55 protein-coding genes and 1 tRNA gene (2 of these 56 only partly in view) are annotated in these 55,643 nt (G+C 71.8%); 19 read left to right on the top strand and 37 right to left on the bottom strand.

What is annotated here, in order from left to right:
• Positions 1–214 carry the final stretch of a DUF6542 domain-containing protein gene (locus tag NAMU_RS27725; RefSeq protein WP_015749497.1) on the top strand. 254 nt of this gene lie to the left of the window's left edge, so only the last 214 of its 468 coding nucleotides appear in the window; the start codon falls outside the window, past its left edge; its stop codon occupies positions 212–214.
• 44 nt (positions 215–258) lie between these two features.
• Here NAMU_RS27725 and NAMU_RS21760 read toward each other — a convergent pair whose 3' ends face one another.
• Positions 259–1,239: a 4-hydroxy-3-methylbut-2-enyl diphosphate reductase gene (locus tag NAMU_RS21760; RefSeq protein WP_015749498.1), complete on the bottom strand. Its 981-nt coding sequence runs from the start codon at positions 1,237–1,239 to the stop codon at positions 259–261.
• 88 nt (positions 1,240–1,327) lie between these two features.
• On the opposite strand from NAMU_RS21760, the gene NAMU_RS27730 reads away from it, so the two are divergent.
• From NAMU_RS27730 to NAMU_RS21775, 3 genes are read left to right on the top strand one after another with little or no spacing between them, the layout of a single operon-like run.
• Positions 1,328–2,260 (top strand): lipid droplet-associated protein, encoded by a 933-nt coding sequence (locus NAMU_RS27730; protein WP_169312535.1) that lies wholly within the window; start codon positions 1,328–1,330, stop codon positions 2,258–2,260.
• A 28-nt stretch (positions 2,261–2,288) separates the two neighbouring features.
• On the top strand, positions 2,289–3,587 hold the full coding sequence (gene xseA / locus NAMU_RS21770; protein WP_015749500.1) for an exodeoxyribonuclease VII large subunit: 1,299 nt from the start codon (positions 2,289–2,291) through the stop codon (positions 3,585–3,587).
• 19 nt (positions 3,588–3,606) lie between these two features.
• Complete coding sequence (locus NAMU_RS21775) at positions 3,607–3,876, top strand: exodeoxyribonuclease VII small subunit (RefSeq protein ID WP_015749501.1); 270 nt, start codon at positions 3,607–3,609, stop codon at positions 3,874–3,876.
• Here the strand turns inward: NAMU_RS21775 and panD are convergent.
• The 4 genes from panD to dhaL form a co-directional block, all read right to left on the bottom strand.
• Entirely contained in the window at positions 3,835–4,251 is a 417-nt protein-coding gene (gene panD / locus NAMU_RS21780; protein WP_015749502.1) for an aspartate 1-decarboxylase, read from the bottom strand. The genes NAMU_RS21775 and panD overlap by 42 nt on opposite strands.
• Before the next feature lie 353 nt (positions 4,252–4,604).
• Entirely contained in the window at positions 4,605–5,360 is a 756-nt protein-coding gene (locus NAMU_RS21785) for an SDR family oxidoreductase (protein WP_015749503.1), read from the bottom strand.
• Between the two features lie 75 nt (positions 5,361–5,435).
• Positions 5,436–6,431, bottom strand: a complete 996-nt coding sequence (gene dhaK, locus NAMU_RS21790; RefSeq protein ID WP_015749504.1) for a dihydroxyacetone kinase subunit DhaK — start codon at positions 6,429–6,431, stop codon at positions 5,436–5,438.
• Positions 6,428–7,063, bottom strand: coding sequence for a dihydroxyacetone kinase subunit DhaL (dhaL, locus tag NAMU_RS21795; RefSeq protein ID WP_015749505.1), 636 nt, complete (start codon positions 7,061–7,063; stop codon positions 6,428–6,430). The genes dhaK and dhaL overlap by 4 nt, the downstream gene beginning before the upstream one ends.
• 270 nt (positions 7,064–7,333) lie before the next feature.
• Between dhaL and NAMU_RS21805 the strand changes: the two genes are divergently transcribed.
• Positions 7,334–8,347 (top strand): PHP domain-containing protein, encoded by a 1,014-nt coding sequence (locus tag NAMU_RS21805; protein WP_015749506.1) that lies wholly within the window; start codon positions 7,334–7,336, stop codon positions 8,345–8,347.
• Between the two features lie 20 nt (positions 8,348–8,367).
• On the opposite strand, the gene NAMU_RS21810 is transcribed toward NAMU_RS21805, so the two are convergent.
• The gene (locus NAMU_RS21810; protein WP_015749507.1) at positions 8,368–8,937 is read right to left on the bottom strand and encodes a DUF4245 domain-containing protein; all 570 of its coding nucleotides are present in this window, start codon (positions 8,935–8,937) and stop codon (positions 8,368–8,370) included.
• A gap of 158 nt (positions 8,938–9,095) precedes the next feature.
• Between NAMU_RS21810 and NAMU_RS21815 the strand changes: the two genes are divergently transcribed.
• Positions 9,096–10,517 (top strand): class II fumarate hydratase, encoded by a 1,422-nt coding sequence (locus tag NAMU_RS21815; protein ID WP_015749508.1) that lies wholly within the window; start codon positions 9,096–9,098, stop codon positions 10,515–10,517.
• A gap of 90 nt (positions 10,518–10,607) precedes the next feature.
• On the opposite strand, the gene NAMU_RS21820 is transcribed toward NAMU_RS21815, so the two are convergent.
• The 6 genes from NAMU_RS21820 to NAMU_RS21845 form a co-directional block, all read right to left on the bottom strand.
• Complete coding sequence (locus tag NAMU_RS21820) at positions 10,608–12,005, bottom strand: IS110 family RNA-guided transposase (protein WP_041368389.1); 1,398 nt, start codon at positions 12,003–12,005, stop codon at positions 10,608–10,610.
• Between the two features lie 318 nt (positions 12,006–12,323).
• A complete protein-coding gene (locus NAMU_RS21825; RefSeq protein WP_041368389.1) occupies positions 12,324–13,721 on the bottom strand; it encodes an IS110 family RNA-guided transposase in 1,398 nt (465 codons plus the stop codon).
• 324 nt (positions 13,722–14,045) lie between these two features.
• A complete protein-coding gene (locus NAMU_RS21830) occupies positions 14,046–15,731 on the bottom strand; it encodes a cytochrome c-type biogenesis protein (protein WP_015749509.1) in 1,686 nt (561 codons plus the stop codon).
• A gap of 154 nt (positions 15,732–15,885) precedes the next feature.
• A complete protein-coding gene (locus tag NAMU_RS21835) occupies positions 15,886–16,596 on the bottom strand; it encodes a class I SAM-dependent methyltransferase (RefSeq protein WP_015749510.1) in 711 nt (236 codons plus the stop codon).
• Positions 16,587–17,471, bottom strand: coding sequence for a ChbG/HpnK family deacetylase (locus NAMU_RS21840; RefSeq protein ID WP_015749511.1), 885 nt, complete (start codon positions 17,469–17,471; stop codon positions 16,587–16,589). The genes NAMU_RS21835 and NAMU_RS21840 overlap by 10 nt, the downstream gene beginning before the upstream one ends.
• Entirely contained in the window at positions 17,468–18,235 is a 768-nt protein-coding gene (locus tag NAMU_RS21845) for a glycosyltransferase family 2 protein (protein ID WP_015749512.1), read from the bottom strand. Before NAMU_RS21845 ends, NAMU_RS21840 begins: the two co-directional genes overlap by 4 nt.
• A gap of 159 nt (positions 18,236–18,394) precedes the next feature.
• Between NAMU_RS21845 and NAMU_RS21850 the strand changes: the two genes are divergently transcribed.
• Complete coding sequence (locus tag NAMU_RS21850; RefSeq protein WP_015749513.1) at positions 18,395–19,267, top strand: hypothetical protein; 873 nt, start codon at positions 18,395–18,397, stop codon at positions 19,265–19,267.
• A 56-nt stretch (positions 19,268–19,323) separates the two neighbouring features.
• Here the strand turns inward: NAMU_RS21850 and NAMU_RS27735 are convergent, their stop codons facing one another.
• The 5 genes from NAMU_RS27735 to NAMU_RS21880 all read right to left on the bottom strand — a co-directional run bounded on the left by NAMU_RS27735 (position 19,324) and on the right by NAMU_RS21880 (position 26,071).
• On the bottom strand, positions 19,324–20,688 hold the full coding sequence (locus tag NAMU_RS27735; RefSeq protein WP_015749514.1) for a hypothetical protein: 1,365 nt from the start codon (positions 20,686–20,688) through the stop codon (positions 19,324–19,326).
• Positions 20,689–20,715: 27 nt separating this feature from the next.
• Positions 20,716–22,116 carry a PhoH family protein gene (locus NAMU_RS21865; protein WP_041369277.1) on the bottom strand — a complete coding sequence of 467 codons (1,401 nt, stop codon included), beginning with the start codon at positions 22,114–22,116 and terminating at the stop codon, positions 20,716–20,718.
• A gap of 229 nt (positions 22,117–22,345) precedes the next feature.
• On the bottom strand, positions 22,346–23,935 hold the full coding sequence (locus NAMU_RS21870; protein ID WP_169312536.1) for a sensor histidine kinase: 1,590 nt from the start codon (positions 23,933–23,935) through the stop codon (positions 22,346–22,348).
• A gap of 80 nt (positions 23,936–24,015) precedes the next feature.
• Positions 24,016–24,708: a response regulator transcription factor gene (locus tag NAMU_RS21875; RefSeq protein WP_015749517.1), complete on the bottom strand. Its 693-nt coding sequence runs from the start codon at positions 24,706–24,708 to the stop codon at positions 24,016–24,018.
• A 91-nt stretch (positions 24,709–24,799) separates the two neighbouring features.
• Complete coding sequence (locus NAMU_RS21880; RefSeq protein WP_015749518.1) at positions 24,800–26,071, bottom strand: hypothetical protein; 1,272 nt, start codon at positions 26,069–26,071, stop codon at positions 24,800–24,802.
• Positions 26,072–26,262: 191 nt separating this feature from the next.
• Here NAMU_RS21880 and crcB (NAMU_RS21885) point away from each other — a divergent pair, with 191 nt between their 5' ends.
• Genes crcB (NAMU_RS21885) through NAMU_RS21895 form a run of 3 tightly spaced genes read left to right on the top strand, consistent with a single transcriptional unit; the run spans position 26,263 to position 28,096 of the window.
• Complete coding sequence (crcB, locus tag NAMU_RS21885; protein WP_041371294.1) at positions 26,263–26,661, top strand: fluoride efflux transporter CrcB; 399 nt, start codon at positions 26,263–26,265, stop codon at positions 26,659–26,661.
• Positions 26,658–27,026, top strand: a complete 369-nt coding sequence (gene crcB, locus NAMU_RS21890; RefSeq protein ID WP_015749520.1) for a fluoride efflux transporter CrcB — start codon at positions 26,658–26,660, stop codon at positions 27,024–27,026. The genes crcB (NAMU_RS21885) and crcB (NAMU_RS21890) overlap by 4 nt, the downstream gene beginning before the upstream one ends.
• Complete coding sequence (locus tag NAMU_RS21895) at positions 27,023–28,096, top strand: DUF190 domain-containing protein (protein WP_015749521.1); 1,074 nt, start codon at positions 27,023–27,025, stop codon at positions 28,094–28,096. The genes crcB (NAMU_RS21890) and NAMU_RS21895 overlap by 4 nt, the downstream gene beginning before the upstream one ends.
• Positions 28,097–28,129: 33 nt before the next feature.
• On the opposite strand, the gene NAMU_RS21900 is transcribed toward NAMU_RS21895, so the two are convergent.
• Positions 28,130–28,897 (bottom strand): isoprenyl transferase, encoded by a 768-nt coding sequence (locus tag NAMU_RS21900; RefSeq protein ID WP_015749522.1) that lies wholly within the window; start codon positions 28,895–28,897, stop codon positions 28,130–28,132.
• 132 nt (positions 28,898–29,029) lie between these two features.
• Between NAMU_RS21900 and trhA the strand changes: the two genes are divergently transcribed.
• Entirely contained in the window at positions 29,030–29,713 is a 684-nt protein-coding gene (trhA, locus tag NAMU_RS21905) for a PAQR family membrane homeostasis protein TrhA (protein WP_052308042.1), read from the top strand.
• Between the two features lie 64 nt (positions 29,714–29,777).
• On the opposite strand, the gene NAMU_RS21910 is transcribed toward trhA, so the two are convergent.
• The 3 genes from NAMU_RS21910 to mca form a co-directional block, all read right to left on the bottom strand.
• Entirely contained in the window at positions 29,778–30,329 is a 552-nt protein-coding gene (locus tag NAMU_RS21910; protein ID WP_015749524.1) for a hypothetical protein, read from the bottom strand.
• Between the two features lie 405 nt (positions 30,330–30,734).
• On the bottom strand, positions 30,735–31,106 hold the full coding sequence (locus NAMU_RS21915; protein WP_015749525.1) for a hypothetical protein: 372 nt from the start codon (positions 31,104–31,106) through the stop codon (positions 30,735–30,737).
• Entirely contained in the window at positions 31,103–32,182 is a 1,080-nt protein-coding gene (mca, locus tag NAMU_RS21920; protein ID WP_015749526.1) for a mycothiol conjugate amidase Mca, read from the bottom strand. Before mca ends, NAMU_RS21915 begins: the two co-directional genes overlap by 4 nt.
• 335 nt (positions 32,183–32,517) lie before the next feature.
• On the opposite strand from mca, the gene greA reads away from it, so the two are divergent.
• Positions 32,518–33,009, top strand: coding sequence for a transcription elongation factor GreA (gene greA, locus NAMU_RS21925; protein WP_015749527.1), 492 nt, complete (start codon positions 32,518–32,520; stop codon positions 33,007–33,009).
• A 33-nt stretch (positions 33,010–33,042) separates the two neighbouring features.
• Here the strand turns inward: greA and ilvA are convergent, their stop codons facing one another.
• The 4 genes from ilvA to NAMU_RS21945 form a co-directional block, all read right to left on the bottom strand.
• Positions 33,043–34,254: a threonine ammonia-lyase gene (gene ilvA, locus NAMU_RS21930; RefSeq protein WP_015749528.1), complete on the bottom strand. Its 1,212-nt coding sequence runs from the start codon at positions 34,252–34,254 to the stop codon at positions 33,043–33,045.
• A 224-nt stretch (positions 34,255–34,478) separates the two neighbouring features.
• Positions 34,479–35,648 (bottom strand): cystathionine gamma-synthase, encoded by a 1,170-nt coding sequence (locus NAMU_RS21935; RefSeq protein ID WP_015749529.1) that lies wholly within the window; start codon positions 35,646–35,648, stop codon positions 34,479–34,481.
• A 32-nt stretch (positions 35,649–35,680) separates the two neighbouring features.
• On the bottom strand, positions 35,681–36,214 hold the full coding sequence (locus tag NAMU_RS21940) for a hypothetical protein (RefSeq protein ID WP_015749530.1): 534 nt from the start codon (positions 36,212–36,214) through the stop codon (positions 35,681–35,683).
• 58 nt (positions 36,215–36,272) lie between these two features.
• Positions 36,273–37,640, bottom strand: coding sequence for a cystathionine beta-synthase (locus NAMU_RS21945; protein ID WP_015749531.1), 1,368 nt, complete (start codon positions 37,638–37,640; stop codon positions 36,273–36,275).
• A gap of 387 nt (positions 37,641–38,027) precedes the next feature.
• Between NAMU_RS21945 and NAMU_RS21950 the strand changes: the two genes are divergently transcribed.
• A complete protein-coding gene (locus NAMU_RS21950; protein ID WP_015749532.1) occupies positions 38,028–39,074 on the top strand; it encodes an SGNH/GDSL hydrolase family protein in 1,047 nt (348 codons plus the stop codon).
• A gap of 93 nt (positions 39,075–39,167) precedes the next feature.
• Here NAMU_RS21950 and NAMU_RS21955 read toward each other — a convergent pair whose 3' ends face one another.
• The 3 genes from NAMU_RS21955 to NAMU_RS21965 all read right to left on the bottom strand — a co-directional run bounded on the left by NAMU_RS21955 (position 39,168) and on the right by NAMU_RS21965 (position 41,221).
• A complete protein-coding gene (locus NAMU_RS21955) occupies positions 39,168–39,944 on the bottom strand; it encodes a Bax inhibitor-1/YccA family protein (RefSeq protein WP_015749533.1) in 777 nt (258 codons plus the stop codon).
• 188 nt (positions 39,945–40,132) lie between these two features.
• Positions 40,133–40,206 (bottom strand) — tRNA-Leu (locus NAMU_RS21960).
• A 46-nt stretch (positions 40,207–40,252) separates the two neighbouring features.
• The gene (locus NAMU_RS21965) at positions 40,253–41,221 is read right to left on the bottom strand and encodes a Ppx/GppA phosphatase family protein (RefSeq protein WP_015749534.1); all 969 of its coding nucleotides are present in this window, start codon (positions 41,219–41,221) and stop codon (positions 40,253–40,255) included.
• A gap of 124 nt (positions 41,222–41,345) precedes the next feature.
• On the opposite strand from NAMU_RS21965, the gene NAMU_RS21970 reads away from it, so the two are divergent.
• The 3 genes from NAMU_RS21970 (at position 41,346) to NAMU_RS21980 (ending at position 45,066) form a co-directional block, all read left to right on the top strand.
• A complete protein-coding gene (locus tag NAMU_RS21970) occupies positions 41,346–42,974 on the top strand; it encodes an acyl-CoA dehydrogenase family protein (protein WP_015749535.1) in 1,629 nt (542 codons plus the stop codon).
• Between the two features lie 90 nt (positions 42,975–43,064).
• Positions 43,065–44,429 carry a WXG100 family type VII secretion target gene (locus NAMU_RS27740; protein ID WP_015749536.1) on the top strand — a complete coding sequence of 455 codons (1,365 nt, stop codon included), beginning with the start codon at positions 43,065–43,067 and terminating at the stop codon, positions 44,427–44,429.
• A gap of 28 nt (positions 44,430–44,457) precedes the next feature.
• Positions 44,458–45,066: a hypothetical protein gene (locus NAMU_RS21980; protein ID WP_041369284.1), complete on the top strand. Its 609-nt coding sequence runs from the start codon at positions 44,458–44,460 to the stop codon at positions 45,064–45,066.
• On the opposite strand, the gene NAMU_RS21985 is transcribed toward NAMU_RS21980, so the two are convergent.
• From NAMU_RS21985 to NAMU_RS22005, 5 genes are all read right to left on the bottom strand, one after another.
• The gene (locus tag NAMU_RS21985; RefSeq protein WP_052308043.1) at positions 45,050–45,589 is read right to left on the bottom strand and encodes a DUF501 domain-containing protein; all 540 of its coding nucleotides are present in this window, start codon (positions 45,587–45,589) and stop codon (positions 45,050–45,052) included. The genes NAMU_RS21980 and NAMU_RS21985 overlap by 17 nt on opposite strands.
• Complete coding sequence (locus NAMU_RS27745; protein WP_052308044.1) at positions 45,559–46,164, bottom strand: FtsB family cell division protein; 606 nt, start codon at positions 46,162–46,164, stop codon at positions 45,559–45,561. Before NAMU_RS27745 ends, NAMU_RS21985 begins: the two co-directional genes overlap by 31 nt.
• Before the next feature lie 19 nt (positions 46,165–46,183).
• Positions 46,184–47,470, bottom strand: coding sequence for a phosphopyruvate hydratase (gene eno / locus NAMU_RS21995; RefSeq protein WP_041369286.1), 1,287 nt, complete (start codon positions 47,468–47,470; stop codon positions 46,184–46,186).
• A gap of 194 nt (positions 47,471–47,664) precedes the next feature.
• Positions 47,665–48,774: a homoserine O-acetyltransferase MetX gene (gene metX / locus NAMU_RS22000; protein WP_015749540.1), complete on the bottom strand. Its 1,110-nt coding sequence runs from the start codon at positions 48,772–48,774 to the stop codon at positions 47,665–47,667.
• Positions 48,771–50,084, bottom strand: coding sequence for a bifunctional o-acetylhomoserine/o-acetylserine sulfhydrylase (locus NAMU_RS22005; RefSeq protein ID WP_015749541.1), 1,314 nt, complete (start codon positions 50,082–50,084; stop codon positions 48,771–48,773). Before NAMU_RS22005 ends, metX begins: the two co-directional genes overlap by 4 nt.
• Before the next feature lie 422 nt (positions 50,085–50,506).
• On the opposite strand from NAMU_RS22005, the gene NAMU_RS22010 reads away from it, so the two are divergent.
• Positions 50,507–50,788: a hypothetical protein gene (locus NAMU_RS22010; RefSeq protein WP_015749542.1), complete on the top strand. Its 282-nt coding sequence runs from the start codon at positions 50,507–50,509 to the stop codon at positions 50,786–50,788.
• Between the two features lie 17 nt (positions 50,789–50,805).
• Positions 50,806–51,717: an aldose 1-epimerase family protein gene (locus NAMU_RS22015; protein WP_015749543.1), complete on the top strand. Its 912-nt coding sequence runs from the start codon at positions 50,806–50,808 to the stop codon at positions 51,715–51,717.
• Positions 51,718–51,801: 84 nt separating this feature from the next.
• Here the strand turns inward: NAMU_RS22015 and NAMU_RS22020 are convergent, their stop codons facing one another.
• Both NAMU_RS22020 and NAMU_RS22025 read right to left on the bottom strand, forming a co-directional pair.
• Positions 51,802–52,407, bottom strand: coding sequence for a methylated-DNA--[protein]-cysteine S-methyltransferase (locus NAMU_RS22020; protein WP_015749544.1), 606 nt, complete (start codon positions 52,405–52,407; stop codon positions 51,802–51,804).
• The gene (locus NAMU_RS22025; RefSeq protein ID WP_015749545.1) at positions 52,404–52,916 is read right to left on the bottom strand and encodes an RNA polymerase sigma factor; all 513 of its coding nucleotides are present in this window, start codon (positions 52,914–52,916) and stop codon (positions 52,404–52,406) included. Before NAMU_RS22025 ends, NAMU_RS22020 begins: the two co-directional genes overlap by 4 nt.
• An 86-nt stretch (positions 52,917–53,002) precedes the next feature.
• Between NAMU_RS22025 and NAMU_RS22030 the strand changes: the two genes are divergently transcribed.
• Positions 53,003–54,031, top strand: a complete 1,029-nt coding sequence (locus NAMU_RS22030; RefSeq protein ID WP_041371304.1) for a Gfo/Idh/MocA family protein — start codon at positions 53,003–53,005, stop codon at positions 54,029–54,031.
• A 39-nt stretch (positions 54,032–54,070) separates the two neighbouring features.
• On the opposite strand, the gene NAMU_RS22035 is transcribed toward NAMU_RS22030, so the two are convergent.
• Positions 54,071–54,793, bottom strand: a complete 723-nt coding sequence (locus NAMU_RS22035; RefSeq protein WP_015749547.1) for a MazG family protein — start codon at positions 54,791–54,793, stop codon at positions 54,071–54,073.
• Positions 54,790–55,643: the 3' portion of a SurA N-terminal domain-containing protein gene (locus NAMU_RS22040; RefSeq protein WP_015749548.1), read on the bottom strand. It continues 31 nt past the right edge of the window; only the last 854 of its 885 coding nucleotides appear in the window; the start codon falls outside the window, past its right edge — the gene reads right to left on this strand; its stop codon occupies positions 54,790–54,792. The genes NAMU_RS22035 and NAMU_RS22040 overlap by 4 nt, the downstream gene beginning before the upstream one ends.

Consider the following 55,643-nt stretch of genomic DNA (forward strand, 5'->3'; position numbering starts at 1 on the left):
GGTGGTCGGGCTGGTGGTGGGCGGGATGCTGTTCACCGACGCCGGTGGGCTGTACGGAACGGCCCTGCGGCTCATCGCGACGTTCCCGACGATGGCCATGGGCACCGCCGCGGCCATCCTGATCGGCCTGATCCGTATCGTGGCGCAGCCCCTGAAGAATTCCGCGGCCAAGCGCGCCGCGGCCGGCGGCACCCCGCCGCCCGCGCACCACTGACCCGGCGGCGCCCCGGGCGCCAGCGGTCCGAACCCGGAACCGGCTCAGCTGCCCCCGCGAGTGGAGGCCGCCGGCCGGCGCAGTTCCTTGGGCAGCGAGAACGTCAGCGTCTCGGTCGCCGCGGTGAACTCCTCGGCCGGCGGAAAGCCCCGTTCCTGCAGGTGGGCCAGCACTCCTTCAACCAGGTCGTCGGGCACCGAGGCCCCACTGGTCACCCCGACGGTGTGCACCCCGTCCAGCCAGGCCTCGTCGATCTCGCCGGCGTCGTCGACCAGGTAGGCGGTATCGGCCCCGGCTCCCAGCGCCACCTCGACCAGCCGCACCGAGTTGGACGAGTTCGTCGACCCGACCACGATCACCAGGTCGCAGTCCGCGGCGATCTGCTTGACCACTTCCTGCCGGTTCTGGGTGGCGTAACAGATGTCGTCGCTGGGCGGCGAGGTCATCAGCGGGAAGCGCTTGCGAAGCAGATCGACGGTGCCCAATGTCTCATCCACCGACAGCGTGGTCTGCGAGAGCCAGATCACCTTTTCCGGGTCGCGCACGGTCACCGCATCGACGTCGGAGGCATCGTTGATCAGCTGGATCGCCTCGGGCGCCTCCCCGTGGGTGCCCTCGACCTCCTCGTGCCCGCGATGGCCGATGAGCAGGATGTCGTAGTCCTCGGCGGCGAACCGCCGGGCCTCCTTGTGCACCTTGGTGACCAGCGGGCAGGTCGCGTCGATCACCTGCAGCTGCCGGCGCGCGGCCTGCTCGTGCACGGCCGGGGACACCCCGTGCGCCGAGAAGACGACGATCTCACCCTCCGGGACCTCGTCGGTCTCCTCCACGAAGATCGCCCCGCGGGACTCCAGGGTGGCCACCACGTGCTTGTTGTGCACGATCTGCTTGCGCACGTACACCGGCGGCCCGTACTGCTCCAGGGCCTTCTCGACGGTGACGACCGCGCGGTCGACCCCCGCGCAGTAGCCGCGCGGGCTGGCCAGCAGGACGCGCTTGGCGGGCGAAGAGGTCGGGGCGGTCATGGGTCAATCGTAGGTGTGTTGCCGGTCCACGATGCCCGGCGACGGCACCGGCGTGCGGGCCGGCCGGCCGATGCGGCAGTCTGGTGACATGGCCATCACGCTGCCCCTGCCGGTGCGGGTCGCCGCCGGCCTGCTCGTCACCGGCATCCAGCTGGTCCGTTCCCTGCCTGAGGAGATCCCGGGGATCCCGGTCACCCTGGTCGGCAACGCCATGCGCCTGTCGATGAAGGTCCAGCAGGAGATCACCACGCTGGCCACCCGGGGTGATGAGCTGCTCGGCGGCATCATCGGCGGGCGGGCTCAGGAGAACCCCAGCTGGGCGACCTTCGACGAGGACAAGCCGACGTCCGCGGTCAAGGCCCCGAGCCGGCCGTCCGCGACGCCGACGGTTCGGACCAAGCCGGCGCCGCCCGCGCCGACGCCGGCGGTCTCACCGGCCCCCCACCCGGCTTCGACGCCCCCGCCGGTGGTGCAGACCCCGCCCGCCACGCCGGACGTCCCCGTGGCCGCGTCGCTGGCCGCCGTGCCGGACCTGCCCGAGCCCGATGCGGACGAGCCGGACCGGCATCAGCCGGAAGCGACCTCGCTGTCGGACATCGACACGACCGCGACCGAGGCGGCCGCCGAGGTACCGGCCGCGCTGATCGACGCCGCCCTGCACGCCGTACCCGACCGGCCGGCCCCCGACCAGGCCGACGGCACCGACGAGCCCCAGGCGGCCGAGACCGACGACCCCGCGCCCCGGGATTCGACGGCCGAAGCCCAAGGGGCGGCCACACCGGCCGAGTCCACCGAGTCAACCGAGCCGGCCGGCGACGATCCGGCGGTCGAGCCCGACGGTCCGGCCACCCTGCCCGGCTACGACGCGATGACGTTGGCCCAGGTCCGCGGACATCTGCGGGAGCTGTCCGTGGCCGACGTGACGGACCTGCTGGCCTACGAGCAGGCCGGCGAGAACCGGGCGCCGTTCCTGACCCTGCTGAGCAACCGGCTGGTCACCCTGGGCGCCCAGGAATCGTGACCGCCCGCCCCGCTCGGTGCCCGGCGGCATGACCGGCGAACCCCACCGCGCAGCACCGGCCTCGACCGCCCCGCCGTCCCAGTCCCGCCCGCCGCTGCCGACCAAGGCGGCCGAGACCAGCCGGGAGAATCCCTGGCCGGTCCGGGCACTGGCTCAGCGGATGACCGAGTACGTGGCCCGGGCGCCCGCCGCCTGGGTGGAGGGTCAGCTCGCGCAGGTCACCATGCGCGGCGGCAGCCAGGCCTCGTTCCTGACCCTGCGCGACCCGTCGGTGCCGATGTCGCTGCAGGTGGTGTGTTCCCGCGCGCTGCTGATGTCGATGAACCCGCCGCCGTCCGAAGGATCGCGGGTGGTGGTGCACGGCCGGTTCGAGTTCTATCCCGCCCGCGGCACCCTGAGCTTCAAGGTCGATCAGATGCACCCGGTCGGCATCGGCGAGCTGCTGGCCCGGCTGGAGCGGCTGCGGCGGCTGCTGGCCGCCGAGGGGCTCACCGACCCACGGCGCAAACGGCCGTTGCCGTTCCTGCCCACCGTCGTCGGCCTGATCACCGGACGGGCCAGCGCCGCCGAGTCCGACGTGCTGGCCAACGCCCGGGCCCGCTGGCCGGCCGTCCGGTTCCGGGTGGAGAACCCGGCCGTGCAGGGGGTGTCCGCGGTCACCCAGATCATCGAGTCGCTGGCCCGCCTGGACGCCGACCCCGAGGTCGACGTCATCGTGCTGGCCCGCGGCGGCGGCAGCATGGAGGATCTGCTGCCGTTCTCCGACGAAGCCCTGTGCCGGGCGGTGTCCGGCTGCCGCACCCCGGTGATCGCGGCGATCGGTCACGAACCGGATCACCCGATCGTCGACGACGTCGCCGACGTCCGCTGCTCCACCCCCACCGACGCCGGCAAACGCGTGGTCCCCGACGCCCTGGCCGAACGCCGGCAGGTCGAGCAGTGGCAGGCCCGGGCCCGGCGGGCACTGACCGGCTGGGTGAGCACCGAACAGGCCCGGCTGCACCGGCTGACCAGCGCGAGTGTGCTGGCCGATCCGTTCAGCCCGCTCGACCGGCGCCAGCGTGAGGTCGAGCGCGACCGGGACCGCGGCCGCGCGAGCCTGGACCGGACGCTGGAGCGGATGGAGCGGGACATCGCCCACCGGCGGGCCCAGCTGGCCGTCCTGGGGCCGGCCGCGACCCTGGCCCGCGGTTACGCGGTCGTGCAGAGCGCCGGCGCGGTCCTGCGGTCGGTCGCCGACGCCCCGGCCGGGGCCGACCTGCGGATCCGGGTGGTCGACGGCGCCGTGCTGGCCGTCAGTACCGGCCCCGAGCCGGCGAGCGAATGATCGGGAAGGGACGAACGCGATGACCCCGTCGTCGAAGGATGCGCCGAGCACGGCGCAGCGGGCCGCCAGCTACGAGAGCGCCCGGGACGAGCTGGCCGAGGTGGTGGCCCGGTTGGAGGCCGGCGGCCTGTCGTTGGACGAGTCGCTGACCCTGTGGGAGCGCGGCGAGAAGCTGGCCGCCATCTGCACCCGGTTCCTGGACGGGGCTCGGGAGCGGGTCGAGCAGGCGCTGCGGACCGCCCCGGACTCAGGAGCGGCCGATGCCGGTGGGGATGAGCCCGAAGCCTGACGGCACGTCCCCCGGGTCGGTGCCCAGCTGCACGATGTGGTTGAACCCGTCGACGAACACGACGTGCGGAGCGCGGCTGCGCGCCTCGGCGTCGGTCAGCAGGCCGTAGGCGATGATGATCACGATGTCGCCCGGGTGGACCAGGTGGGCGGCGGCCCCGTTGATGCCGACCGTGCCCGACCCGGGCTCGCCGGCGATCACGTAGGTGCTCAGCCGGGCCCCATTGGTCACGTCGACCACGTCCACCTGCTGCCCCGGCAGCAGATCGGCCGCGTCCAGCAGCTCGGAATCGATGGTGATGGACCCGACGTAGTCCAGATTCGCCTCGGTCACCGTGGCCCGGTGAATCTTGCCGAGCAGCATCGGTCGCAGCATCGCTCGCCTCCCGGCCAGGTGGTGGGTCGTGATCGGGTCAGGAACCGCAGGAGCAGCAAAGTCACGGTGGTGAAGGGACCGCGGCCACGTTGCCGCGGTGGATACCAGTATCGGGTCAGCGCGACCCCGGGGTGCGGTGAGGGTCGTCACACCAGCCAGTGGCGGCTGCCGACCGGCGCCCAGTCGCACGGACCCTGGTCGACCTGGGCCGCTACCGGCGCGACTCCACTCCACCCCGATGTTCCTCACTCCACATCGGTGTTCCGAACTCCACGTCGACACGGAGTACCGAACACCACCATGGAGTAGAGCCCGCCGTCGCGGAGTAGAGCCGGCGTGAGCGAAGCTCGCCGTCAGCCCCGGCCGACGAACGGCATCTTGGTCGCCATCACCGTCATGGTCGGCACGTTGGCCGCCAACGGCAACGAGGCCATGAACGCCACCCCGCGGCCCACCTCCCGCACGTCCATCGTCGGTTCGACCATCAGGCCGCCGTGCGGCTGCGGGGTGCCCTCCCCCCACCGGGCCGTCAGGTCGGTGGCCGCGTTGCCGATATCGATCTGCCCGCAGGCGATGTCGTAGGGCCGGCCGTCCAGCGACAGCGACTTGGTCAGTCCGCTGATCGCGTGCTTGGTGGTCGTGTAGGCCAGCGCCCGCACCCGTGGGGTATGCGCCGAGATCGAGCCGTTGTTGATGATCCGGCCGCCCTGCGGGTCCTGCGCCTTCATCACCCGGAACGCCTCCCGGGCGCACAGGAACGCGCCGGTCAGGTTCACCGCGACCACCGCGGACCATTCGGCCAGCGGGATCTCGTCCGGGTCCCGGGACGGCGCGAACATCCCGGCGTTGTTGAACAGCAGGTCGACCCGGCCGAAGTCGGCCACCGCGCCGTCGAACACACCGACCACCGACGCCTCGTCGGTGACGTCGGCCGGCCGGGCCACCAGGGACCCGGGCAGCGACGCCCCGTCGGCGACGACGTCGTCCAGCGGACCCGGCCGCCGCCCGACCAGCACCACCCGCCAGCCGTCGGCGGCCAGCGCGAGCGCGGCCGCCCGGCCGATCCCGGTGCCGCCGCCGGTGACCACCGCGACCCGAACCTGCTGCATTGCATGAGCCTTCCGCGTCCGACCCGGCGGGCGCGGACGCGCCCACCGGGCCTCGATGCTGTCACACCGGGCGGGTCAGAAGACCCGGTTGGGGATCTCCGCCGGCGCCTCCAGCAACTCCTCGATCTCGTCGTCGAGCCGGACCAGGGTCAGTGACGCCCCGGCCATGTCCAGGGAGGTGCAGTACTCGTTGACGTAGCTGCGGGCGACCGTGATGCCCTTGGCCGCGAGTTGCTGATGGGCCCGCCGGAACAGGATGTACAGCTCGCTGATCGGCGTACCGCCGAGCCCGTTGATCATCAGCGCCACCCGGTCGCCGGACCGGTAGGGCAGGTCGTTGACGGTGGCGTCCAGCAGCAGGTCGACGATCTCGTCGGCCGTCTTGATCTTGACCCGTTCCCGGCCGGGTTCGCCGTGGATGCCGACGCCGACCTCCATCTCGTCCTCGGCCATCTCGAACAGCGGCTCGCCCTTGGCCGGCGGGGTGCAGGCGGTCAACGCCACGCCCATGGTCCGGGTGACGTCGTTGACCTTCTTGCCGATCCGGATGACCTCCTCCAGGCTGTCGCCGCGTTCGCTGGCCGCACCGACCGCCTTGATGACGAAGAAGTTCCCGGCCACCCCGCGCCGGCCGATGGTGTACAGCGAGTCCTTGACCGCGACGTCGTCGTTGATCATCAGGATCTCGACCTTGACCCCGTCGGACTCGGCCATCTCCTTACCCATCTCGAAGGCCATCCGGTCGCCGGTGTAGTTGTTGACCAGCAGCAGCACGCCCTTGGGCGAGGCGAGTCGTCTGGCCGTCTCGTACACGTAGTCCATCGGCGGGGCGGCGAAGACATCCCCCGGACAGGCGGCGTCCAGCATGCCCTTGCCCACCACCATGACGTGTGCGGGTTCGTGACCGGATCCGGACCCCTGGACGATGGAGACCTTGTCCGCGCGCGGCGCGTCGGCCCGCATGATCAGGTTCCACTCGGGCTCGTACCGCAGCGTGTTGGGGTTGGCCAGGGCCAGTCCCTCCAACATCTCCGGAACGAATGACTTCGGGTCGTTGACGAACTTCTTCATGCCTGCGCCTCCTTGGCGAATGCCTGGTTGATCTGTTCGACGATCACGGCCACGGCCATCGCCCCGGCGTCGACCGAACCCCGGGACCGCTCCCCGGTGTACGACGCGCGCCCGCGCCGGGCGACCATGTCCTTGGTCGCCTCGGCCGCGTCGCGAGTGGTGGCCGACACCGCCGCCAACGTGGTCGCCGCGTCCGACCCGTTCTTGATTTCCTGCTCCAGCCGGTCGGTCAGCGGGACCAGCGCATCGAGCAGGGTCTTGTCGCCGACGTCGGACTGGCCGCGGGCCTTGATGCCCTCGATGGCGTTGCGCAGCATCGCCACCGCCTTCTCGCCGTCGACGTCGTCGCTGCCCGCGGTCATCCCGGCCCGCAGGAAGGCCGTCCCCCAGATCGGCCCGGAGGTCCCGCCGATCCGCGAGGAAATGATCATTCCGGTCTTCTTCAGGAAGGTGCCGGCGTCGGTCCGGTCGATCTCGTCCCAGCCCTCGAGGACCTTCTCGAAGCCGCGGGCCAGCGAATACCCGAAGTCCCCGTCACCGACCACGGCATCCAGGTCGCCGAAGTACTTCTCGTTGTCGACCGCGGTCCGGGCGATCGTCTGCACGACGAGCTCGACCTGATCTTGGCTCATGGCCAGCACATCCTTCTCGTGTCGGGGTCGGGGAACTCGGCCGGGGCACCGCGGGGCGACGGTGGATCGGGGCCGGCCCGGTGCGGTTCCGGGACGTCGGTCGGGGCGAGGTGCGGCGCCCAGGCCCGACCGGCGGCGCGGAACGAGTCCGCCGGCCGGTCCGGTGAGTTCCCGTCCTCGACGACGAGCATCACCCGACCATACGAACGCATGGAGTTCGCGGCAACGGCTGGACCGGACCAGCACGACCGGCTCGCCTAGGGTGCAGCCATGGATCCGATCGCCGCCCTGCGCCGCATCGGCTTCCTGCTGGAGCGGGAGCGGGCCCCCACCTACCGGGTCCGGGCGTTTCGTAACGCGGCCCTGACGCTGGCCGGGTTGCGTCCGGACGAGCTGGACCGGCGCGCCGCGGACGGCACGCTCACCGAGCTGCCGGGCATCGGCAAGACCACCGGGACGGTGATCGGGCAGGCCCTGGCCGGGCAGGTGCCGCAGTATCTGGCCGATCTGGAGGCCGGGGTCCAACCGCTGACCACCGGGGGTGAGGGGATCCGCGCGCAGCTGCGCGGCGACCTGCATGCGCACAGCGACTGGAGCGACGGGGGCAGCCCGATCCAGGAAATGACGGTCACCGCTCAGGAGCTGGGCCACGAGTACCAGGCGCTGACCGATCACTCGCCGCGGCTCAAGGTGGCCAACGGGTTGTCGGCCGATCGGCTGCGCCGGCAACTGCGCATCGTGGCCACCCTCAACGAGCACCTCGGTGACTTCCGGCTGCTCTCGGGCATCGAGTGCGACATCAACGATGACGGCACCCTGGACCAGAGCGATCAGCTGCTCGGGCGGGTCGACGTGGTGGTCGCCTCGGTGCATTCCAAGCTGCGGTCGGATTCGGGGTCGATGACCCGGCGGATGCTGCGGGCGATCGCCGACCCGCACACCGACATCCTGGGGCACTGCACCGGGCGGCTGGTCACCGGCGGTCGCGGCACCCGGCCGCCCAGCCAGTTCGACGCGGATCGGGTGTTCGCGGCCTGCGCCGAGCACCAGGTGGCCGTGGAGATCAACAGCCGGCCGGAGCGGCTCGACCCGCCGATGCCCCTGCTGCGGCAGGCGGTGGCCGCGGGCTGCCTGTTCAGCATCGACACCGACGCGCACGCCCCGGGCCAGCTGGACTGGCAGGCCTACGGCTGCGCCCGGGCCGAGGCGGCGCAGGTGCCGGTGGACCGGATCGTCAACACCTGGCCGCTGGATCGGCTGCTGGACTGGACCAACCGCGGCTGACCGGGCCTCCGGCCGGCCGGTTACGAGGTGGCCGGCGTGCCCTGGTCGGCGGCCACAGCCAACGCCCGGAACTGCTCGGCGGTGGCGCTGCCGGTGATCAGGTAGGTCACGTCGCCGGCCGGTCGCACCCAGGCGACCTCGTCCCGGCGACCCGGCACGATCGTCCAGGTCGTGCCGTCCACGTCGACGGTGCCGGCGGCCGACCGGGCCGCGCCCAGCTCGGCCGTCTGGATCTGCGGCAGTTCACCGGTGGACTGGACCAGCGTGACGAACCGGTTGTCCTCGGTCAGCCACCCACCGCGGACCGCCGCCGGCTGCACGGCCGTGCCCGGCGCGGCGGTGAAGGTGAACGAGTTCGGCTGCCAGCCGTCGGGCAGGGCGGCCGGCACGATCACCGGGAAGCCGACCAGCGGCGCCGCCCGGGTCAGCCCACCGGTGACGTCCGCGGTGGGAGCCTGGCCCGCGCTCGGCCCGCCGGGGGCGAAGCTGGCCTGGCCGTACAGGAACATCAAGCCGAAGGCGACGACGGCCAGCACGACCGCGGCCACCGCCATGTCGCGCAGGGTCTTGGGTCGCCGGGTGACTGCCACCCGCCCATCGTCCCACGCGCTGCGGCGGGTCCGGCCCCGCGCGCGCCTCCCCCCTCGGACGGGGCCCCCGGGCGCCGGCGGCGAGTGTGACCGAAATCCGCTATGGCCTTCCTCGTTGGGCGCAGCCTGGGCGCGGCCGCCCCGATAGCGTCTTGGCCATGGCTGAACACGACGACGTGACCCCCGGCTCCACCGACGTGGAGTACCGCATCGAACACGACACCATGGGCGAAGTGCGGGTGCCCAAGAACGCGAAGTACCAGGCGCAGACGCAGCGGGCGGTGGAGAACTTCCCGATCTCCGGTCGGGCCCTGGAGCGGACACAGGTCCGGGCGCTGGCCCTGATCAAGGCGGCCGCGGCCAAGGTGAACGCCAAGCTGGGCGTCATCCCGGAGGACATCGGCGCCGCCATCGAGCGGGCCGCCCACGAGATCGCCCGCGGCCGGTACTACGAGGACTTCCCGCTGGACGTGTTCCAGACCGGGTCGGGCACCAGCTCGAACATGAACACCAACGAGGTCATCTCGACGCTGGCCACCGAGTCGCTGGGCCGCAAGGTCCACCCCAACGACCACGTCAACGCCTCGCAGTCGTCCAACGACGTCTTCCCGACCTCGATCCACGTGGCCGCCACCGAGATGGTCGTCTACAAGCTGATCCCGGCGCTGGCCCATCTGGAGAAGGCCCTGGAGGACAAGGCGCAGGCCTGGTCCGAGGTCGTCAAGTCCGGCCGCACCCACCTGATGGACGCCACCCCGGTCACTCTGGGCCAGGAGTTCGGCGGCTACGCCGCGCAGGTCCGGCTGGGCCAGGAGCGGCTCAAGGCCTCCCTGCCCCGGCTGGCCGAGCTGCCGCTGGGCGGCACCGCCGTCGGCACCGGCATCAACACTCCCCCCGGCTTCTCAGCCGCCGTCATCGGCGAGCTGGCCCACATCACCAGCCTGCCGTTCACCGAGGCCCGCAACCACTTCGAGGCCCAGGCGTCCCGCGACGGCCTGGTCGAGACCTCCGGCCAGCTGCGGACCATCGCGGTCAGCCTGACCAAGATCTGCAACGACCTGCGCTGGATGGGCTCGGGCCCGACCGCCGGCCTGGGCGAGATCGCCCTGCCCGACCTGCAGCCGGGGTCCTCGATTATGCCCGGCAAGGTCAACCCGGTGCTGCCGGAGGCCACGCTGATGGTCTGCGCCCAGGTCATGGGCAACGACGCGACGGTGGCCTTCGCCGGCTCCCAGGGCAACTTCGAGCTCAACGTCATGTTCCCGGTGATCGGCCGGAACCTGCTGGAGTCGATCAACCTGCTGGCCAACGCGAGCCGCGTGCTGGCCGACCGCTGCATCGTCGGCACGGTCGCCAACGTCGAGCGGTGCCGGGCCTACGCCGAGTCCTCGCCGTCGATCGTGACCCCGCTGAACAAGTACATCGGTTACGAGGAAGCGGCCAAGATCGCCAAGCTGGCCCTCAAGGAGGGCAAGACGATCAAGCAGGTCGTGCTCGAGCGCGGCCACGTCGAGAAGGGCAACCTGACCGCCGAGCAGCTCGACGCCGCGCTCGACGTGCTCTCGATGACCCACCCGTAACTCGCGGTTCGCTGACCGGAAAATCAACGTGCCGTTGGGCAGCCAAGGGTGACCCGTGGTGGTGACCATCGGGTTGAGTGGGTGTCGGGTTTAGGCGGCCGCGGTCAGGGTGACGTTGAAGCCGAGGGCTTCGAGTTGCCGGACGTGGTTACGGGTTCGGCGTCCGATGTCGATGCGTTGGTCGTTGAAGTCGACGCCGAGGTCGTGGAAGGTCGTGCCGGGGTTGGCGAGCAGGTGCCAGATGATGACAAGGATGGATCGGGCGATGGCGACGATCGTTTTGAGTTTGCCGCGGCGTTTGATCAGGCGTCGATAGCGTTCTCCCAGGAAGGTTTGGGTCTTGCCGCCGGTCGCGGCCGCTTCACCGAGCACGGCGCGCAGGTAACGGTTGCCCTTGCCGGTCTTACCGGTTGTTGATCGTTTCCCGGACTGGATCGTGCGGGGGCACAGCCGGGTCCAGGACACCAGATGGCCAGCGGTCGGGAACCGGCTCATGTCCAGCCCGATCTCGGCGATGATGACCTGTGCGTTGCTTGGGCCGATCCCGGGTATCTGGTCCAGGATCTTGATCATGTCTGCGGCCGTCGGCGGTGTCCGGCGCTGGGCCGCCTCGTCGGCGGGTGCGTTCGCCCTCGTACCGGGCCGAGTTTGGCCATCCGGTGCGGGGCGGTCCGGATCGGGGGTGTTACCGGCCGGCAACCTGGCCAGGAGTGCCTCGATGCGTGCGGTCAGGACGTCGATCTGATCGGTCAGCGTGTCGATCTGATGCAGCAGCATCCGGGCCAGCTCGGCGTGATGATCGTCGAACTGACCGGTCAGCGACTCGACCAGGTCGGCGTGCTTGAGCCGCATCCGGCCGCGGGCCATGCCGGCCAGAACCCGCGGGTCCCGCTGGCCCGCGATCAGGGCCTCAATCATGTCCCGGACGGACAGGGTGTCGATCCTGCTCGCCACGGAGGTGACCTTGATCAGGGCGTCCTCCAGCAGCTTCTCCAGCCGTTGCCAGTACCTGGTCCGGTCGCCGGTCAGATCGGCCCGCATCCGGGTGTAGTCGCGCAACTGCCGGACCTGCGCTGATGGCACGAACGATGGACGCAACAGCCCCTTCTCGGTGAGCTTGGCCAACCACACACTGTCCAGCTTGTCCGTTTTGGGGCGACCGGGGACGTTCTTGACATCGCGGGCATTGACCAACTGCACGTCCAGGCCATGAGCTTCCAGCAGATAGAACCAGATCCGCCAGTAGTCCGAGGTCGATTCCAGGGTCACCTTCTCGATGCCCTGGTCTGACAGCTGTGCGGCCAGGCCCAGGACCGCTCTGGTTCGGGCCGGGACGTCCCAGACTTTGCTCACTCGCCGACCCGTCCCGGACGCGGCTGGTACGCGAACGCAGACTGTGCCCGAGTCCTTGCCCACGTCGATCGCGCAGACCCGCTGCACGATCTGTTCATGGGGTTCGTCGAGGATCTCCTCGACCTGTTTGGTCATCACACCGCGTCGCTCCTTCCCTGAGGTGCACCACCGCCACGGCGGGCTGCCCGGGGGCCTCGGTCGGGAACCGAAAATCTGACCGGCGTGCTCGAAGCAACAGTGCGTGACCCGTCAAGGTCGGGCCCCGGCGCCAGACTGATCAACGGGCTCGAAGCTCAAGCGAACGAATCGGCGTCGACAGGCAACCCACCACCCATTTTCACGCCGTCGTGGCGTCACCGGAAGGGACAGGGTGACTGACCGGAAAATCAACGTGCCGTTGGGCAGCCAAGGGTGACCCGTGGTGGTGACCATCGGGTTGAGTGGGTGTCGGGTTTAGGCGGCCGCGGTCAGGGTGACGTTGAAGCCGAGGGCTTCGAGTTGCCGGACGTGGTTACGGGTTCGGCGTCCGATGTCGATGCGTTGGTCGTTGAAGTCGACGCCGAGGTCGTGGAAGGTCGTGCCGGGGTTGGCGAGCAGGTGCCAGATGATGACAAGGATGGATCGGGCGATGGCGACGATCGTTTTGAGTTTGCCGCGGCGTTTGATCAGGCGTCGATAGCGTTCTCCCAGGAAGGTTTGGGTCTTGCCGCCGGTCGCGGCCGCTTCACCGAGCACGGCGCGCAGGTAACGGTTGCCCTTGCCGGTCTTACCGGTTGTTGATCGTTTCCCGGACTGGATCGTGCGGGGGCACAGCCGGGTCCAGGACACCAGATGGCCAGCGGTCGGGAACCGGCTCATGTCCAGCCCGATCTCGGCGATGATGACCTGTGCGTTGCTTGGGCCGATCCCGGGTATCTGGTCCAGGATCTTGATCATGTCTGCGGCCGTCGGCGGTGTCCGGCGCTGGGCCGCCTCGTCGGCGGGTGCGTTCGCCCTCGTACCGGGCCGAGTTTGGCCATCCGGTGCGGGGCGGTCCGGATCGGGGGTGTTACCGGCCGGCAACCTGGCCAGGAGTGCCTCGATGCGTGCGGTCAGGACGTCGATCTGATCGGTCAGCGTGTCGATCTGATGCAGCAGCATCCGGGCCAGCTCGGCGTGATGATCGTCGAACTGACCGGTCAGCGACTCGACCAGGTCGGCGTGCTTGAGCCGCATCCGGCCGCGGGCCATGCCGGCCAGAACCCGCGGGTCCCGCTGGCCCGCGATCAGGGCCTCAATCATGTCCCGGACGGACAGGGTGTCGATCCTGCTCGCCACGGAGGTGACCTTGATCAGGGCGTCCTCCAGCAGCTTCTCCAGCCGTTGCCAGTACCTGGTCCGGTCGCCGGTCAGATCGGCCCGCATCCGGGTGTAGTCGCGCAACTGCCGGACCTGCGCTGATGGCACGAACGATGGACGCAACAGCCCCTTCTCGGTGAGCTTGGCCAACCACACACTGTCCAGCTTGTCCGTTTTGGGGCGACCGGGGACGTTCTTGACATCGCGGGCATTGACCAACTGCACGTCCAGGCCATGAGCTTCCAGCAGATAGAACCAGATCCGCCAGTAGTCCGAGGTCGATTCCAGGGTCACCTTCTCGATGCCCTGGTCTGACAGCTGTGCGGCCAGGCCCAGGACCGCTCTGGTTCGGGCCGGGACGTCCCAGACTTTGCTCACTCGCCGACCCGTCCCGGACGCGGCTGGTACGCGAACGCAGACTGTGCCCGAGTCCTTGCCCACGTCGATCGCGCAGACCCGCTGCACGATCTGTTCATGGGGTTCGTCGAGGATCTCCTCGACCTGTTTGGTCATCACACCGCGTCGCTCCTTCCCTGAGGTGCACCACCGCCACGGCGGGCTGCCCGGGGGCCTCGGTCGGGAACCGAAAATCTGACCGGCGTGCTCGAAGCAACAGTGCGTGACCCGTCAAGGTCGGGCCCCGGCGCCAGACTGATCAACGGGCTCGAAGCTCAAGCGAACGAATCGGCGTCGACAGGCAACCCACCACCCATTTTCACGCCGTCGTGGCGTCACCGGAAGGGACAGGGTGACTGATCAAAGCCGCGCCGGCCTGCCCCTGGAGGCGGGTTCGGCGCGGCTTTGATCAGCGGTGCGGGCGGGTGGGACCCGACCCGCTCAGCGGGACCGCGGGCCGGTGTCGGTCGGGCCGTCGGACTCGTCGCTGCTGTTCGGGTCGCGGCCGTTCGGATCGTCGCTGTTCGGATCGCGGCCGTTCGGATCGTTGAAGTCCGGCCGGAACTGCGCCGTCCGGGGACCCTGCTCCGGCGGCTGCGACTGCGGCTGCGGAGTCGTCGGCGGGCCGGCCGGACGCTCGCTCGGGCCGCCCGAGAACTCGGGCGGGACCGTCCAGTCGGGGGCCGGACCCCGACCCGGACCACCCTGACCCGGACCGCCCTGACCCGGACCGCCCTGACCCCGGCCGGCCTGACCCGGCGGGATGACCTGGGTCGGATCGCTTTGGTACTGCCCCGGATCGGGCGGGATGTACTGGGTCGGACCGGCCGGCGGGTCGTACCGGGTCGGCGCGTTCGGGTCGACGCCGTAGGGGTGGTTGCGCCCGGAGAGCAGGCCGTAGGGATCGGCCCCCGGCGGCGGTCCGCTGGGCCGCGGATCGGCCGGCGGCATCATCATCGTCGGCGCGTCGGCCATCGGGTCGTAGGGCGGCTGCTGCCGGTTGGCGGCGTCCGCCAGCTGCCGTTCCTGCTCGGCCCGGGCCGCCTCCTTGTTCCGGCGGTCGACGACGAACCAGGTGATCAGCCCGGCCAGCACGACCAGGGCCAGGATCAGCCAGATCCACCAGTTCGAGCCGCCGGAATCGCCCCCGCTGTCGGTGCTGGTCGTGGTCGCCGCGGTCGTCGGGGCCAGGCTGCTGGAGCTCGCCGCGCTGCTGGTCTGGCTCGTCGACGTCGGCGACGGGCTGGGCGAGGGGGTCGGGCTCGGCGTCGGCGTGGGGCTCGGGGTGGGGGTCGGCACGACCACCTGGAAGCTGGCCACCCCGACCGTGCCGGACTGGGCGCCGATCGCCTCCAACCGGTGCGCGCCGTCCACGAAGTCGGCCGGGACCACGAAGTCGACCCGGGCCACCCCGGTGGGATCGGCGGTGACCGGCGACAGGGTGACCGGCTCGGAGAACAGGGTCAGGTTGACCTGCTCACCGCCCTTGAAGCCGGAGAAGATCACCGACTGGGTCGCCCCGGGGGCAATGGTCGGCGAGCCGACCTGCTGCACGATCGCGCTGGTCGGCGTGGACGGCGCCGACGACGTCGGCGCCTTGAAGCCCAGCGGGATCCGGTTGTCCAGCGATGGCTCGCTGCCGTCGTCGCTGACCGTGTACAGCGCGCAGGCCGACTTGACGCAATCGACGGACCCGCCGGCCACCGAGGGCAGGGCCAGGGTCACCTGGAAGCCGCCCCCGTTCCAGTTGGCCACGTTGACCCCGGTGCCGCTGGCCACGATGTGCGCCCACGCCCCCGGGGTCGGGTTGGTCGGGACGGGCCCGCCGACGCACTGGTCCAGGTTCGGGGTGGCCCCGGCGTCCCGGCAGACCGCGACGTACATGCCGCCGGGATCGGTCCCGAAACCCTTGCCCTGGACCTTGATCGAGGCACCGGTGTCGGCGAGGTCGCTGGTCGGGTCGACGATCAGCGTCGCCTCGCCGTTCGCGCTGGTCACCGGGGTCCCCACGGCCTGCGCCGAGGACGCCGTGGTGGTCGCCTGCGCGGGTAGGGACGCGACGGTCGCCGCCAGGGTCCCGGTGGCCGCCACGGCCAGGGCGAACGCACCGATTCGAGCCCGCATCATCCTCGTCCTTCGTTCATTCGAGCCGGGCGGCAGGGCCCGGCGACTTCTCGGGCCACTGTGCCGCCTGGCCCCCTCCGATGCATCTCGACCCGCCGCGGAGCGCCGGCCGGAGCTGGGCACCCGTCGCGCCGTGGGGTCGGACCGGGGACCACCCTCACTCCGGGCCGACGCGGCCGATCACCAGGTGATGCGGGTGCAGCCGGTGCCGGTCCAGCCGCAGCTGCGCCGTCCACAGACCCGCGTCGCGCAGCCACGACGCCATCGTCGACGGGTCGACGAAGTCGAACGGGGCGGCCCGGCCGGCGGCATCCTGCTCGGTGATACCCAGCACCGAGACGGCGAGGGTCTCCTGGCCGCGGTTCCAGGCCGCCTTCCACCGCGGGCGCGGGCTCATCTCCTTGACCAGCAGCTGCCCTCCGTCGGCCAGCTGCGCAGCGGCCTGGTGCAGCAGGGCCCGCTGGGCCGGCGCCGGCAGCAGGTAGAGCACGTCGACGATGACGATCGCGTCCCACGGCCCGGTCGGGACCGCGCCGGACTCGGCCACCCGGAACGTCAGGTCCACCCCGGGCAGCTGGGCCTCGGCCTGCCGGGCCAGCGCGATCTTGTCGGCGTCGATGTCCACCCCGACCACCGAGCGACCCGGCCCGGCCAGCGCCGCGTAGGTGCTGAACAGGCCGTGCCCGCAGCCGATCTCCAGCACCCGGCCGGAGGTCGGCAGGAACGCCGCGATCCGGGGGAAGGGTGCGCTCCACCAGCGGATGGTGGCGTGCACCCGGGCCGAGCGGGGCAGGTGCCGGTAGGCGCGCAGCGCGGCCCGGCCGGCGCCGGTCGGCCGGCGCGCCCACCACGAGTCGATCACTGCCATGCCGCCGTCCCGCCGATCAGGTCGTTGAAGGAGCCCAGGGTGTAACCCAGGCTGGTGATCAGGGCGCGGGTGGCCGGGTCGCACAGCATGGCCAGTTCCTCCGACCAGTGATAGCCGCCCCAGTCGAAGCGTCCCAGGTCCGGGTCGCCGGCCTCGCCCGGATGGGTGTTGATCTCCACGGTGGACGGTCCCCGGCCGGCGTCCCCGGACCCGGTCAGCTCGGTGACCGCGGCCCGGAACGCGGCGGCGTCCATCGCGCCGGCCTGGTCCAGACCGGCATAGGCCGCCGTGGTCGGCACGCCGGCCCGGTCCACCCGCCGGCGCAGGCCGGCGGCGAGCAGGTTCACGGCCATTCCGACGGGCGGCCACCCGGATCCGCTGCGCGGGGTCCGCACGGCCACGGCCGAGCCGTTCGCCCCGGCGTCGGCGGCCAGGTCCAGGACGACCCGCCCCACCGACGGCCACAGGTGCGTGTGCTGGTGGGTGTCCAGGTGGGTGACCCTCACCCCGGCCGACCGGATCCGGGCCAGCTGGGCGGTGAACTCGCGGCGCACGTCCGCGGGATCGAGCCGGCCCGTCGCCGCCCGGGCGACGACCGTCCGGTAGCTCAGGGGGAACGCCCCGCGGCGGTCGACCAGAGTCGGGATCTCCCGCGCCGACAGCAACGGCGGGTCCTCGCCGACGATGGCCAGGTGCGCCCCGACGTCGAGCCCCGGGTGGTCGGCCAGCATGCGCACGGCCAGGTCGAACGAGCGGCCCACGGCCAGCAGGGAGGTGGCCGTGACGATGCCCTCCCGGTGCCCACGCAGGACGGCCCGGCAAACCCCGTCGGTCAACCCGAAATCGTCGGCCGAGACCACCAGCAGGCTGGTCATCGACCGGCCGGCCGGCCGGTCGGCGGCGCCTTGAGCTCGCTGCGCAGCCGGGCCATCTCGCCGAGCATCTGCCGGATCACCGCCAGCGAGGACAGGGTGGACACCCCGCGGGTGCGCGGGAAGTAGTCGACACCGATCTGCAGGATGGTGAAGCCGGCCTTCTGCGCCCGGACGACCAGCTCGGCGTCGATGAACGAGCCCTCGCTGGACAGCTCCACCGCCTCCAGCACCCGGCGCCGGGACAGCTTGAACGCGAAGTTGATGTCGCGCAGTCGGGTGCCGAAGGACAGCTGGATGAGCCAGTTGTAGATCCACGAGTAGACCGCCCGGCGCAGGCCCTCCCCGGTGCGGTCGAGCCGGTAGGCACAGACCATGTCGGCCTCATAGTTGCGCAGCACCCGCAACGCCCGGACCAGCTCGATCATCTCGAACGGCAGGTCCGCATCGGTGTAGAGCACCACGTCGCCGGTGGCCGCGGCGAAGCCGCTCTTGATGCTGCCGCCGAGCTTGCGGTTGCGCTCGTGGTGCACCACCCGGATCCGCCGATCGGCCTCGACCAGGGCGTCGGCGTACGCGCCGGTCCGGTCGGTGGACGCGTCGTCGACGACGATCAGTTCGTAGTCGCCGATCTCGCCGTCCTGCACGAGCTGATCGCAGATCTCCTTGGCCGCCCGGATGGCGCGGTGGATGTACAGCTCCTCGTTCCACATCGGGAAGAAGATCGACAGTTTGGCGAAGTGTTCGGGCTCCAGCGGTACCGTCATGCCCGGATCGCGTCCTGCGTCATCGCCTGGTTCGTCCCCTCCACGCCCGATTTTCGTGCTCATGTAACCATGGGGCGCGGCCGCGGCTGTGAGCCCGCTGTTGGGTCGCGCCGAAGGCGGCCGGCCGTCCGCAAGGTTCCGACGAGCACACCCGGGGGAATGGTGAACGCTGCCCTGCTGGCGGTCGCCGCGTCCGCGCTCTGCTCGGGCGGGGCCGCCGTGCTGCAGGCGTCCGCGGTGGCCCGGTTGCCGCGCACCAGTGCGGTCAGCGGGCACTTCGTGATCCGGCTCGCCCGCAGCCCCCGCTACCTGGCCGCGCTGGCCCTGGTCGCGCTCGGGTTTGGCCTGTCCTTCCTGGCCCTGCGCACCCTGCCGCTGTTCGTGGTCCAGGCCGGCCGCGCCTCCAGCCTGGCCGTCACCGCGGTGCTGTCGGTGCTGGCGCTGCGGGTGCGGTTACGCCGCGTGGAGATCGGCGCGGTGCTGGTGATCGGCGTCGGCCTGGTGGTCGTCGGCCTGACCGCCGGCGGGCAGGAACCGGCCGACGTCGGCTCGGTCGGCCGGCTGCTGCTGCTGGCCGCCGTCCTGGTGCTGGTGCCGGCGGTCGCCGCGGCCCTGCGCCTGGGCGCGCCGCAGCGGGCCGGGCTGATCCTGGCGGTCATCGCCGGCACCTGCTTCGGTCTGCTGGCCCTGGGCGCCCGGATCCTGCGCGGGTTCGACCCGGGGGTCCTGCTCACCGACCCGGCCGCCTGGGCGATGGCCGGCGCCGGGACCCTGGGCCTGCTCAGCGGCGCGCTGGCGCTGCAGCGGGCCTCGGTGGTCACCGTCACCGCGACCATGGTGGCGACCGAGACGATCCTCGGGTCGGCCCTGGGCATGCTGGTCTGCGGCGACCGGCCATCCCCCGGCCTGGCCCTGCCGGCCGCGATCGGGTTCGCCCTGGTGCTGGCCGGGGCGCTGAGCCTGGCCCGGTTCGGGGCGCCGCCGGCCGCGGCGGACGGCACCGAGGAGCCGGCGACCCTACCGATTGCCTAGAACCGATCGCCCAGACCCGATCGCCCAGACCCGATGACCTGGGGCGGGTCGGCCGGTCAGGTGACCGACGTGCCGGTGGCGAAGACGAAGGTGGCGACCAGCATCCCCAGCAGACCGACGCCGAGGACCACCGGCCGCACCCAGCGCGGGCGGGCCGAGGCCAGCACGTGGCCGGCCGCGGCGATCACCGGGAAGGCCGCCATCACGTACCGCCCGGTGCCCATGAAGTCCTTGGTGCCCAGAAGCGGAATGGTCAGCACGACGACCGAATAGGCCAGGTAGCCCCAGCCGAACAGCCGGTAGACCCGGCGCAGCAGCAGCACCGCGATCAGGCACATCAGCGCCTGCGCGGCGATCCGCAGGGCGACGTCGAACGGGCCGCGGACCATGGTGCCGAAGAAGATCAGCTTGAACCAGGTCTTGGGACCCGTCCCCTGGTTCCAGCCCGGGGCACCCTGGACGGTGTTGAAGGCCAGCGGGTCGCCGTAGGTGGTCCACAGGTAGATGCACCAGCCGGCCAGGCCTATGCCGGAGAGCAGCACCCCGGCCTCGCGCCAGCGCACGGCGCGGATCGCCCCGAACAGGTCCCGCCAGCGGACGTGCCGGGGCCACCGGGCGACCGTCTGGGCGTCCGCGTCCGCGTCGGGCTCCGCGCGGGCGGGGGCGGCAGCCTCGTCCGCCGCCTCGTCGGCCGCCTCGTCCGCGGCGTTCACCGCCGCGGCGGCGCGGCGTTCGGCCAGCAACTCCAGGGTGCGCACCACCAGGCCGACGGCGACCGCGACGCCCACCGGGCGACCGGCGGTGGCCAGCGCGCCGACCAGCCCGGCCAGCCAGAACATCCGCCGTTCCAGCAGCACGAAGGCCAGCAGCGCCAGCATCAGGAAGAACGCGTCGCTCATCATCGGGCCGTACAGGAAGAACGAGTACGGGTAGAGCATGAGCACCGCGATCGCGGTGAGGGCGGCGGCCCGGGGCAGCCGCGCCCAGACCCAGCCGGTGAACATCACCACTGCGGCCAACCCGGCAGCCAACGCGACCAGCCAAGCGGCCAGTTGGAAGTCCGACCCCAGCACCCAGCCCACCCCGCGCACCGTCATCGGGTAGGACGGGAAGAAGGCGATCGAGGACTGCTGGCCGGGCAGGTAGAAGTAGCCGTCGGCAGCGATCGACTGGTACCAGCGGGCATCGTCGACCAGCCAGGCGTCGAGCCAGAACCGGGTCCCCACGTTGACGTTGGTCGGCGCCCGGTCGCCGATGGCCCAGATCGCCACCGACGTGACCAGGACCGCGAGCCCGGCCCAGCAGCCCAGGATCCAGGCCCAGGGCGGGCGGCCGGGCTCGGCGCGGACGGTGCTCACCGGCCGGGTCGGTTCGACCACCCAGCCACCCCCGTCCGCGCCGTGCCCATCGACCGCGGTCACCCTACCGAGCCCGGACCCGCCACGGGCTCAGCTGTGCTCGGGTTGCTCCAGCAGCTCGGTGACCAGGGCGGCGATCGGCGAACGCTCCGAGCGGGTCAGCGTCACGTGCGCGAACAGCGGGTGCCCCTTGAGCGTCTCGATGACGGCGGCGACGCCGTCGTGCCGGCCGACCCGCAGGTTGTCCCGCTGGGCGACGTCGTGGGTCAGCACCACCCGTGAGTTGGTGCCCAGCCGGGACAGGACGGTGAGCAGCACGTTGCGTTCCAGCGACTGCGCCTCGTCGACGATGACGAACGAGTCGTGCAGCGACCGGCCCCGGATGTGGGTCAGCGGCAGCACCTCGAGCATGCCGCGTTCGATGACCTCGTCGATGACGGCCTGCGAGGCCACCGCCGAGAGCGTGTCGAACACCGCCTGCGCCCAGGGCTGCATCTTGTCGTTCTCGCTGCCCGGCAGGTAGCCCAGCTCCTGCCCGCCGACCGCGTACAGGGGCCGGAAGACAACCACCTTGCGGTGGGCCCGGCGCTCCATCACCAGTTCCAGCCCGGCACACAACGCCAGGGCCGACTTGCCGGTGCCGGCCCGCCCGCCGAGCGAGACGATGCCGACCTGGTCGTCCATCAGCAGGTCGAGGGCGATCCGCTGCTCGGCCGAGCGGCCGCGCAGGCCGAACGCCTCCCGCTCGCCCCGGACCAGGCGGACCTGCTTGCCGGCGGTCACCCGGCCGAGCGCCGAACTGGACGGCCCGACCAGCTTGATCCCGGTGTGACAGGGCAGCTCGCGGGCCTCGTCGACGTCGGCCAGACCGGCGTGGAACAGCGTGTCGACCTGCTCGGCCGAGACCGGCACCTCGGCCATCCCGGTCCAGCCGGAGGGCACGATGTCCTGCGCCCGGTACTCGTCGGCGGCCAGACCCACCGCGGAGGCCTTCACCCGCAGCGGCATGTCCTTGGAGACCAGGATGACCCGTCCGGCCGGCCGTTCCTTGGCCAGGTTCAGCGCGCAGGCCAGGATGCGGGAGTCGTTGCTGTCGTTGCGGAATCCCGCGGGCAGCACGGTGGCGTCGGTGTGGTTGAGCTCGACGTGCAGGGTCCCGCCGGCCGTGCCGACCGGCACCGGCGCGTCCAGCCGGCCGTGCTCGATGCGCAGGGTGTCCAGCAGGCGCAGCGCCTGCCGGGCGAAGTAACCCAGCTCGGGATGATGCCGCTTGGCCTCCAGCTCACCGATCACCACCAGCGGCAGCACCACCTCGTGCTCGTCGAAGCGGTTCAGCGCCCAGGGATCGGACAGCAGAACGGATGTGTCGATGACGTACGTGCAGCGCGCCCCCTCCGGCGCGACACGATCAGCCGACTCGGCGGCTTCGGCGGCGATTTCTCGGGCAGACCTGCGTGTGACCACGGACGGCTCCCTGTCGGACGCGGTCATCCGCATCCGGCTACTCGAGGCGGGCCGGCGGTTCCCCGACCACCCGACCCGGCTGGCGCCGGCGGGCGTGGGGGCCCGAAACCGGCCCCCCTCGTGCTCGGTGCTGCGTTCGCGGCACGCACGATTCGGGGCCTCCCGTGTGGGCGCACTCGGCCTGCAACCCACGATTCGGACGGTACTCCGGGGCCGCTATGGGCCCTGTGTAACACGCAAAACAAGCGCGTGAACTTCAGGTTTCGGGCAGGTCAACCGAACCGGCGGGGCCGCCCGGGCGGGCCGGGCGCACCGCCGCGGTCCCCGACGCGCGGGGCAGCACCACCGTGATGGTCAGGCCCCCGCCGGGGGTGTGGGTGGCCGCGATCCGGCCGCCGTGGCCGCGCACGATCGCCGCCACGATGGACAGGCCGAGCCCGGTGCCGCCGCGTTCGCGGCTGCGCGACGGGTCGACCCGGTAGAACCGGTCGAACAGGCGGTCCAGGTCCTCGTCGCTCACCCCGGGCCCGTCGTCGCTCACGCTGACCGCGATCTCGTCCAGGCCGGGCAGCACGGAGACGGTGGCCACCGTCCCCTCCGCGGTGTGCGTGCGGATGTTGGACAGCAGGTTGGCGAACACCTGGTGCAGCCGCAGCCGGTCGCCGAACACGTCCACGCCGCCGTTGCTGGCCGCCAACCGCCAGATCCGGGTCGGGTCGATCACCGCGGCGTCGTCGACCACCCCGGTGAGCAGCTCGTTCAGGTCGACCAGCTCGTGCCCGACCGCGTTCTCCGCGTCGGCCTGGATCAGGGTGAGCAGGTCGTCGACCAGCGCGCCCATCCGCCGGGCCTCGAAACCCATCCGCTGCATCGCCCGGTCGACCGCGCTCTCGTCCGGGAGCGCTCCGGCCTGATACAGGTCGGTGTAGCCACGCACGGCGGCCACCGGGGTGCGCAGCTCGTGCGAGGCGTCGGCGATGAATCGGCGCAGCTTGTCCTCGTTGCGCCGGCGCTCGTCCAGCAGGGAGGAGATGCCGTCCAGCATGTCGTTGAAGGCGAACCCGAGCCGGCCGATCTCGGTGCCGGGATCGGACTCCTGCACCCGCCGGCTCAGATCGCCCTGGGCGATGGCGTCGGCGGCCGTGGCCATCGACTCCAGCGGCCGCATCTCCCGCCGGATCACCAGGCTGGCGGTGGCACCCAACAGCACCAGCAGCCCGGCGGTGATCAGCAGCTCGGCCAGGATGAGCCGGCGCAGCTGCTCGTCCAGGTCGGCCATCGGGATCCAGGCCACCAGGTAGCCGGGTTGGCCGTTGACGATGACGCCACCGAAGCCCATCGCCCGGTACCGCAGGTCGCCGTGAGTGGCATCGCCGACGGTGGCCGCGGCGTTGAGCCACTCCGCCGAGGTCAGATCGGGATTGGCGTCCTCGTCGCTGGCCGCCTGGACCAGCACCTGGGTGATCCCGGACTGGGTGATCGTGGACCAGCCGACCTCGCCCTTGAGGCCCGACCCGCTGGTCAGGTCGGCCAGGATCTCGCCGGTCAGCCGGCCGTACTCCTTCTGCGCGGCCGCGGTGGCCGCCGACAGGGTGGCGTCCTTGGTGCTGATCGCCGCGTCGCGCATGATCAGCGGCAGCACGATGTCCACCGCGACCAGGGCGACCGCCGCGGTCGCCACGACCAGCGCGATCAGCCGGGCCCGCAACGTCCACCGGCGACGCGGGGTACCCACCGGCGACGGCCGGCGCGAGGCCGACGGCTCGGCGGCCGACGGATCGGTGCCGCTGGCGTCCGGACCGGCCCCGGCGGGCCGGGCACCGCCGACCGCCGTGGGCTGCACCATCGGGTCCATGCTCACCACGGGCTCACCACCGGCTCCCCCGGCGCTCCCCGGGGCTCAGCACGGCCGCACCGATCGGGCGGTCACGTCCGGGGACCACGCAGCACGTAGCCGAACCCGCGGTGGGTATGGATCAGCGGCTCGCCGGTCGCATCGACCTTGCGGCGCAGGTAGGAGATGTAGGTGGCCACGACCGAATCGTCGCCGTAGAAGTCGGTGCCCCAGACCGCGTCCAGCAACTGCTGGCGGGACAGCACGACGTTGGCGTTGACCATCAGGTGGCGCAGCAACTTGTACTCGGTCGGGGCCAGCTCGATCGGCACCCCGGCCCGGGTGACCTGGTAGGTCTCCGGGTCCAGCTCCAGGTCGGCGACCCGCAAGGTGCCGTCGTCCGCGGGGTCCGGCTTGACCCGCCGGAGCACCGCCGCCACCCGGGCGGCCAGCTCCTCCAGACCGAACGGCTTGGTCACGTAATCGTCGCCGCCGGCGGTCAAACCGGCGATCTTGTCGGCCGGGGTGTCCCGGGCGGACAGGAAGACCACTCCGGAGTCCACGCCGGCGGCGCGGACCCGCTTCATCACCTCGAGCCCGTCGAAATCGGGCAGCATGACGTCCAGGATGATCAGGTCGGGGTGGCTGTCGGTGGCGATCCGAACCGCCTCGCGGCCCGTCCCGGCGACGGCCACCTGGTAGCCCAGAAATCGCATGGACGTTGCCACGATGTCCTGCAGCGACGGCTCGTCGTCGACCACCAGCAACCTCGCCGAACCACTCATTCGCTTCGTTCCCCTCGTGCACGCGCGCCGCGACGGGCATGGCCCGGCGGGGTCAGTTCATCGCAGTCGAACCCGACAGAGCGCAAGAATCTCATGTGAGTGGCGCGTGAAGCGGTACGTCCGCCGCGGCGGTGCCGTCCGGCGCGGCGAGTTCGCGGTGGATGACCCGCGGGGTGAGCGGCTCGTCCAGCAGCCGGCAGAACCGCTGCAAAGCCGTCTGGCCGGCCGGCCGGGCGGCCAGCCAGGGCCGCAGCAGCCGGTCGCCCTCCACGTAGGTGGAGGTGTAGGCGCGCCACAGCGGATCGGTGAGGAACCGGAGCCGCTGCCGGGCCTGCTTCTCGTCGGCCAGCCCCCAACGCTGCTGGTAGGCGACGATGTCCTCGGGGTCGGCCCCGCGGTCGTGCAGCAGGATCGCCGCGTTCTGCCGGACCGAGTTCAGCGGCCGGGAGGCCACCTCCAGCGCCTCGACGAGGTCGGGGTCGAAGCGTGGGCCGAGCCCGTCAAGCACCTCGGCCAGCCAGCTCCCCCAGCCCGGGCCCACGGCCGCGGTCAACGCCAGGTCGCCCAGGCCCTCGGCCATCACGCACTGCGGCGTGTTGACCAGGAAGATCTGGTGCTCGCGCTCGTCGCGGCCGTTGACCAGCAGGTCCTCCTTGCGGCAGTGCTCGGTGTGGTGGCCCGGGTAGCACTCGTGCGCGACCAGCACGCCGAACTGGCTCATCCGGTGGCCGATGTCGGCATTGACCGCGACCCGGGAACGGAAGCCGCCCAGGTAGTAGTTGAAACCGCTCCAGGCCACGTCGCGGGCGATCTCGAAATCGATGTGCTCGTCGAGGCCGGCGAGGCCGGTGGGCGCGGCGATCCGATCCCGCAGGGCGGCGGCGACGGTGCGCACCACCGTCTCGACCTGTTCGGGCGGGCAAGTCTCGGCCGCCCGGACGGCGGTCAATCGCGGTGCCAGCGGGCCGGAACCGCCGATCAGCGAAGAGATCTCGTCGTGCGCAGCGGCGTAGACGTCGGTGTCGACCAGGTCGATCTGCACCTGGAAGTAGCTGTGCACCTCGTCGATGAACGACATCGACTCGCCGGCCAGCCGGCGCCCGGCCACCGCGAGGGCATCCAGGTGGGCGGTGAGGTAGTCCGTGCGGGCGGCACTCAGGCCGGCGTCCGGAACCCGCCGGGACAGCTCGGTGGCCTGCCGGGACAGGTCCATCGGGTCGGGCGCCGGCTCGTCGTCGACCTGCCGGCGCAGGGCCGGGTCCCCGGTGTAGGCGTCCACGAAGCCGTCCACCACCCGACCGAACCGCAGGCCCAGCGTGAGGTACTCGGTCACCGTGTCCGTCGAACTGTCCTGCGTGCTCATGGTCGTTGACCGTAGGTCAGCGGCGACCCGGGCGATCAACCCCGTGCACCAGCGCCGATCGGCCCAGCGCACAATCGTGCCGATCGACGGCTCGACGGGCGGGCTGCGGCGACCGGATCGAGGGGTGAGCGATGACCGAGCCCGCGCCGACCATCTCGCCGCCCCCGCCGCCCCGGTCGACCACCTCCTGGCTGCCCTCGTTGGATCGCCGGGAGCTGGCCGCCATCTTCGTCGGCGGCGCCCTGGGCACCCTGGCCCGGGCCGGACTGTCGCAGGTGCTGCCCCACTCGCCGACGCAGTGGCCGTGGGCGACCTTCGTGGTCAACGTGGTGGCAGCCGCCCTGCTGGGGTATTTCGTGACCCGGCTGCAGGAGCGGCTGCCGCTGTCCAGCTACCGGCGCCCGTTGCTGGGCACCGGCGTCTGTGGCGGACTGTCCACCTTCTCCACCATGCAGGTGGAGATCCTGCGGATGATCGAGGCCTCGGCGTTCGTGCTGGCCCTGGGGTACACGGTGGCCAGCGTGGTCGCCGGGTATGCCGCCATCCACCTCACCACCGCCGCGGTGCGCCGGGTCCGGATCCGCGGATGAACGTGCTGGTGTGGGCGGGCGTGGTGCTGATCGGAGGCGCTGGCTCGGTGCTGCGCTTCCTGGTCGACGGAATGGTGTCCCGGCGGACCGGACGGGCGTTCCCGTACGGGACGCTGGTGGTGAACATCAGCGGGGCGATCGTGCTGGGCCTGCTCACCGGGCTGGCCCTGACCGGCGACGCCGCGTTGCTGGCCGGGACGGCCGCGGTCGGCTCCTACACCACCTTCTCCACCTGGATGCTGGAGTCGCAGCGCCTCACCGAGGAACGGCAGACCCGTAAGGCGGGACTGAACATCCTGGTCAGCCTGGTCCTCGGGGTGGCCGCCGCGGCGCTGGGCCAGGCCGTCGGGACGGCGCTGCGATGAACCCGGACTGCCTCAAGCTGACCTGTTACTTCGGCGAACGTCACCGCACCCCGGGCGGGTTCGTCGCCGATCAACTGCTGGACATCTTCGGCCGGGCCGAGCTGGCCACCAGCATCATGATGCGTGGCGTCGAGGGCTTCGGCTTCAAGCACCACCTGCGCACCGACGCGTCGCTGACGCTGTCCGAGGACCTGCCGGCCGCGGCCGTCGCGGTCGACCTGCGGCCGCGGATCGAGGCCGTGCTGGACGAGGTCCTCGCGCTGCCGGCGATCGGCCTGACCACGCTGGAACGAGCCCGGCTGGTAACCGGCCCGGTGCTGGCGCCGCCGCCCGACGACCCGACCGAGGCCACCCGGCTGACCGTCTACCTGGGCCGGCAGGACCGGGTGGGCGCGGTCCCGGCGTTCGTCGCCGTCTGCCGGCTGCTGCAGGAGCAGGGCATCGCCGGGGCCACCGTGCTGCTCGGGGTCGACGGAACGGTCCGCGGCCGGCGGCAGCGGGCCCGCTTCTTCAGCCGCAACGCCGACGTGCCGATGATGGTGCTGGCCGTCGGTCCGGACGATCGGGTGGCGCAGGTGCTGCCCGCACTGAGCCGGATGCTCCTCCGCCCCCTGCTCACCCTGGAGCGGGTGCGGATCTGCAAGCAGGACGGCCAACTGTTCGCGGCCCCGCAGAAGATCCCGGCCACCGATCAGCGGGGCCGAGCTCTGTTTCACAAGCTCTCGATCTTCACCAACGAGGACGCCACCCGGCACGGCCAGCCCATTCATCGGGCCGTCACCCGGGCCCTGCGGGCGGGCGGCGCCCGCGGGTCGACCACGCTGCGCGGCGTGTGGGGATTTCACGACGGCCGGCCGCCGCAGGGCGACCGCCCGTTCCAGCTGGGTCGGCACGTCCCCACGCTCACCGTGGTGGTGGACACCCCCGACCGCGTCGACCGGATCTTCCCGATCGTCGACGAGTTCACCCGCGACCGCGGCCTGGTCATCAGTGAACTGGTCCCGGCCGCCCGGGTCCGCACGGTCACCGGTTACTGGGGCGAGCTGGAGCTGGCCGATCACCGCTGGTAGCGGCGGTGGGTCAGTCGCCGTGACGGAGGTCGGTCATTCGCCGTACCGGCGGTGCCGGGCGGCGTAATCGCGCAGCGCCCGCAGGAAATCGACCCGGCGGAAGTCCGGCCAGTAGGCCTCGCAGAACCAGAACTCCGAATGGGCGCTCTGCCAGAGCAGGAACCCGGACAGCCGCTGCTCGCCCGAGGTCCGGATCACCAGGTCGGGGTCGGGCTGGCCGGAGGTGTACAGGTGCTCGCCGATGGTCTCCACGTTCAGCGAGTCGATGACCTCCTGGATGCCGTGGCCCTGCTTGATGCCGGCCTCGAGCATCGACTTGACGGCGTCGACGATCTCCTGCCGGCCGCCGTAACCGACGGCGATGTTGACCTGCAAGGCGCGGCGATGCTCGGTCCGGGTGGCCGCCGCGGTCAGCCGGGCGGACATCGGCTCCGGCAGCAGGTCCAGCGCCCCCACGATCCGCAGCTTCCACACCCGGTCGGGTGCGGCCAGGTCCTCCACCACGTCGGTGATGATCTCCAGCAGCGGCTGCAGCTCCTGGCCGGGGCGGCGCAGGTTGTCGGTCGAGAGCAACCAGAGGGTCACCATCCCGATGCCCGACTCCTGGCACCACTCGAGCAGATCGACGATGTGGGCCGCCCCGGCGCGGTGGCCTTCGGTCGGGTTGGTGAACCCGGCTTTGCGGGCCCATCGCCGGTTGCCGTCGAGCATGACGCCCACGTGATGCGGGATCGGCGCGCCGATCAGTTCCCGGGTCAACTTGCGTTCGTACACGCGATAGACCAGGGACGGGAGCCTCACGAACCGACCCTAGCGGTCGACCCCGGCGGTCCGCGGACGACGGTCCGAAGCTCGCCGCGCAGCCCACCCACCGAGGGGAGTATCACTGTGCATGGATACGCGACCCACAGGTGGATCGGCGATGATGGAGGCATGACCGTGACCGCGCATGCCGCAGTTCCCGTGCCGGCACGCCGACCCCGCGCCCGGGGCTGGATCCATCTCTACTCGGCCGTCATCGCCACCGTGATGAGCCTGGCCCTGGTTCCGATGGCCGGGGTGTTCGTCGGACCGGGTGCCGCGTTCGCGTGTTCGATCTACGCCGTCACCCTGGTCGGGCTGTTCTCGGTGAGCGCCACCTACCACCGGCACGTGTGGAAGTCGGCGCGCACCCGCACCTGGATGAAGCGGGCCGATCACTCGATGATCTTCCTGTTCATCGCGGGCACCTACACGCCGCTGACCGTGCTGGCCCTGCACCCACCGACCAGCACGGTGGTGCTGATCGCGGTGTGGGTCGGGGCCGCCGGCGGGGTGGCCCTGAAGATGTTCTGGCCGCACGGCCCGGCCTGGGTGGGTGTCCCGTTCTACCTGGCCCTGGGCTGGGTGGCCGTGTTCGTGCTGCCCGACCTGCTGGCCAACGGCGGGGTGGCCGTGCTCGTCCTGCTGGTCATCGGCGGCCTGCTCTACTCCTGCGGCGCGGTGTTCTATGCCACCCGCCGGCCGAACACCTGGCCGGGCACGTTCGGGTACCACGAGTACTTCCATGCCTGCGTCTCGCTCGCCGCGTTGTGCCACTGCGTGGCGATCTGGCTGGTGCTGTTCGGCGTGAGCTGACCCGACCTTCCCCGCGGGCCGACCGTTCGGCCCGCCCGCGGGTTCTGGTCACCGCCGAGGCGGATCATCCGAGGTCGGGTCCGGCCTCGCGGAGCCGGTTGACCTGCTCCATCGCCTGCCGCAGCTCACCGAGCCAGTTGTCGGCGTTCTGCCCGACCAGCCGGACGGCCCAGGCCAGGGCGTCCGAGCGGCTGCGGGCCACCCCGGCATCGACCAGCGTGTCCAGCACCTGACGCTCGGGCTGACGCAGCCGCGTCATCACCGGCGCCGACAGGGTGGTGAACAGTTCCTCGGTGTCGCCCAGCCGGGCGCCCCAGGAGATCTCCCGCCCGTAGCGGTGCTGGGCCTGCCGGGCGATCTCGATGCGCTGCTCGCGGGTGTCCTCGCGGAACCGGGAGATCCGGCCGGCCTCGGCGGCCGCACGGGCCGCGTCGTCCGCGAACTCCTCGGTCAGGTCGGGCAGCTGACCGACCACGATGATCTCGTCCCGGTCGATCCGCACCTGCGGTGCGGCGGTGAACCAGTCACCGGGCAACCGGCCGGCGAACCACCCCAGGGCGTCCGACGCATCGGGGGCGTCCGGAGCGCCGCCCCGACCCCGTCCGCGCGGGCCCATGCCCCGACCGGGCCCGAACCCGGGTCCACCCGACCCGCGGCCCCGGGCACCGGGGCCACCAGGGCCCCCGCGACCGCCTCGCCCGCGTCCGTGCGGGCCTCGTTGCTGTTCCGGGCCCTCGGGCTGCTCGCCCTCGGCCCATGTGAAGTTCCCTCTCATGGGAGCTCCTCCTTCGTGTCTGACGTTGTTGATTACAACGTTACACGCATTACGACGTTTCGCGTGAAGGGTTGATTCCGGGCGCTGCACGTGACCTGCATCACACCTGGATGAGGGCAGCCGGCACCCGAAGACCGCGCCGGAAAGGCAGTGCACAGACACGCACCCGGAAACACGACGACGCGGCACCGAGACTGTGCTCGGTGCCGCGCCGATGGTGAACCTGCGGCCGCGACGGGCCGGGAATCAGACCGAGGGGTCGGCCGGCCGGGTCGAGCCTCGGGGCGCCGACGGCGGCGGGCTGTCCGACTCGTCCGGCGCAGCGGGCACCCGGGCGGGCCGGTCGTCCCCCGCATCGGCCCCGTCGGCTCCGCCGGCGAAGGCGCTGCCGGTCGTCGGGTCGACGTCCGGCTCGGCCGGCGGGTCGAACGAGGCCGGCACCTTCTTGAGCTGCCGGGTGAACGAACGGAGCAGGAAGTACAGAGCCACCCCGAGCAGCAGGATGATCAGCAGGCCGATCGGCGCCGCCTTGCCCCATTCGGGGCCCTTGCCCGTGCTCGGGTCGTAGTCGCCGGGCTGCGGCCCGGCCAGCATCAGCGTGGTCACCAGCCGATTCATGACGACACCTTCTCCCGCACGCCGGCGAACAGGTCGTCCTCGGGCAAGGTCGTGTCGACCAGGGACCGGGCCAGTTCGTAGTCCTCGGTCCCCCAGACCTGCGCCTCCAGGTCACGAGGCACGGCGAACCAGGTCGAGTCCGGGTCGATCTGCGTCTCATGTGCGCGCAACGCGGCGTCCCGCACGTGGAAGTAGTCGGCCACCGCCACCTGACTGGTGATCCGGGTACCCGGATCCGGGCGCGCCTGATCGGAGAACCGCTTGATCCACTCGTCGTACGGACCCTCGCCGGTCTGCTCCCGCACCGCCTCGTTGATGGCGGTGATCCGGGATCGGGAGAACCCGACGTTGTAATAGAGCTTGAGCGGCTGCCACGGCGGGCCCGCGTCGGGATAGGCATCGGGGTCACCGGCCGCCTCGAAGGCACCGACGGAGACCACGTGGCAGCGGATGTGGTCCGGATGCGGGTAGCCCCCGGACTCGTCGTAGGTCGTCATCACGTGCGGCCGGTACTGCCGGACCACCCGGACCAGCGCCTCGATCTCGACCTCCGGGTCCAGCACGCCGAACGAGCCGGCGGGCAGATCCCAGCTCTCGGGCGGACCCTCGTGGTAGCCGGTGTCGTGGAACCCGAGCCACACGTGCGCCACGCCCAGGATCTCGGCCGCCCGGGCCATCTCCCGGATCCGCAGGGCGGGGATCTCCGCCGAGTCGATCGTCAACTTCTTGTTCAGCACGTCGCCGCGCTCGCCGCCGGTGCAGGAGACGACGACCACGCCGACGCCGTCGGCCGAATACTTGGCCAGCGTCGCCGCGCCCTTGCTCGACTCGTCGTCCGGGTGCGCGTGCACCGCCATCAGCCGCAACGGCGCCAGCCGGGCGGCCTCGTCCCGGGCCTGCGCGGCGTCGACCAGGGCCGAATCGGCGCCGGTCGCGATCAGTTCCTCGGAGTCGGTGTGCGCGACCGGATGTTCGGCGTCGGCGACGTCCGGTACGGAGAATGCGTCGCTCACGTTCTGTGCCCTCACCTTCGGGTCCCGGTTCGAATCCGCCTGCGCGTGCGGGACGCCCACCATTGTCCATGGCCGCACCGACAGTCCCGCCAACAGTGCCGCCGACCGGCTCACCACCGGCCGGCTCTGACGCCATCGCCCCAGGTCCGGGCCCTGTGCGGGCGGTGCCGGGGCCGTCGGCGGGGGCCGGCCGGCGCCGGTGCGGACCGGCGGAATCGGACACCGCCGGCCACCGGCGTGTTACCATTGGTTCAGTAGATGCGGCCCCCGAGGGGGCCGTGACGTATTTCTGTGCCAATTCGAGTGCGGGCACGCGTGTCTCGACCGGCTCCCGGCACGCTGCGCATGCACCACCTCAACCATCGGTGGTTGACGGATATCTGTAGTGAGGAGTTGCCATGACCGGCACCGGCGTGACCTGGCTGACCCAGGAAGCCCACGACCGTCTCAAGCACGAGCTCGACGAGCTCGTGCTGCATCGTCCGGTGATCGCCGCCGAGATCAATGCCCGGCGCGAGGAAGGCGACCTCAAGGAGAACGGCGGCTACCACGCCGCGCGCGACGAGCAGGCCAAGCAGGAGAGCCGCATCCGCCACCTGCAGGAACTGCTGCGCGACGCGCAGGTCGGGGTTGCTCCGGCCGACGACGGCGTCGTCGAGCCGGGCATGGTCGTGACCATCGCCTACGACGGCGACGACGACGACAAGGAGACCTTCCTGCTGGGTTCGCGCGAGGAGGGCGTGCACGGCTCGATGCCGGTGTACTCGCCCCAGTCCCCGCTCGGCCAGGCGATCCTGGGGGCCAGCCGCGGCGAGTCCCGCGAGTACACCCTGCCCAACGGGCGGACGCAGAAGGTCAGCGTCGTGGAGGCCAAGCCGTTCACCGGCTGATCGCCCCCGGCGCGGCTCCTTCGGTGGGCCTGATCAGCGCCGGTCCAGCACCCGGAACCCGGCGCGCCCGAGCGCCTCGACGATCACGTCGCAGTGCTCGGCGCCCCGGGTTTCCATGCTTAGCGCCACCTCCACCTCGCCCAGGGTCAGCGACGAACCGACCCGGGAATGCTCGACGTCGATGACGTTGCCGCCCAGCTCGCCCACCAGGGCCAGCAGCGCGGCCAAGGACCCGGGCCGGTCGGCGATATCGACCCGTAGGGACAGGAACCGGCCGGCCGCGACCAGGCCGTGCTGGGTGACGTGCAGCAACACCAGCGGGTCGATGTTCCCGCCGGAGAGCACGGCCACCACGGGCGGGGCGAACGTCTGCGGGCGCGCCATGATCGCCGCTACGGCAGCCACCCCGGCCGCCTCGACCACCAGCTTGGCCCGTTCCAGGCACAGCAGCATGGCCTGCGACAGCTGATCCTCGCTCACCGTCACGATCTCGTCGACCAGGTCACTGACGTGCGCAAACGTCAGGTCCGACGGCGTGCCCACGGCGATGCCGTCGGCCAGCGTGGACATCTCCCGCAGCCGGACCGGTCGCCCGGCGGCCAATGAACCGGGCCAGGCCGCCGCCTGCTCGGCCTGCACGCCGACCACTCGCACGGACGGGATGAGCTCCTTGAGCACTGCGGCGACCCCGGAGATCAACCCGCCGCCCCCGGCGGCGACCACCACGGTGGCCACGTCCGGCACCTGCTCGGCGATCTCCAACCCCACGGTGCCCTGGCCGAGCAAGACATCTAGGTGGTCGAAGGGGTGCACCAACACCGCGCCGGTCCGCGCGGCGAAGGCCAGGGCCGCCTCCAGCGCCTCGTCCAGGGTCTGCCCGACCAGTTCGACGTGCGCACCGTAGGCCCGGGTCGCGGTCAACTTGGCGATCGAGGCACCCACCGGCATGAACACAGTGGCCCGGGTGCCGATCAGGGCAGCGGCCAGGGCCACCCCCTGGGCGTGGTTGCCGGCCGAGGCGGCGACCACTCCGGCGGCCTTTTCCGCCGTGGAGAGCCGCGATATCCGCAGGTAGGCGCCGCGGATCTTGAACGAGCCGGTGCGCTGCAAGTTCTCGCACTTGAGATGGACCGGCCCGCCGACCGCCTCCTGCAACGGCCGGGACGACTCCATCGGGGTGTACCGGATGATCCCGGCCAGGGCCTGCGCCGCCTCCCGGACCTGCGCCACGCCGACCCGTTCCATGCTCCGCATCCTGCCCCAGCCCGCCCCGCCCTGCCGCCCCGCCCGGCCGCCCAGCGGCCCAGCGGCCGCCGATCCACCCGACTCTCGCGCGCGGATCATCTAGCCCTGCGCGGATGAACCGGCACCGTTTGGGACTGGTGGGACAAAAGTGGACGACTTCATCCGCGCAGACGTAGATGATCCGCGCGACAAAGCCGAGGGACGGCTCGGGCGGGCCGGCGGGGTCAGTCGAGGGCGTCCCGCAGGTCGGCCAGCAGGTCGTCGGCGTCCTCGATGCCGACGGAGAGCCGGATCAAGTCGTCCGGCACCTGCAGCGCGGAGCCGGCGACGCTGGCGTGGGTCATCAGCCCGGGATGCTCGATCAACGATTCCACCCCACCGAGCGACTCCCCCAGCGTGAACAACTGGGTTCGCCGGCACACCTTGAGGGCCTCCTCCTGCCCGCCGACCACGCTGAAGGACACCATGCCGCCGGACCGGCGCATCTGCCGCGCCGCGATCGCGTGACCCGGATGGGCGGGCAGGCCCGGGTAGTAGACCCGGGCCACCCGGGGGTGCCCGACCAGCAGCTCCACCACCCGCTCGGCGTTGTCACAGTGCCGGTCCATCCGCACGGCCAGGGTTTTCACGCCGCGCAGGGTCAGCCAGGCGTCGACCGGGCCGGGCACCGCGCCCATCGACTTGCTGTGGAAGGCCAGGGCCTCGGCCAACTCCGGGTCGTCCACGATCAACGCCCCGCCGATCACGTCGGAATGCCCGCCCACGTACTTGGTCGTCGAGTGCAGCACCACGTCGGCTCCCAGAGCCAGCGGCTGCTGCAGGTAGGGCGAGGCAAAGGTGTTGTCCACCAACAGCTTCGCACCGCTCTCGTGGGCGATCTCGGCCAGTGCGGCAATGTCGGCGATGCCCAGCAGCGGGTTGGTCGGCGTCTCGCACCAGATGACCTTGGTGGTCGGCCGGATCGCCGCGCGGACCGCGGCCAGGTCGCCCAGCGACACCGTCGAGTAGGTCAGACCCCATGGCACGCAGATCTTGTCGACCAGGCGGAAGGTGCCGCCGTAGGCGTCGTCGGGCAGGATCAGGTGGTCGCCCGGTCGCAGCGCGGCGCGGATGTAGGTATCGGCGGCGGCCATCCCGGAGGCGAAGGCGAAACCCGAGCGACCCCCCTCCAAGGCGGCCAGCGCCTGTTCCAGCGCAGTCCGGGTCGGGTTGCCGGCGCGGGAGTAGTCGTAGCCGGCCCGCGGCTGGCCGACCTCGTCCTGCGCGAACGTCGAGGTCTGGTAGATCGGCACGGCCACCGCTCCGGTCAGCGGGTCCGGATCCTGGCCGGCGTGGATGGCGCGGGTGGCAAAACCCGGGGACTGCGGGTCGTGGGGACCGGGGGCAGGCGTCATACCGGCAAGGGTAGGGCGGTCCCCGACCGCCGTCAGGTACCGGGCCAGAGGATGGCCCCGGTCTCGGCGGTGCCGGTGACGCCGGGCTGACCGATCCGGGCGCGCCGGACCCGACCGACCCACCGGCCGGTCGCCGGCAGCAGGGCGACCACCAGCACCGCGACCCCGCCCCAGTACAGCGGCCAGTTCTCGATCGGCACCCGCGCCCCGGTGTCGCCGTAGCCGAAGGCGAACTGGGCCACCGCGGTGGTGGCCGTCGCCACCAGGCCGCCGAACAGCGCCGCCCGGCGGCCGCGCCGGAACAACACCAGCAGGGCCCCCAGGACCAGGAACACCGTGGCCAGCGCCCAGCCGCCGGCGACGACGGCCGATTCGACCTGACCGCTCGTCGGGGCGGGCGGGTCGGTGACGGTGAACGCGTCGACCAGGCCGCGGATGGTCGAGTAGGACCAGGAGCCCAGGACCCACGCGGTCACGATCGCCACCGTCGTGGTCAGCACGGCGGCGAGAGTGGCTGCGAGATCGTCCTGCTGCGGCGTCTCGTACGGAGCGGGAAGGTAGGTCACGACGCCTCCACGGATGTGACCCCAATGGTAGGCCGCCCGCGCCTGCCCGCCACGAGTTTCAGCTGCCGGCGACGAAGGCCAGCAGATCGGCCCGGGTCAGCACCCCCACCGGCTTGCCGTCGTCGATCACCATGACGGCGTCGCGGGCCTGCAGCGCGGCCCGCAGGGTCGGCACGTCCTCACCCGACCCGACCAGCGGGAACGGTGGGCCCATGTGCTTGCCCACGGCATCGGCCAACGAGGCGGTCCCGGCGAACAACGCGTCCAGCAGATCTCGTTCGGAGACCGACCCGGCCACCTCACCGGACATCACCGGCGGCTCGGCCTTGACCACGGGCATCTGCGAGACCCCGTACTCGTGCATGATCTCGACCGCATCGCGCACGGTCTCCTGCGGATGGGTGTGCACCAGGGCCGGCAGCACGCCGCCCTTGCCGCGCAGGACCTGCCCGACGGTGGCCTCGCCGTCCCGGGACAGGAAACCGTAGGACGCCATCCAGGGGTCGGAGAAGATCTTGGACAGGTAGCCCCGGCCGCCGTCAGGCAGCAGCACGACGACCACGTCGTCGGCGGTCAGCCGGCCGGCCAGCCGCAGCGCGGCGGCCACCGCCATGCCGCAGGATCCGCCGACCAACAGGCCTTCCTCGCGGGCCAGCCGGCGGGTCACCGCGAACGATTCCGCGTCGGAGATCGCGATGATCCCGTCGGTGACGGTCGGGTCGTAGGCGCTGGGCCAGAAGTCCTCGCCGACGCCCTCCACCAGGTACGGCCGGCCGGTGCCGCCGGAGTACACCGAGCCCTCGGGATCGGCACCGATCACCTGCACCCGCCCGCCGGAGACGTCCTTGAGGTAGCGGCCGACGCCGGAGATGGTGCCGCCGGTGCCGACCCCGGTGACGAAGTGGGTGATCTTGCCGTCGGTGTCCCGCCAGATCTCCGGGCCGGTGGAGACGTAGTGGCTGGCCGGGTTGTTGGGGTTGGAGTACTGGTCGGGCTTCCATGCGCCCGGCGTCTCGCGGACCAGCCGGTCGGACACCGAGTAGTAGGAGGTCGGGTCGTCCGGGGCGACCGCGGTCGGGCACACGACGACCTCGGCCCCGTACGCGCGCAGCACGTTGCGCTTGTCCTCGCTGACCTTGTCCGGGCAGATGAAGATGCACCGGTACCCGCGCTGCTGGGCGACCAGGGCCAGCCCGACCCCGGTGTTGCCGCTGGTCGGCTCGACGATGGTGCCACCCGGCCGCAACGCACCCGACTGCTCGGCCGCGTCGATCATCTTCACCGCGATCCGGTCCTTGACCGACCCCCCGGGGTTGACGTACTCCACCTTGGCCAGCACGAGCGGGGCCACGTCGGCGGCCAGCGGCCCCAACTTGACCAGAGGGGTGTTGCCGATCAGCTCGACGACGGACTGGGCGTAACGCACGGATGACTCCAGGGCGGGGCTCGGGGGTGGCCGGCAGCGGGTGTGCCGACCCTGGTCAGGTTATCCGGGGCCGTCGGACGGCCCCCGCGGCGCGGTCCGGACCGCTCGGGGTATCAGCCCGCCCGGATCGCCACTCCGACCAGCAACGACCGGACGTCACTCCGCGTACCGGGCCGGGCCACCCGAACGGGTGTCGATCCTCGGGTCCGCGGTCGCAGCGACCGGTTGGTCACGACGATTGTCGTCACTTCGTGGGGCAGCGCCGGGCCGGATGACGGCGCAAAATAATGCTGTCACGCAGTGAACCGCGGGAAACATTCGGGTCGTACCGATGGTTGGAACGACAAGAGGTCCCGGGTGTGCACGGCTGGCGCAAGGAGGTGGGCCATGAGCATCTTCCCGACCAGGGCGTCGGGATCCGCGGTCGGACAGGCCGCGTCGATCACCGGTCCGGGCAAGCTCGCGGGGCGACCGCGCCCGTCCGCGGGACGGGGGGTGGCCGCCGTGGCCGGCCTCGGCCTGCTGGCCGGCTTCAGCAGCGCGGTGGTCGGGCTGCTCGGCCAGGCCTGGACCACCAGCCGCTCCATCGAGCGGGCGGCCGTGGCCGCCGCGCTGGCCGACGGCACGTTGGTGCCGCCGGTGCTGCCCAACGCGACCGACGCCCAGCAGCGGGTGGCCGATCATCTGGTGCACGTCCGCCTGCCCCAGGGCGACGGGGTCTACCTCGCCGACGGGCGCCTGCTGCAGTCCGACCTGGACGTGGAGAACGGTGATCCGGTCCGCCCCGCCCCCTCACCCCCGCTGACCGTGGTGTTCCTGGGCGATTCGACCTCGGTCGGCTACGGCACCCACAGTGCCGACGAACTGCCGGGCGTCATCATTGCCCGCGGGGTGGCCCGGCACCTGACTTGCCCGGTTCACCTGCGCTCGCACGGGCTGACCGGAGCCCGCACCGCGGACCTGCCCCGCCAGCTCGAGCTCGGCCTGGCCGACGATCCGGACCTGGTCGTCATCCTGGTCGGCGCGAACGACCTGCGTGACATGGTCCCGCCCTGGCGGTCGGCCGCCCAATTGGGCCAGTCCGTGCGGGCTTTGACCACCCGCGGCATCCCGGTCGTCGTCGGCACCTGTCCCGATTTCGGGGTCATCACGGCGATTCCGCAGCCGTTGCGCAGCGTGCTGAGCGCCTGGTCGCTGCGGTTGGCCGCGATGCAGGAGCGCTCGGTCACCGACGGCGGCGGCCGCCCGGTGGCGCTGGCCCGGCTGGTCAGCCCGCAGTTCGTCGGCCACCCCGACCTGTTCGCCGCCGACCGGTTCCACCCGTCGGGCGCCGGTTACGACCGCGCCATGCAGGTCCTGCTGCCGGCGGCGATCGCCGAGCTGGAGCGGGCCGACAGCGCGGCCGACCCGGAGCCGCGGTCCCTGGCCGGTTGAGCCCTCGCCGGTCCTTCGGACAGATGACGAACGGCCCCGCACCGAGCGAACTCGGGCGGGGCCGTTGGTGATGACCGACAGGTCGGTGACCCGTTACTGCCGGGCGTACCCCAGCAGGCGCAGGATCTCCAGGTACAGCCAGACCAGGGTGACCATGAGGCCGAACGCGAAGTACCAGGCGGTGTTCGCCGGCGCGCCCTGCTTGATGGCCTGGTCGATGGCGTCGAAGTCCAGCAGGAAGCTGAACGCGGCCAGCGCGATGCAGATCACCGAGAACACGATCGCCATGGTGCTGCCGTCCCGGAGCCCCATGTTGATCCCGAACAGGCTCATGACCAGGTTGAACAGCATCAGCACGGCAACGCCGACAATGCCGCCGATGATCATCTTGGTCAGACGGGGGGTGACCCGGATGGCGCCCGTCTTGTAGATGACGAGCATGCCGCCGAACACCCCGAGGGTGCCGACGATCGCCTGGGCGGCGATGCCCGGGTAGTACTGGTTGAACACACCGGTGATCGCACCGAGGAACACACCCTCGGCCAGCGCGTAGCCGATGATCAACGGCGGGCTGATCTTGCGCTTGAAGATGACCACCATGGCCAGCACGAAGCCGATCAGCGCGCCCGGCAGGGCCAGGTAGTAGGCCTGGAACCAGGCGGTGGCAAAGCCGGCGACGACGGCCAGCACCAGGATCATCGCGGTCTTGGTGACCACGTCGTCCACGGTGAGGAACCGCTCACGGGCAGGCGCCTCGTAGGCGGGCTGGTTGTACATCTGGTCGAGGTACTGGGCACTGGGTGCCGCCTGCTGTTGCGAGCCGATCACCTTCTCCATGTTTCTGAAGGCGGGATTACTGGAGCTCTGCACGCTGCCCTCCGATGAGGCGAGTGGGACTGGTCTGTTGCCGAGAACCTAACCGAGGAAGATCACCATCCGGTGACAACTGGGCAGGGTTCCCGCTAGGTCCAACGCCGGCCCGGCCCGGGTAGTTCCCGCGGCCGACCGGGGACGGGGTGGTGAGGATGATCTCTCTCCCGGCCCGGCCACGGACCCGGTGCCCCCGGTGGGACTCGAACCCACACTGGAACCATTTTAAGTGGCCTGCCTCTGCCGATTGGGCTACGGGGGCGCGGACCGCGGGTGGGTCCCAGCGTAGGGCCAGGGCCGGGAGCCGATCAGGCCAGGGACAGCACGATGCCGTCCAGGATGTCGTGCTCGGAGACCGTCACCTGATGGATCGGCGTTCGCGCGGCCACCAGCTCGATCATCACGGACAGGATCAACGCTCCCCCGCCGATGACGTCGACCCGGCCCGGATGCATGTAGCCCAGCGCGGCCCGGTGGGCACGGGTGGCGCCCAGCAGGGTGTCGGCGACGGTGTGCACCCGGTCGATCGGCAGTTCGGCCAGGTGGATGCGGGCCGGGTCGTAGGTGGGCAGCCGCAGCGCGGCCGCAGCCACCGTGGTCGCCGTGCCCGACACCGGGATCAGCCGGCGCACGCGGTGCACCGGCAGCCGGTCCAGGCCGTCGGCCAGGATCTGCCGGGCCCAGCGGCGGGCCTGGTCCCGCTCGGTCGACGAGGGCGGATCGCCCCGCAGGATCCGCTCGGTGATCCGCACGCAGCCGATGTCCAGGCTGACGCCGCCGGCCAGCCGGTTGCTCGCACCGACCCGCTCGCCGATGACCAGCTCGGTGGATCCCCCGCCGATGTCGACCACCAGGAACGGACCGGAGGCCGGGTCCAGGTCACCGACCGCGCCGGCGAAGGTCAGCTCGGCCTCCTCGTCACCGGTGATGACCTCCGGGTCCTGGCCCAGCGTCGAGCGGACCATCTCGACGAAGTCGGCCCGGTTGCCGGCGTCCCGGGTGGCCGAGGTGGCCACCATCCGGGTGCGCACCACGCCGGAGGCGGTGATGACCGCCGCGTAGTCGGCCAGAGCCCGCCAGGTCCGGTCCAGAGCGTGACTGGACAGCCGGCCGGTGGCGTCGACCCCCTCGCCCAGCCGCACCACCCGCATCTCCCGGTGCACGTCGGTCAGCCGGGGCCGCCCGTCGGGTTCGCGGACCACGTCGGCCACCAGCAGCCGGATCGAGTTGGTGCCGCAGTCGATCCCGGCGACCCGCATTGGTGCTCCGGCCGTCATGCGCGCTGGCTCCTGGTCTGCCTCGTGCTCGGCCTCATGGTCGGCGACGGTACCCGGGGCGAGGCCGCCCCCCGGCGCGCGGGGCACACTGGCCTGATCCCGTCGTCCGAGGAGGCCCAGCGCCGTGCCGCCGACCCATGATGTCGTCAATGTCGTCGACCCCCTGGTCGGGTTCGACGTCGCTGCCGCCGATCCGGCCCTGGCGGCCGGCCTGGCCGCGGCCGGCACCACCCCGACCGAGCCGTTGCGGTCCCTGGCCGTCGACGCGGGCGCGGCGGAGTGGGCCGAACAAGCCCGGCTCGCCGACCGCAACCCGCCGGTCCTGCACACCCACGACCGGGCCGGGCGCCGCGTCGACGAGATCGAGTACCACCCGTCCTGGCACCGGCTGATGGGCCGGGCGGTGGGCGCCGGATTGCAGGCGGCGCCCTGGGCCCCGGACGCCGGCGCGCACGCCCACCTGCACCGGGCGGCCGGCTTCTACCTGTGGACCCAGACCGAATCGGGCCATCTGTGCCCGATCTCCATGACCTACGCGGCGGTCCCGGCGCTGCGGCACGACGCGGACCTGGCCCGGGAGTTCGAGCCCGGGCTGTGTTCGCCCGAGTACGACTTCGGTCTGCGGCCGGCCGCGGCCAAGCGCGGGCTGCTCGCGGGCATGTCGATGACCGAGAAGCAGGGCGGGTCCGACGTGCGCGCGGCCACCACCCGCGCCGTGCCGGAAGGCGATGCCGGCCACTACCGGCTGACCGGGCACAAGTGGTTCACCTCGGCCCCGATGAACGACCTGTTCCTCACCCTGGCCCAGGCCCCGGGTGGGCTGAGCTGCTTCGTGGTGCCCCGGGTGCTGCCCGACGGGCAGCGCAACGCGGTGAGCGTGCTGCGGCTCAAGGACAAACTCGGCAACCGGTCGAACGCCTCCGGCGAGATCGAGTACGACGGAGCCCTGGCCCGGCGGCTGGGCGAGGAGGGCCGCGGGGTGCCCACCATCCTGGAGATGGTGACGATGACCCGGCTCGACTGCGTGCTCGGCTCGGCCGGGCAGATCCGGGCCGGGTTGTCCCAGGCGGCGTACTACGCCGCGCACCGCCGGGCGTTCGGCCGCCGGCTGATCGAGCACGAGGCGATGGCCGCCGTGCTGGCCGACCTGGCGGTCGAATCCTGGGCGGCCACGCTGACCGGACTGCGGCTGGCCGACCTGGTCGACGACCGGTCACCGGCGGCCGCCACCCTGCTGCGCCTGGCCCTGCCGGCGGCCAAGTTCTGGATCTGCAAGCGGGCGGTCCCGGTGCTGGCCGAGGCCCTGGAATGCCTGGGCGGCAACGGCTACGTGGAGACCTTCCCGACGGCCCGGCTGCTGCGCGAGGCGCCGCTCAACGGCATCTGGGAAGGCTCGGGCACGGTCACCGCGCTCGATGCCGTGCGCGCCCTGGGCCGCAGCCCGGAGTGCGCGCAGGCGCTGCTGGCCGAACTGGCCGGCGCGGCCGGTGGGCACCCGGCGTTCGACTCGGCCGTGCGGGAGCTGACCGGCCTGCTCCGGCAGCCGCCGGATCCGGCCACCGCGCGCCGGCTGTGCTCGCTGACCGCCCGGACCCTGGCCGCCGGACTGCTCCTGCGCCACGCCCCGGCACCGGTGGCCGAGCTGTACTGCGCGACCCGGCTGGGCTGGTCCGGGGACCGGGTGTTCGGCGAGGTGCCGCCGGGCACCGCCACCGCGGGCATCGTCGAGTCGATCACCCCGTCGCCGCGCTGACCATCCGGGATGGTGAGTTCTCCCCGTTGTCCTGCGGTCGGCCGTGCCCTAGCGTCCCGCGCAGGGAAGGCTGAGGCAGGTGGGGGGCGCATGACGCTGATCGGGAGTGACCCGGACGAGCTTCGCGCGCTCGCGGTCGCCCTGCGCACCGCGGGGACGCACCTGGCGACCACCCGGCAGCAGGTGGACGCCCGGCTGGCCACCTCGTCCTGGACCGGGCCCGACGCCGAGACCTTCCGCGCGGACTGGTTCCGCGGCCGGCGGGTGGTGTTGGCCCAGGCCGGCGACCTGCTGCTGGCCGCGTCGGCCACGCTGATCCGGAACGCGGACGAGCAGGACCGGGCCAGCGCGGCCGACGGCGGCGCGGCCCGCCGGCCGGGCGCGGGTGGGCCCACCGACTACACCGCGCAGGCCCTGCGCCGAGCCGGCATCGACCCGGCGACCTGGGACCCGAACGCCGGCGTCGACGGCAACCGGGCCACGATCGAAGCGGTCTACGCCTACTACGCCCAGCTCTACCGGGACAACCCGGAGATGCTCTGGGCCGGGATGGCCGCGCTGATCGGCCCCAGCTTCTACGCGGGCTTTCGCGACCTGGACACCTTCGCCGACCTGGCCGGACTGGCCCGCGGCATCCTGAGCAGTCCCCTGGCCGGCACCCTGCCGCCGGACATCCGCAGCAGCCTGACCGGGTTGGCCGCGATGACCGCGGCCGACCTGGAGTCCGAGTTCCGCTGGTACGAGCGCACCTTCCTGGGCATGCAGAAGGAGATCTTCCTCGACCTGGGCCCGCAGCACGAGGCGTACCGATCAGCCGGCCTGGCCGGGGTCAAGTCGTTGCTCGACGACGGCACGATCAGCCAGCAGGCCTACGACGCGTGGGCCACCATCGATGAAGGTAAGCGCACCGGAAACACCGACCTGATCGAGCAGGGCAACGCCAGCCTGCTGCGCCGCGAGCAGTCCGAGATCATCCGCGACCAGTACGACGCCATGTACCAGCGGCCGGTCACCGGCCCGGCGCTGACCTACCTGGCCACGCTGGTCGGCCAGCCGTCGGTGCCCGGCGCCAAGAGCTTCGCCGACGTCTTCCCGTTGCAGGTCAGCACCGACGTCGGGGTCGGGCCCAAGGACATCGACGTGCACACTCCGGACCGGATCCCGTTCACCGATGGCCGGCTGCCGCAGCTGGGCGTGCACGGGGACAACCCGCTGCAGGGCAGCGTCACCGTCACCACCCCGCTGCCGGCCGGCAATGTCGCCCATTTCGCGGACCGGTGGGCGCTGATCGAGCGGGACACCCTGCCGGCCTACCAGCACCTGTCCCGCGACCAGGTGCTGCAGGTCCTGCAGACCCCGGTCGGTCCGCGCAGCGACGATTACGTCATCCGCAGCCGGATCGCCGAGATCGCCCGAGACCTGGCCACGCACTGGCGGGTCGAGGTCCGGCAATGATCGACCGAACCACCGTGAACGACCGCTCGTGAACACCCGCGCACGGCAGGGCCCCGCGGTGTTCGTGACCGCGGTGTTGCTCGCCGCGGTGGTCCTCACCGCGGTGAGCAGTTGCACGACCGCCCCACCCAGCCCACCCGAGGGAGTCCAGATGAGCACGTCGGCTTCAGCCTCGACGGCCGGCGCGCGGGTCGACTGGGACCTGTCCACCCCGCGAACCCCCACCGAGTTGGGGGGACGATCGGCGGACGTGGTCGCCGTCGAGACCCTGGGGGTCAACGGCGTCCAGGTGCAGCTCACCCTGCCCGGCCCGGACCGGGTGACCGGCTCGTTCGGCCTGGTCACCGGCGATTCGGGGGGCGGCGGCGGCCCGGTGCGGTACCTGAGCCTGGCCACCACCCAACTGCACGACGGCGCCTGGGAGCCGTTCGTCGAACGATTCCTGGCCGAGTTCGGCGGAGACCGGTCGGCCGTGACCGCCTACCTGGCCGCGGCGGTGCCCGCAGCGGCCGCCGGCCGGGCCGATCCGGGTCGCACGTTCCCGGGCCCGGCCAGGCCCGGTTATCGCCCCGCGCTGCAGGTGCGACCGGCCCTGGACGGGGTGGTCGTGGCCTGGACGTTCACGCTGACGGGCTGAGCCGGGCGCACGGGGCGCCGCCCCGCACGTAGTCGCCGAGCATGTCCACCGCGCGGTCGCCCAAAGGGTTGACGCCTCGGCCCACGGCCAGCGCGTGCGCGACCAGCACGTGCAGGCATTTGACGCGGTCCGGCATGCCGCCCGCGGTGACCGGGATGCCCAGGTCGTCGATGGCGTTGCGCATGGCCAGGTAGGACTCGTGCGCGGACCGGTAGGCCGCGGCCAGGTCGGGGTCGGCGGCGAGCTCGTCGGTCATCTCCCGCATGACGCCCCCGGCCTCCATCCGGCCGATCGTCGAGTTCAGCGATGAACAGCACAGGTAGAACAGCGTCGGGAACGGGGTGCCGTCGGGCAGCCGGGGGGCGGTCTGCACGACCGCGGGCACGCCGTGGTCGCACCGGTAGGCAACGCCGAGGACGCCTCGGGGAGCGCGGCCCAGTTCACGGGTCAGCCGGTCCAGGTCCTCGTCGGTGGCCGGCTGGAGCTGGAGGGCTACTGCCCCTCCTCGGTCAGGGTGTCCCACAGACCGCCGTACCAGGGTCCGGTCGGCACCGGGGTGGTCGATGCGGAGTCACCGGCACCGGCCAGCGGCGGGGCATGAACGACGAACACGGTGTCCCCGGGGGTGACGTACTGCAGCCGGCGCCGGGCCTCGGCGGCGACGTAGTCGTTGTCCAGCAGGGCGTCCTTGCGGGACTGCAGCTCGGCCCGCTGCTGCTCCAGGTCCTGCTGCGAGGCCACGGCCGCCGCCAGGGTGGCCCGCTGCTCCAGGTAGTTGCGCAGCGGGAAGGCCACCGACAGCGCGACCGCGCAGAGCACCAGGCCCAGGATCGCGACCTGACGGGCCAGCGCCGACTGCGGCATCAGGCCGCGGCCGGGCAGGGTGGGCGCCCGCCACGTTCGTCCGGTGCGCCGGGCGGTGCCGGGCGCCGCGGCCGACGGGCGGGAGGCCGCCGGGCGAGAGGCCGCCGGGCGCGACGAACCGGCCCGTCCGCGGCCGGCCGACCGGGTCGATCGGTTTTTGGTGCCCGCCGCGGACGACCGGGCCTCGGACGTGCGAGTCCCGGTGCCCGGCCGCCGCTGCGGTTGTTCACTCATCGAAGCAAGGACCGATCCGTCAGGAGCCGGCCGAGTACCGCGGGAAGGCCAGCTCGCCCAAGTAGCGAGCCGCGTCGCCGAGGTTCTCCTCGATGCGCAGCAGCTGGTTGTACTTGGCCACCCGCTCGGACCGGGCCGGGGCGCCGGTCTTGATCTGGCCACACCCGGTGGCGACCGCGAGGTCGGCGATGGTGACGTCCTCGGTCTCGCCGGACCGGTGGCTCATCATGCAGCGGTAGCCGGCGTTGTGGGCCAGGGTGACCGCGTCCAGGGTCTCGGACAGGGTGCCGATCTGGTTGACCTTCACCAGCAGCGCGTTGGCCGCGCCGCGGGCGATGCCGTCCTCGAGCCGCTCCGGGTTGGTGACGAACAGGTCGTCACCGACGATCTGCAGCTTGGAGCCAAGCTGGGTGGTCATGGAGATCCAGCCGTCCCAGTCGTCCTCGGACAGCGGGTCCTCGATCGAGACGATCGGGTAGTTGGCGATCAGGTCGGTGTAGATCGCGATCATCTCGTCCGAGGTCTTCGGCCCACCCTCGTAGGTGTAGACGCCGTCGCTGAAGAACTCGGTCGCCGCGACGTCCATAGCCAGCACGATGTCGGTACCGAAGCCGAAGCCGGCCTTGGTGATGGCATCGGAGATCAGGTCCAGCGCGGCCTTGCTGGAGGACGCCGCCGGGGCGAAGCCGCCCTCGTCGCCCAGCGCGGTGGAGAAGCCGGCCTTCTTGAGCACCGACTTGAGCGAGTGGTAGACCTCGGCGCCCCAGCGCAGGGACTCGCGGAAGGTGGGCGCGCCGACCGGCGCGATCATGAACTCCTGCACGTCCACGCCGCTGTCGGCGTGCGCGCCACCGTTGACGATGTTCATCATCGGGACCGGCAGGATATGCGCGTTCGGGCCGCCGATGTAGCGGAACAGCTCCAGCTCGGCCGACTCGGCCGCCGCCTTGGCCACGGCCAGGGACACGCCCAGGATCGCGTTGGCGCCGATGCGGCCCTTGTCCGGGGTGCCGTCCAGGTCGATCAGCTTTTGGTCGATGACCCGCTGCTCGATCGCGTCGTAACCGATCAGGGCCGGCCCGATCTCCTCCAGCACGGCGTCGACCGCCTTGAGGACGCCCTTGCCGAGATAGCGCGCGGAATCGCCGTCGCGCAGCTCGACTGCTTCATGCTCGCCGGTCGAGGCCCCCGAGGGCACCGCGGCGCGCGCCAACGACCCGTCGTCGAGCGCGACCTCCACCTCGACCGTGGGGTTGCCTCGGGAATCAAGAATCTCGCGTGCACCGATGAGTTCGATGGCCGCCACTGGGCACATCCCTTCGCTTGCGGATAGGAACCACTCAGCCCAACCCGGGGTCGGACCTGCTCGACAGCGCCGGGGGCCTGAGCCGCACTCAGCCTAGAGGCGAACGCCCGCCCGGTCGCGTCGGACTCGCCCGGTTCGCCCGACGCCCGTCGCCCCGTGGGCACCGCAAGATCAACTCCGAGCCGGTGGCGGGGTCACGGGCGGGCCAGGGCCTCGCGGACGACGCCGGCAATGGCGTCGGCCTCGATGAGAAAACCGTCATGGCCGTAGTCCGAGTGCATGACCACCAGCGGCCGGGCCGTGGGTGCCGTGGCCAGCAGCTCACCCTGGGCCGGCGGGAACAGCCGGTCGGAGTCCACCACGGCCACGGTCAGTTCGGCCGAGATCGCGCCCAGCGCGGCCTGCACGCCACCTCGCCCGCGGCCGATGTCGTGCGAGTGCATCGCTTCGGTGAGCACCAGGTAGGAGTTCGGGTCGAACCGGGCTCCCAGCTTGCGGCCGTGGTGCTGCAGGTAGGACTCGACGGCGAACCGGCCGCCGGCGAGCGGATCCTCCTGCCCCTGCGCCGCCCGGCCGAAACGGGTGTTGAGCTCCAAGGCCGACCGGTAGGTGGTGTGCGCGATCTGGCGGGCGATACCCATCCCGACCAGGGGGGCCCGGCCGCCGTAGTAGTCACCGCCGGCGAAGTCCGGGTCGGCCCGGATGGCCGCCAGTTGCGCACTGCCCCAGGCGATCTGATCGGCCGTGAAGAACGCGCAGGTGGCCAGCGCGAGGCAGCGTCGCACCCGGTCCGGGTACGACACCGCCCACTCCAGGGCCCGCATGCCACCCATCGAGCCGCCGACCACCGCCTGGATCCCGGTGATGCCCAGGGCATCGACCAGGGCCAGCTCGGCGGCCACCTGATCGCGGACCGTCAACCGGGGGAACCGGGATCCGTAGGGACGGCCGTCCGGCGCCGTCGACGACGGCCCGGTACTCCCCCGGCATCCGCCCAGCACGTTGGCCGCGACCGCGAAGAAGCGGTTCGTGTCGACCGGGGCGTCCGGCCCGATCAACCCGTCCCACCAGCCGGGGGTGGGTTGATCGGGCCCGGCCGGACCGACGACGTGCGCGTCGCCGGTCAACGCGTGCAGCACCAAGACGGCGTTGTCGCCGGCCGGATTGAGCGAACCCCAGCTCTGGTAGGCCATGGTGACCGAGTCCAGCCGGGCCCCGGACTCGGTGGTCAGGGGCCCGATGTCGACGTACTTACGGGCGTCGAGCTTGCGAGCGTCGATCGCTGTGCCGTCGAGCGACGTCACCCCTTGGCGGCCCGGAAGCCGGCCTCCAGGTCGGCCAGGATGTCGTCGATGTGCTCGATACCGACGGCCAACCGGATCAGGCCTGGGGTGACGCCGGTGGTCAGCTGCTCGGCCGGCGCCAGCTGCGCGTGCGTGGTCGACGCCGGGTGGATCACCAGCGAGCGCACGTCACCGATGTTGGCCAGGTTGGTGAACAGCTCCAGCGCGTCGGTGAACGTCTGTCCCGCCTCGACCCCGCCCTTGATCTCGAAGGTGACGATCGGGCCACCGCCCAGCGGCGCGTACTTCTGCTGCAGGTGGTGCCAGGGGCTGGACGCCAGACCGGGGTAGGAGACCGATTCGACCTCGTCCCGGCCGGACAGGAATTCGGCGACCCGGGCCGCATTGTCGTTGTGCCGCTGCACCCGCAGCGAAAGGGTCTCCACACCCTGGGAGATCAGGAAGGCATTGAACGGGCTGATCGCCGGGCCGATGTCGCGCAGCCCCTGCAGCCGGGCCTTGAAGATGAAGGCGACGTTGGACTTGAACAGTCCCTCCGGTCCCAGGTCGACCCCCCAGGTGAGGTTGTTGTAGCTGGGGTCGGGGGTGTTGAAGTTCGGGAAGCGCTCGGCGTTGGCGACCCAGTCGAAGTTGCCCGAGTCGACGATGACGCCACCGATCGCGGTGCCGTGACCGCCCAGATACTTGGTCGCCGAATGCACCACGATGTCCGCGCCGTGCTCGATCGGCCGGATGAGATACGGGCTGGGCACGGTGTTGTCGACGATCAGCGGCACCCCGACCTCGTGCGCAACCGCGGACACGGCGGCGAAGTCCAGGACGTCCAGCGCCGGGTTGGAGATCGACTCGCCGTAGAACGCCTTCGTGTTCGGCTTGGCCGCGGCCCGCCACGACTCCGGATCGTCGGGGTTCTCGACGAAGTCGACGGTGATGCCCATCTTGGGCAGCGTGTAGTGGAACAGGTTGTAGGTTCCGCCGTACAGGCGCGGCGAGGAGACGATCTGGTCCCCGGCCTCGGCCAGGGTCAGGATGGCCAACGTCTCGGCCGACTGCCCGGAGGCCACCAGCAGCGCACCGACGCCGCCCTCGAGGGAGTTGATCCGGTCCTCCACCACGGCCTGGGTGGGGTTCATGATCCGCGTGTAGATGTTGCCCAGCTCTTCGAGGGCGAACAGCTTGCGGCCGTGTTCGGACGAATCGAACGCGTAGGACGTCGTCTGGTAGATCGGCAGCGCCCGGGCCTTGGTGGTCGGGTCGGGGGTCTGGCCGGCATGGATCTGGCGGGTCTCAAAGGACCACTGGGAGGACATCGTCGGGTCTCCTGGTCGATGACATGGGGCGTCGGGAACGAGGACGGTGCTCACCGACACCGGGGCTCAGCCGCTGAACGCACGACCTCGGGGCGAGTGTAGGGGGCGACCGGCCGGTCGCCCAGAGCCGCCCGGCGGCGGGGCCGGCTCGACCACCGGATCGGGACTGCAGGTGTCGCAGCGTGACCGAAATCACGCATTCGAAGATCGTCATGCGGCCCGTCACTCGATCGATGAGAGGCCGGCGGAAAAACCCAGCACCGCCCGTCACACGGTTCCCAGCAGGTGCATCCTATCGGACCCTGGTATCCGCCTCCGAGATCCTCAACAATGGTCTTAGGCCGAATGGTGGATTTTGTCAGGGTGCGCGCGTCACGAATCCTTTGCGTTTCTGTGACCTGCCTGGAGGGAACGGAGCCGGGGTGAGCGAACGACAGCCAGTACCGAGCTACGTCGGTCAGGTCGAACGCGACCCGGCGGGCCAGTTGTGGGCCGTCCTCTACGCGGGTGACCAGATCGTGGTCCGCGAGCCCGTCGCCTCGCTGCGTAAGGGCAAACGCCGGGTCACCGATCTGGTGTTGTCGGCGGCCGACACCCTGGCCGAGCGTCCCAGCCGGGTCGCCCCGGTTCACCTGAACCGGCTGACCAACCCGCGGACGCCGGTCCCGCGGCATCGACGCGCCTCGGTCGCCGGCATCGGCTGATCCGCCATCCTGTCCTGGTGATTCCCACCGGCAGTCAAACCGTTCTGCATGCCCGCGGCCTGACGGCCATCGTCACCGAGGTGGGCGCCACCCTGCGTGAGCTGAGCTGGCAGGGACGGCCACTGATCTCCGGATTCGGTCGCCGCGACCTGCCGTTCGGGTATCAGGGCGCGGTCCTGGCGCCCTGGCCCAACCGGCTCGCGAACGGGCGATACCGCTTCGGCGACAAGGAGCTTCAGGTCCCGCTGACCGAGCCCGAACGGCTCAACGCCCTGCACGGGCTGGTCGCGTTCGCCCCCTGGAAGGTGACCACCACCGAGCCGGAATCGGTGACGCTGACCCACCGGATCTGGCCCCAGCGCGGCTATCCGCACCTGCTCGATCTGACCGCCCACTACCGCCTGGGCGAACACGGCCTCACGTTCACCCTCACCGCGGTGAACGCGGGCGACACGGCCGCGCCGTACGGCGGGTCGTTCCACCCCTACCTGGTGGCCGGGGCCGGTTCGGTGGACGACTGGACCCTGCAGGTGACGGCCGAACGGTATCTGCGGGTCGACCCCGACCGGCTGCTGCCGGTCGAGCTGGCCCCGGTGGCGCAGGCCGGCTACGACTTCCGCGCCCCCACCTCGCTGGCCGGCGTCACCGTGGACCACGCCTTCACCGACCTGGATTTCGACGACGCCGGCGCCGCGACCCTGCGGTTGCTGGGGCCGAACGGCCGCGGGGTGGCGATGAGCTGGGACCGCTCCTGTCCGTGGCTGCAGCTGTGCATCCCGAACGAGCACAACCCGACAATGAACCGCAAGGCGGTCGCGGTCGAGCCGATGACCTGCCCGCCGGACGCCTTCAACTCCGGGGTCGACCTGATCGTGCTGCCGCCGGGCGGCACCCACGAGCTGAGCCTGACCATCAGCCCGCTCGACTGAACCCCGACCGCGCCCGTCGAGTGTGCAGAAGCCGCCCCTATCCGGGCGGATGAGGGCGGCTTCTGCACACTCGCGGGTGCGGGCTCAGGCCGCACCCTCCAGCGCGAGCAGCACCCGCTTGGCCTGCGGTCCCCCGGCGTAGCCGCCCGGGGTGCCGTCGGCCCGCACCACCCGATGGCACGGCACGACGATCGGCAGCGGGTTGGCCCCGCAGGCCGTGCCCACCGCGCGGACGGCCCGAGGGTGCCCGGCCGCCTGCGCGACCTGGGCGTAGCTGGCGGTGCGGCCGTAGTCGATGTGCGGCAGCTGGGCCAGTACGGCGGCCCGGAAACCGGTGCTCAGCCGCTGATCCAGGGGCAGGTCGAACCGGGTCCGGGTGCCGGCGAAGTATTCGTCGAGCTCCCGGACCACCGGGTCCAGGGCTCGGGCGTCGGCCAGGATCCGCGGGCCGACGCGGCCGGCCAGATCCTCCAGCACCCGGTCGTGGTCCTGCCCGGCGAAGGCGATGCGGACCAGGCCGACCGGGGTCGCGGCCAGCAGCAGGCAGCCGACCGGGGTATCCAGGGTGCGGTAGGACACGTCCAGCAGGCCGTCGGCCCGGGCCGCGGCCGCCAGCCGGTCGTGCAGGCGCCGCAGCGCCTGCGTATCCGGGTGGCCGTGGCCGAGCGCAGCCTCCAACGCGGTGATCATGCCGATGCTCCTTCCTCGGACCGGGTCGAACCGGTGCCCGGGTCGGCCATGCTGCGACGCAGCGTCTTGATGCCGTCGGCGGCGGCCCGGCGGACCGCCTCCGGGGTGCCGCCGAGGATCTGCGCCACCTCGCGATGCGGCAGCCCGGCGACGTGGTGGTAGGCGACCGCGTGGCGTTGCCGGTCCGGCAGGGCGCGCACCGCGGCCCACAGCTCATCGGCCGGCTCGCGTGGATTGCCCAGCGCGGACGGCGCGTCCGGCGGCTCGGCCAGCGGCACCGCCCGGCGGCCGCGGGCCCGGACCACGTCGATCGATTTACGGTGGGCGATGGTCACCAACCAGGCCTCGACGTTGGCGTCCGCGGGCAGCTCCGGGTAGGCCCGCAGGGCGGCCAGGAACGTCTCCGACCACGCGTCGTCCGCATCGGCCGGACCCAGCAGCGCCCGGCAGACCCGCAGCACCGTGGGGCCGTGGGCGTCAACGACGCGTTCGAAGGGGGCGGTGGGCACGTCAGGAAGACGCGCCGGCGAGGCGAACCGTGAGGTGGTGCATGTGGCCAGTGTCCCGACCGGGCCCGCGTGACACCATGCTGCAGATGAGCGAGCCCACGCTGCCTGCCGCCCGCACCGCCAATCCGCTGCAGGCCCCGCCGCTGCGGTGGGGGGTACTGGCCCCGGGACGGATCGCCGGCGCCTTCGTCGACGCGGTTTCCCGGTACACCCGGCAACGGGTGGTCGCGGTGGGTTCGCGCTCCGCCGAGCGCGCGCAGGCCTTTGCCGCCGCCCACGGGGTCGAGCGGGCGGTCGGTTCCTACGAGGAACTGGTCGGGGCGCAGGACGTGGACGTGATCTACGTGGCCTCCCCGCACAGCGAGCACGCCGCCCAGGCGTTGCTGGCGATCGCCGCCGGCAAACACGTCCTGATCGAGAAGGCGTTCACCCGCAACGCGGCCGAGGCCGCCCAGGTGGTCGCCGCGGCCCGGGCGCAGGGGGTGCTGGCCATGGAGGCCATGTGGACCCGGTTCCTGCCGCAGACCGACGTCATCGGGCAGTTGCTGGCCGACGGGGTCCTGGGCGAGGTGACCACCGTGCTGGCCGATCACGGCCAGTCGTTCGAGCCCGACCCGCAGGGCCGGCTGTTCAACCCGGCACTGGCCGGCGGAGCGCTGCTGGACCTGGGGATCTACCCGATCTCGTTCGCCTCGTTCGTGCTCGGCGCGCCGGACACGGTGGTGGCGACCGGCTCGATCACCGACACCGGCGTCGACGCCCAGGTCTCGCTGACGCTGGCAACCGGATCCGCGCAGGCCTGCCTGAACACCACGCTGCTGGCCAGAACCCCGACGACGGCCTCCATCTCCGGGTCGGCGGGCTACCTGGAGCTGTCCGGGCCCTTCTACGGGCCGGCCCGGCTGACCCTGGACACCGCGGCCGGACGCGTGGTGCGGGATCCGGACCCGATCACCGGCCATCACGGCCTGTGCTTCGAGGCGGCGCACCTGGCCCAGCTCGTGGCCGACGGGGCCACCGAATCGCCGCTGCTCCCCCTGGACGAGACGGTGCGGATCCTGGCCACCATCGACGAGATCCGCCGGCAGCTCGGTGTGGTCTACCCCGGCGAGTAGCTGCGGACCGCGATCCCGGGCGGGTCGGCCCTGCCGCCGTCAGCCGCGATCGGCCCGCGCCTGGGCGGCGGCCAGGGCGGCCGCGTGCGTCCGGGCCACGGCCCGCAGGGCCGACTCCGGATCCTGCCCGCGGGCCCCGGCCGCGTAGGCGATGCGGAACAACTCCTCGGCCACCGCCGTGACCTCAGCACTACCAGCCGGGTCCCCGTCGGCCGAGTCGCCGTCGGCCGGGCCGGCGACACCGGTCACCGGCGGGACGTCCAGTCCGAAGGTGGCGGCCCGGGCGCCCAGCTTGGCGGCCAGGGCGACCGCGGGCTGGCCGAAGGCGACCCCGTCGAGCACACCGGACTTGCCGCGCTCGGTCTTCTTCAGCTCGTCCCAGCGTTGCTGCTGGTCGGCCGCCGTCCACTGCTCGGGCGCCGACCCGAACACGTGCGGGTGCCGCCGGACCAGCTTGGCGACCAGGTCGCCGGCGACGTCGTCGATGTCGAACCCGCCCTGGTCGCGGGGGGTCTCGGCGGCGATCCGGGCGTGGAACAGAACCTGCAGCAGCACGTCGCCCAGTTCTTCGCGGATGGCGGCCCGATCACCGGACTCCACCGCCTCGACCAGCTCGTAACACTCCTCGAGCAGGTAGCGGACCAGGGAGGCGTGGGTCTGCTCGACGTCCCAGGGGCAGCCGCCGGGCGAGCGCAGCCGGTCCATCACCGCGACCGCCTCCAGCAGCGGGGCGGCCCCGGATCCGGCGGCCGGCCGGGTCACAGGCCGCTGCCGCCGGGCACGACCTGGACCGACAGCGGATCGAACAGGCCGATCCGCGGGTTGACGGTGACCCCCTGCTCAGCCGCGTACGGCTGCAGGGCCAACGCGCCCAGGTCCAGCTGGTTCTGGATGGACTCGGCCTGCAGCTGGGTCGCGGTGAGCGCCGTCTGACTCTCCCGCCGGTCGAGCACCCGGACCACGACGAACTGGCCGTTCTGCGGGTAGAGCAGGACCTCGCCGGGCTTGGCCAGGAAGATGCCGGTCGGGGCCAGCGCGGGCCGGGCGACCAGGTCGACCTCGGTCGACGGAATCGGCGACGCGGAGCCGGCCAGCAGCGCGGCCGCCCCGTCCGGGTTGGCCAGCACCGACGAACGCAGGGCAACGGCCTCGTCCCGGTTCGGCACCGCCGCGCCGTCGATCCGCACGGTCACGTCGGTGACGGGCAGGCCTCGTGCACCGGCCACGGTGAACACCCCCTGCAGGCTGAGCAGGTCGCGGTAGAGCTGCCCGACCTCACCCTGCTCGGTGACCGTTGTGGCCGAGACATTCGAGGACGACCCGCTCATGGCGGTGTTGACCTCGGCGTCGCTGATGACCACGCCCGCGTCCGCGGCGGCGGTGGCCCACAACTGGCTGCGGATGGCGGCCGCGGTCTGGGTCCGGTTCAGCGCGGCCAGATCGAGCTGGGTCGGCGCCGGCTGCCCGGCCTGCTGGACCTGCTCGGACACCGACGCGGTCCGGTCGAAGATCGCCTGCTCGGAGATCGACTGGTCGCCCACCGTGGCGGCATCCGTCGCCGAGGTGGCGCACGCGGTGCCGGTGAGCAACACGGTCGCGGCCGCGAACGCGC

Source organism: Nakamurella multipartita DSM 44233 (assembly GCF_000024365.1).
GTDB classification, from domain to species: Bacteria; Actinomycetota; Actinomycetes; order Mycobacteriales; family Nakamurellaceae; genus Nakamurella; species Nakamurella multipartita.

Bases quoted from the DNA above. Each gene is read 5' to 3' on its own strand.
- NAMU_RS21830 (WP_015749509.1), bottom strand. From the start codon at position 15,731: ATGATGCGGGCTCGAATCGGTGCGTTCGCCCTGGCCGTGGCGGCCACC.
- NAMU_RS21835 (WP_015749510.1), bottom strand. From the start codon at position 16,596: ATGGCAGTGATCGACTCGTGGTGGGCGCGCCGGCCGACCGGCGCCGGC.
- mca (WP_015749526.1), bottom strand. From the start codon at position 32,182: ATGGTGGGCGTCCCGCACGCGCAGGCGGATTCGAACCGGGACCCGAAG.
- dhaL (WP_015749505.1), bottom strand. From the start codon at position 7,063: ATGAGCCAAGATCAGGTCGAGCTCGTCGTGCAGACGATCGCCCGGACC.
- ilvA (WP_015749528.1), bottom strand. From the start codon at position 34,254: ATGGAACGGGTCGGCGTGGCGCAGGTCCGGGAGGCGGCGCAGGCCCTG.
- NAMU_RS27745 (WP_052308044.1), bottom strand. From the start codon at position 46,164: ATGAGTGAACAACCGCAGCGGCGGCCGGGCACCGGGACTCGCACGTCC.
- NAMU_RS21760 (WP_015749498.1), bottom strand. From the start codon at position 1,239: ATGACCGCCCCGACCTCTTCGCCCGCCAAGCGCGTCCTGCTGGCCAGC.
- NAMU_RS21840 (WP_015749511.1), bottom strand. From the start codon at position 17,471: ATGACCAGCCTGCTGGTGGTCTCGGCCGACGATTTCGGGTTGACCGAC.
- panD (WP_015749502.1), bottom strand. From the start codon at position 4,251: ATGCTGCGACCGATGCTGCTCGGCAAGATTCACCGGGCCACGGTGACC.
- NAMU_RS21845 (WP_015749512.1), bottom strand. From the start codon at position 18,235: ATGACGGTACCGCTGGAGCCCGAACACTTCGCCAAACTGTCGATCTTC.
- NAMU_RS21865 (WP_041369277.1), bottom strand. From the start codon at position 22,116: ATGACCGCGTCCGACAGGGAGCCGTCCGTGGTCACACGCAGGTCTGCC.
- NAMU_RS27740 (WP_015749536.1), top strand. From the start codon at position 43,065: ATGACGCTGATCGGGAGTGACCCGGACGAGCTTCGCGCGCTCGCGGTC.
- NAMU_RS21915 (WP_015749525.1), bottom strand. From the start codon at position 31,106: ATGAATCGGCTGGTGACCACGCTGATGCTGGCCGGGCCGCAGCCCGGC.
- NAMU_RS21910 (WP_015749524.1), bottom strand. From the start codon at position 30,329: ATGGGCCCGCGCGGACGGGGTCGGGGCGGCGCTCCGGACGCCCCCGAT.
- NAMU_RS21825 (WP_041368389.1), bottom strand. From the start codon at position 13,721: ATGACCAAACAGGTCGAGGAGATCCTCGACGAACCCCATGAACAGATC.
- NAMU_RS22030 (WP_041371304.1), top strand. From the start codon at position 53,003: ATGAGCGAGCCCACGCTGCCTGCCGCCCGCACCGCCAATCCGCTGCAG.
- NAMU_RS21805 (WP_015749506.1), top strand. From the start codon at position 7,334: ATGGATCCGATCGCCGCCCTGCGCCGCATCGGCTTCCTGCTGGAGCGG.
- greA (WP_015749527.1), top strand. From the start codon at position 32,518: ATGACCGGCACCGGCGTGACCTGGCTGACCCAGGAAGCCCACGACCGT.
- NAMU_RS21820 (WP_041368389.1), bottom strand. From the start codon at position 12,005: ATGACCAAACAGGTCGAGGAGATCCTCGACGAACCCCATGAACAGATC.
- NAMU_RS21815 (WP_015749508.1), top strand. From the start codon at position 9,096: ATGGCTGAACACGACGACGTGACCCCCGGCTCCACCGACGTGGAGTAC.
- NAMU_RS21850 (WP_015749513.1), top strand. From the start codon at position 18,395: ATGGTGAACGCTGCCCTGCTGGCGGTCGCCGCGTCCGCGCTCTGCTCG.
- NAMU_RS21895 (WP_015749521.1), top strand. From the start codon at position 27,023: ATGAACCCGGACTGCCTCAAGCTGACCTGTTACTTCGGCGAACGTCAC.
- NAMU_RS21775 (WP_015749501.1), top strand. From the start codon at position 3,607: ATGACCCCGTCGTCGAAGGATGCGCCGAGCACGGCGCAGCGGGCCGCC.
- NAMU_RS21875 (WP_015749517.1), bottom strand. From the start codon at position 24,708: ATGAGTGGTTCGGCGAGGTTGCTGGTGGTCGACGACGAGCCGTCGCTG.
- crcB (WP_015749520.1), top strand. From the start codon at position 26,658: ATGAACGTGCTGGTGTGGGCGGGCGTGGTGCTGATCGGAGGCGCTGGC.
- NAMU_RS21880 (WP_015749518.1), bottom strand. From the start codon at position 26,071: ATGAGCACGCAGGACAGTTCGACGGACACGGTGACCGAGTACCTCACG.
- xseA (WP_015749500.1), top strand. From the start codon at position 2,289: ATGACCGGCGAACCCCACCGCGCAGCACCGGCCTCGACCGCCCCGCCG.
- dhaK (WP_015749504.1), bottom strand. From the start codon at position 6,431: ATGAAGAAGTTCGTCAACGACCCGAAGTCATTCGTTCCGGAGATGTTG.
- NAMU_RS27730 (WP_169312535.1), top strand. From the start codon at position 1,328: ATGGCCATCACGCTGCCCCTGCCGGTGCGGGTCGCCGCCGGCCTGCTC.
- NAMU_RS21965 (WP_015749534.1), bottom strand. From the start codon at position 41,221: ATGACGGCCGGAGCACCAATGCGGGTCGCCGGGATCGACTGCGGCACC.
- NAMU_RS21950 (WP_015749532.1), top strand. From the start codon at position 38,028: ATGAGCATCTTCCCGACCAGGGCGTCGGGATCCGCGGTCGGACAGGCC.
- NAMU_RS21870 (WP_169312536.1), bottom strand. From the start codon at position 23,935: ATGGTGCAGCCCACGGCGGTCGGCGGTGCCCGGCCCGCCGGGGCCGGT.
- NAMU_RS21785 (WP_015749503.1), bottom strand. From the start codon at position 5,360: ATGCAGCAGGTTCGGGTCGCGGTGGTCACCGGCGGCGGCACCGGGATC.
- trhA (WP_052308042.1), top strand. From the start codon at position 29,030: ATGACCGTGACCGCGCATGCCGCAGTTCCCGTGCCGGCACGCCGACCC.
- NAMU_RS22020 (WP_015749544.1), bottom strand. From the start codon at position 52,407: ATGATCACCGCGTTGGAGGCTGCGCTCGGCCACGGCCACCCGGATACG.
- NAMU_RS22005 (WP_015749541.1), bottom strand. From the start codon at position 50,084: ATGTCCTCCCAGTGGTCCTTTGAGACCCGCCAGATCCATGCCGGCCAG.
- NAMU_RS21935 (WP_015749529.1), bottom strand. From the start codon at position 35,648: ATGACGCCTGCCCCCGGTCCCCACGACCCGCAGTCCCCGGGTTTTGCC.